This window comes from Methylosinus sp. H3A (genome assembly GCF_015709455.1).
Taxonomy (GTDB): Bacteria; Pseudomonadota; Alphaproteobacteria; order Rhizobiales; family Beijerinckiaceae; genus Methylosinus.
In genome coordinates this window covers 2964396-3020767 of record NZ_JADNQW010000005.1, presented here as the reverse complement: position 1 = coordinate 3020767, position 56372 = coordinate 2964396, and the positions used below count along the sequence as shown (strand labels likewise).

General features: G+C 66.0%; 52 protein-coding genes and 1 pseudogene (2 of these 53 cut by a window edge). 28 read left to right on the top strand and 25 right to left on the bottom strand.

Annotation, left to right across the window (positions count from 1 at the left end; translation table 11 throughout):
• Window positions 1-1933: the 3' portion of a heavy metal translocating P-type ATPase gene (locus tag IY145_RS17035; RefSeq protein ID WP_246722077.1), read on the top strand. It extends 887 nt beyond the left edge of the window; only the last 1933 of its 2820 coding nucleotides appear in the window; its start codon lies beyond the left edge, outside the window; its stop codon occupies window positions 1931-1933.
• Window positions 1934-1946: 13 nt separating this feature from the next.
• The gene (locus IY145_RS17030) at window positions 1947-2813 is read left to right on the top strand and encodes an NAD(P)-dependent oxidoreductase (RefSeq protein ID WP_196409306.1); all 867 of its coding nucleotides are present in this window, start codon (window positions 1947-1949) and stop codon (window positions 2811-2813) included.
• A gap of 10 nt (window positions 2814-2823) precedes the next feature.
• Here IY145_RS17030 and IY145_RS17025 read toward each other — a convergent pair whose 3' ends face one another.
• Entirely contained in the window at window positions 2824-3666 is an 843-nt protein-coding gene (locus IY145_RS17025) for a nickel/cobalt efflux transporter (protein ID WP_196409305.1), read from the bottom strand.
• Between the two features lie 170 nt (window positions 3667-3836).
• Here IY145_RS17025 and IY145_RS17020 point away from each other — a divergent pair, with 170 nt between their 5' ends.
• The 5 genes from IY145_RS17020 (at window position 3837) to IY145_RS17000 (ending at window position 9863) form a co-directional block, all read left to right on the top strand.
• Window positions 3837-5492 carry a CHAD domain-containing protein gene (locus IY145_RS17020; RefSeq protein WP_246722076.1) on the top strand — a complete coding sequence of 552 codons (1656 nt, stop codon included), beginning with the start codon at window positions 3837-3839 and terminating at the stop codon, window positions 5490-5492.
• A gap of 25 nt (window positions 5493-5517) precedes the next feature.
• A complete protein-coding gene (locus tag IY145_RS17015) occupies window positions 5518-6705 on the top strand; it encodes a glycosyltransferase family 4 protein (protein ID WP_196409304.1) in 1188 nt (395 codons plus the stop codon).
• The gene (locus IY145_RS17010) at window positions 6659-8962 is read left to right on the top strand and encodes an amylo-alpha-1,6-glucosidase (RefSeq protein WP_196409303.1); all 2304 of its coding nucleotides are present in this window, start codon (window positions 6659-6661) and stop codon (window positions 8960-8962) included. The genes IY145_RS17015 and IY145_RS17010 overlap by 47 nt, the downstream gene beginning before the upstream one ends.
• Before the next feature lie 102 nt (window positions 8963-9064).
• Window positions 9065-9460 (top strand): PRC-barrel domain-containing protein, encoded by a 396-nt coding sequence (locus tag IY145_RS17005; protein WP_196409302.1) that lies wholly within the window; start codon window positions 9065-9067, stop codon window positions 9458-9460.
• A gap of 115 nt (window positions 9461-9575) precedes the next feature.
• The gene (locus tag IY145_RS17000; protein WP_196409301.1) at window positions 9576-9863 is read left to right on the top strand and encodes a hypothetical protein; all 288 of its coding nucleotides are present in this window, start codon (window positions 9576-9578) and stop codon (window positions 9861-9863) included.
• Here IY145_RS17000 and IY145_RS16995 read toward each other — a convergent pair.
• On the bottom strand, window positions 9839-11452 hold the full coding sequence (locus IY145_RS16995; RefSeq protein WP_196409300.1) for an FAD-dependent oxidoreductase: 1614 nt from the start codon (window positions 11450-11452) through the stop codon (window positions 9839-9841). The two genes, IY145_RS17000 and IY145_RS16995, sit on opposite strands and share 25 nt — an antisense overlap.
• Window positions 11453-11589: 137 nt before the next feature.
• Here IY145_RS16995 and IY145_RS16990 point away from each other — a divergent pair, with 137 nt between their 5' ends.
• The gene (locus IY145_RS16990; RefSeq protein ID WP_196409299.1) at window positions 11590-13620 is read left to right on the top strand and encodes a thioredoxin domain-containing protein; all 2031 of its coding nucleotides are present in this window, start codon (window positions 11590-11592) and stop codon (window positions 13618-13620) included.
• A 56-nt stretch (window positions 13621-13676) separates the two neighbouring features.
• Here IY145_RS16990 and IY145_RS16985 read toward each other — a convergent pair whose 3' ends face one another.
• Genes IY145_RS16985 through IY145_RS16975 form a run of 3 tightly spaced genes read right to left on the bottom strand, consistent with a single transcriptional unit; the run spans window position 13677 to window position 15921 of the window.
• Window positions 13677-14324 (bottom strand): 4'-phosphopantetheinyl transferase superfamily protein, encoded by a 648-nt coding sequence (locus IY145_RS16985; RefSeq protein ID WP_196409298.1) that lies wholly within the window; start codon window positions 14322-14324, stop codon window positions 13677-13679.
• Window positions 14321-15577 (bottom strand): DUF2325 domain-containing protein, encoded by a 1257-nt coding sequence (locus IY145_RS16980; RefSeq protein WP_196409297.1) that lies wholly within the window; start codon window positions 15575-15577, stop codon window positions 14321-14323. Before IY145_RS16980 ends, IY145_RS16985 begins: the two co-directional genes overlap by 4 nt.
• Window positions 15574-15921: an antibiotic biosynthesis monooxygenase gene (locus IY145_RS16975; RefSeq protein WP_196409296.1), complete on the bottom strand. Its 348-nt coding sequence runs from the start codon at window positions 15919-15921 to the stop codon at window positions 15574-15576. The genes IY145_RS16980 and IY145_RS16975 overlap by 4 nt, the downstream gene beginning before the upstream one ends.
• A 207-nt stretch (window positions 15922-16128) precedes the next feature.
• Here IY145_RS16975 and IY145_RS16970 point away from each other — a divergent pair, with 207 nt between their 5' ends.
• On the top strand, window positions 16129-16401 hold the full coding sequence (locus IY145_RS16970; RefSeq protein ID WP_196409295.1) for a hypothetical protein: 273 nt from the start codon (window positions 16129-16131) through the stop codon (window positions 16399-16401).
• Here the strand turns inward: IY145_RS16970 and IY145_RS16965 are convergent.
• On the bottom strand, window positions 16386-17663 hold the full coding sequence (locus IY145_RS16965) for a cystathionine gamma-synthase family protein (RefSeq protein ID WP_196409294.1): 1278 nt from the start codon (window positions 17661-17663) through the stop codon (window positions 16386-16388). The two genes, IY145_RS16970 and IY145_RS16965, sit on opposite strands and share 16 nt — an antisense overlap.
• Window positions 17664-17964: 301 nt before the next feature.
• Here IY145_RS16965 and IY145_RS16960 point away from each other — a divergent pair, with 301 nt between their 5' ends.
• The 3 genes from IY145_RS16960 to IY145_RS16950 all read left to right on the top strand — a co-directional run bounded on the left by IY145_RS16960 (window position 17965) and on the right by IY145_RS16950 (window position 20753).
• Window positions 17965-18969 carry an outer membrane protein gene (locus tag IY145_RS16960; protein ID WP_196409293.1) on the top strand — a complete coding sequence of 335 codons (1005 nt, stop codon included), beginning with the start codon at window positions 17965-17967 and terminating at the stop codon, window positions 18967-18969.
• A gap of 137 nt (window positions 18970-19106) precedes the next feature.
• A complete protein-coding gene (locus tag IY145_RS16955) occupies window positions 19107-20018 on the top strand; it encodes a hypothetical protein (protein WP_196409292.1) in 912 nt (303 codons plus the stop codon).
• 39 nt (window positions 20019-20057) lie between these two features.
• On the top strand, window positions 20058-20753 hold the full coding sequence (locus IY145_RS16950) for an alpha/beta hydrolase (RefSeq protein WP_196409291.1): 696 nt from the start codon (window positions 20058-20060) through the stop codon (window positions 20751-20753).
• Between the two features lie 18 nt (window positions 20754-20771).
• Here the strand turns inward: IY145_RS16950 and IY145_RS16945 are convergent, their stop codons facing one another.
• On the bottom strand, window positions 20772-21530 hold the full coding sequence (locus tag IY145_RS16945; protein WP_196409290.1) for a class I SAM-dependent methyltransferase: 759 nt from the start codon (window positions 21528-21530) through the stop codon (window positions 20772-20774).
• 98 nt (window positions 21531-21628) lie between these two features.
• On the opposite strand from IY145_RS16945, the gene gloB reads away from it, so the two are divergent.
• The 3 genes from gloB (at window position 21629) to IY145_RS16930 (ending at window position 24733) form a co-directional block, all read left to right on the top strand.
• Window positions 21629-22402, top strand: coding sequence for a hydroxyacylglutathione hydrolase (gene gloB, locus IY145_RS16940; RefSeq protein ID WP_196409289.1), 774 nt, complete (start codon window positions 21629-21631; stop codon window positions 22400-22402).
• Entirely contained in the window at window positions 22399-22863 is a 465-nt protein-coding gene (locus IY145_RS16935; protein WP_196409288.1) for a cupin domain-containing protein, read from the top strand. Before gloB ends, IY145_RS16935 begins: the two co-directional genes overlap by 4 nt.
• A 76-nt stretch (window positions 22864-22939) precedes the next feature.
• The gene (locus tag IY145_RS16930; RefSeq protein ID WP_196409287.1) at window positions 22940-24733 is read left to right on the top strand and encodes a bifunctional diguanylate cyclase/phosphodiesterase; all 1794 of its coding nucleotides are present in this window, start codon (window positions 22940-22942) and stop codon (window positions 24731-24733) included.
• 51 nt (window positions 24734-24784) lie between these two features.
• Here IY145_RS16930 and phaR read toward each other — a convergent pair whose 3' ends face one another.
• Window positions 24785-25399 carry a polyhydroxyalkanoate synthesis repressor PhaR gene (gene phaR / locus IY145_RS16925; protein ID WP_196410587.1) on the bottom strand — a complete coding sequence of 205 codons (615 nt, stop codon included), beginning with the start codon at window positions 25397-25399 and terminating at the stop codon, window positions 24785-24787.
• 334 nt (window positions 25400-25733) lie between these two features.
• Between phaR and IY145_RS16920 the strand changes: the two genes are divergently transcribed.
• The 4 genes from IY145_RS16920 to IY145_RS16905 all read left to right on the top strand — a co-directional run bounded on the left by IY145_RS16920 (window position 25734) and on the right by IY145_RS16905 (window position 29362).
• Window positions 25734-25991 carry a hypothetical protein gene (locus IY145_RS16920; RefSeq protein WP_196409286.1) on the top strand — a complete coding sequence of 86 codons (258 nt, stop codon included), beginning with the start codon at window positions 25734-25736 and terminating at the stop codon, window positions 25989-25991.
• A 294-nt stretch (window positions 25992-26285) separates the two neighbouring features.
• Window positions 26286-27320, top strand: coding sequence for a hypothetical protein (locus IY145_RS16915; RefSeq protein WP_196409285.1), 1035 nt, complete (start codon window positions 26286-26288; stop codon window positions 27318-27320).
• A 76-nt stretch (window positions 27321-27396) separates the two neighbouring features.
• Window positions 27397-28689: a capsule biosynthesis protein gene (locus IY145_RS16910; RefSeq protein WP_196409284.1), complete on the top strand. Its 1293-nt coding sequence runs from the start codon at window positions 27397-27399 to the stop codon at window positions 28687-28689.
• 112 nt (window positions 28690-28801) lie between these two features.
• On the top strand, window positions 28802-29362 hold the full coding sequence (locus IY145_RS16905; RefSeq protein WP_196409283.1) for a gamma-glutamylcyclotransferase: 561 nt from the start codon (window positions 28802-28804) through the stop codon (window positions 29360-29362).
• 16 nt (window positions 29363-29378) lie between these two features.
• On the opposite strand, the gene IY145_RS25785 is transcribed toward IY145_RS16905, so the two are convergent.
• From IY145_RS25785 to IY145_RS16885, 4 genes and pseudogenes are all read right to left on the bottom strand, one after another.
• On the bottom strand, window positions 29379-30038 hold the full coding sequence (locus IY145_RS25785) for an IS630 family transposase (protein WP_246721731.1): 660 nt from the start codon (window positions 30036-30038) through the stop codon (window positions 29379-29381).
• Window positions 29969-30304: pseudogene (locus tag IY145_RS16895) on the bottom strand (winged helix-turn-helix domain-containing protein); the annotation flags it as partial. The gene IY145_RS25785 and the pseudogene IY145_RS16895, both read right to left, overlap by 70 nt.
• Before the next feature lie 237 nt (window positions 30305-30541).
• Window positions 30542-30937 (bottom strand): hypothetical protein, encoded by a 396-nt coding sequence (locus IY145_RS16890; protein WP_196409282.1) that lies wholly within the window; start codon window positions 30935-30937, stop codon window positions 30542-30544.
• Window positions 30938-31026: 89 nt separating this feature from the next.
• Window positions 31027-31953 carry a glycine--tRNA ligase subunit alpha gene (locus IY145_RS16885; RefSeq protein WP_196409281.1) on the bottom strand — a complete coding sequence of 309 codons (927 nt, stop codon included), beginning with the start codon at window positions 31951-31953 and terminating at the stop codon, window positions 31027-31029.
• A 149-nt stretch (window positions 31954-32102) separates the two neighbouring features.
• Here IY145_RS16885 and IY145_RS16880 point away from each other — a divergent pair, with 149 nt between their 5' ends.
• The 3 genes from IY145_RS16880 (at window position 32103) to IY145_RS16870 (ending at window position 34801) form a co-directional block, all read left to right on the top strand.
• Window positions 32103-32474, top strand: coding sequence for a copper resistance protein CopC (locus tag IY145_RS16880; protein ID WP_196409280.1), 372 nt, complete (start codon window positions 32103-32105; stop codon window positions 32472-32474).
• Window positions 32475-32477: 3 nt separating this feature from the next.
• The gene (locus IY145_RS16875) at window positions 32478-34115 is read left to right on the top strand and encodes a copper resistance D family protein (RefSeq protein ID WP_196409279.1); all 1638 of its coding nucleotides are present in this window, start codon (window positions 32478-32480) and stop codon (window positions 34113-34115) included.
• Between the two features lie 107 nt (window positions 34116-34222).
• The gene (locus tag IY145_RS16870) at window positions 34223-34801 is read left to right on the top strand and encodes a carbonic anhydrase (RefSeq protein ID WP_196409278.1); all 579 of its coding nucleotides are present in this window, start codon (window positions 34223-34225) and stop codon (window positions 34799-34801) included.
• 317 nt (window positions 34802-35118) lie between these two features.
• Here the strand turns inward: IY145_RS16870 and IY145_RS16865 are convergent, their stop codons facing one another.
• Complete coding sequence (locus IY145_RS16865) at window positions 35119-35982, bottom strand: cell envelope integrity EipB family protein (RefSeq protein WP_196409277.1); 864 nt, start codon at window positions 35980-35982, stop codon at window positions 35119-35121.
• 266 nt (window positions 35983-36248) lie between these two features.
• Between IY145_RS16865 and IY145_RS16860 the strand changes: the two genes are divergently transcribed.
• Together IY145_RS16860 and IY145_RS16855 are read left to right on the top strand one after the other, a co-directional pair.
• Entirely contained in the window at window positions 36249-36734 is a 486-nt protein-coding gene (locus tag IY145_RS16860; RefSeq protein ID WP_196409276.1) for a RidA family protein, read from the top strand.
• A 3-nt stretch (window positions 36735-36737) separates the two neighbouring features.
• Complete coding sequence (locus tag IY145_RS16855; RefSeq protein WP_196409275.1) at window positions 36738-37514, top strand: glycerophosphodiester phosphodiesterase family protein; 777 nt, start codon at window positions 36738-36740, stop codon at window positions 37512-37514.
• A 42-nt stretch (window positions 37515-37556) separates the two neighbouring features.
• On the opposite strand, the gene IY145_RS16850 is transcribed toward IY145_RS16855, so the two are convergent.
• The 3 genes from IY145_RS16850 to IY145_RS16840 form a co-directional block, all read right to left on the bottom strand.
• Window positions 37557-38078: a DUF1269 domain-containing protein gene (locus IY145_RS16850; protein WP_196409274.1), complete on the bottom strand. Its 522-nt coding sequence runs from the start codon at window positions 38076-38078 to the stop codon at window positions 37557-37559.
• Between the two features lie 70 nt (window positions 38079-38148).
• Window positions 38149-40002 carry an acyltransferase family protein gene (locus IY145_RS16845; protein WP_196409273.1) on the bottom strand — a complete coding sequence of 618 codons (1854 nt, stop codon included), beginning with the start codon at window positions 40000-40002 and terminating at the stop codon, window positions 38149-38151.
• 383 nt (window positions 40003-40385) lie between these two features.
• Window positions 40386-41930: an NAD(P)H-hydrate dehydratase gene (locus tag IY145_RS16840; protein ID WP_196409272.1), complete on the bottom strand. Its 1545-nt coding sequence runs from the start codon at window positions 41928-41930 to the stop codon at window positions 40386-40388.
• 231 nt (window positions 41931-42161) lie between these two features.
• On the opposite strand from IY145_RS16840, the gene IY145_RS16835 reads away from it, so the two are divergent.
• Window positions 42162-42911, top strand: a complete 750-nt coding sequence (locus IY145_RS16835; RefSeq protein WP_196409271.1) for a thioesterase II family protein — start codon at window positions 42162-42164, stop codon at window positions 42909-42911.
• 47 nt (window positions 42912-42958) lie between these two features.
• On the opposite strand, the gene IY145_RS16830 is transcribed toward IY145_RS16835, so the two are convergent.
• Entirely contained in the window at window positions 42959-45211 is a 2253-nt protein-coding gene (locus tag IY145_RS16830) for a multicopper oxidase family protein (protein ID WP_196409270.1), read from the bottom strand.
• 167 nt (window positions 45212-45378) lie between these two features.
• Between IY145_RS16830 and recQ the strand changes: the two genes are divergently transcribed.
• The 3 genes from recQ to IY145_RS16815 all read left to right on the top strand — a co-directional run bounded on the left by recQ (window position 45379) and on the right by IY145_RS16815 (window position 49760).
• Window positions 45379-47190, top strand: a complete 1812-nt coding sequence (recQ, locus tag IY145_RS16825; protein ID WP_196409269.1) for a DNA helicase RecQ — start codon at window positions 45379-45381, stop codon at window positions 47188-47190.
• 66 nt (window positions 47191-47256) lie between these two features.
• Window positions 47257-47451, top strand: a complete 195-nt coding sequence (locus IY145_RS16820; protein WP_196409268.1) for a hypothetical protein — start codon at window positions 47257-47259, stop codon at window positions 47449-47451.
• Window positions 47452-47600: 149 nt separating this feature from the next.
• A complete protein-coding gene (locus IY145_RS16815) occupies window positions 47601-49760 on the top strand; it encodes a TonB-dependent receptor (protein WP_312030603.1) in 2160 nt (719 codons plus the stop codon).
• Between the two features lie 4 nt (window positions 49761-49764).
• Here the strand turns inward: IY145_RS16815 and cysG are convergent, their stop codons facing one another.
• The 8 genes from cysG to thiC form a co-directional block, all read right to left on the bottom strand.
• A complete protein-coding gene (cysG, locus tag IY145_RS16810; RefSeq protein ID WP_196409267.1) occupies window positions 49765-51171 on the bottom strand; it encodes a siroheme synthase CysG in 1407 nt (468 codons plus the stop codon).
• Window positions 51172-51274: 103 nt separating this feature from the next.
• A complete protein-coding gene (locus tag IY145_RS16805) occupies window positions 51275-51673 on the bottom strand; it encodes a cytochrome c-554 (protein WP_196409266.1) in 399 nt (132 codons plus the stop codon).
• 241 nt (window positions 51674-51914) lie between these two features.
• Entirely contained in the window at window positions 51915-52538 is a 624-nt protein-coding gene (locus IY145_RS16800) for an alpha-ketoglutarate-dependent dioxygenase AlkB family protein (RefSeq protein WP_196409265.1), read from the bottom strand.
• 33 nt (window positions 52539-52571) lie between these two features.
• Window positions 52572-53192, bottom strand: coding sequence for a 2,3-bisphosphoglycerate-dependent phosphoglycerate mutase (locus IY145_RS16795; RefSeq protein ID WP_196409264.1), 621 nt, complete (start codon window positions 53190-53192; stop codon window positions 52572-52574).
• A gap of 39 nt (window positions 53193-53231) precedes the next feature.
• Window positions 53232-54047, bottom strand: coding sequence for a 4-hydroxy-tetrahydrodipicolinate reductase (gene dapB, locus IY145_RS16790; RefSeq protein WP_196409263.1), 816 nt, complete (start codon window positions 54045-54047; stop codon window positions 53232-53234).
• A 114-nt stretch (window positions 54048-54161) separates the two neighbouring features.
• Window positions 54162-54704, bottom strand: coding sequence for a molybdopterin adenylyltransferase (gene mog, locus IY145_RS16785; protein ID WP_196409262.1), 543 nt, complete (start codon window positions 54702-54704; stop codon window positions 54162-54164).
• 417 nt (window positions 54705-55121) lie between these two features.
• Window positions 55122-55364, bottom strand: a complete 243-nt coding sequence (locus tag IY145_RS16780) for a hypothetical protein (protein ID WP_196409261.1) — start codon at window positions 55362-55364, stop codon at window positions 55122-55124.
• Window positions 55365-55570: 206 nt separating this feature from the next.
• A protein-coding gene (gene thiC / locus IY145_RS16775) for a phosphomethylpyrimidine synthase ThiC (protein WP_196409260.1) crosses the window boundary here: on the bottom strand, window positions 55571-56372 show its end. 1031 nt of this gene lie beyond the right edge of the window; only the last 802 of its 1833 coding nucleotides appear in the window; the start codon falls outside the window, past its right edge — the gene reads right to left on this strand; it ends in the stop codon at window positions 55571-55573.

The window sequence follows — 56372 nt, the reverse complement described above, 5'->3', positions numbered from 1 at the left end:
GCTGGAGGCGCGCGCCAAAGGCCGCACTTCCGAGGCGATCCGCGCGCTCGCCGCGCTGGCGCCCAAGACCGCGCGCGTGCTGCGCGGCGCAGAACAGATCGAGCTGCCGATCGACGATGTCGTCGTCGGCGATCTCGTGAACGTGCGGCCGGGCGAGCGCGTCGCGACCGATGGCGTCGTCGTCGACGGCGCCTCTCATGTCGACGAATCCATGATCACCGGCGAGCCCGCGCCCGTGGGCAAGCGCAAGGGCTCGGAGGTCACCGGCGCGACGGTCAACACGACCGGCGCCTTCACCTTCCGCGCGACGCGCGTCGGCGCGGACACTGTGCTCGCCGGCGTCATTCGCATGGTGGAGCAGGCGCAGGGCGCCAAGCTGCCGATTCAGGCGCTCGTCGATCGCGTGACCGGTGTCTTCGTCCCCGCGGTTCTGGCCATCGCCTTTCTCACTTTCGTCATTTGGCTCGCCTTCGGGCCGCAGCGCGACGCCTCTTATGCGCTGGTGGCGGCGGTTGCCGTGCTGATCATCGCCTGCCCCTGCGCCATGGGCCTCGCCACGCCCGCCGCCATCATGACTGGCACCGGACGCGCCGCCGAGCTCGGCATTTTGTTCCGCAAGGGCGAGGCGCTGCAGAGCCTGCGCGATGTGACGCTGATCGCCTTCGACAAGACCGGCACGCTCACGCGCGGCAAGCCAGAGCTCACCGATCTCGAGGCCGCGCCCGGCTTCGAGGCCAATGAGGCGCTGCGGCTCGCCGCCAGCGTCGAGGCGCGCTCGGAGCATCCGATCGCCGGCGCTCTGGTCGCCGCGGCGAGAGCGCGCGGCCTCGCCATCGTGGAGACGCGGGATTTTTCGGCGACGCCCGGAATGGGCGTCGAGGCGAAGGCCGATGGACGAAAGATCGCCGTCGGCGCCGCCCGCTTCATGGAGACGCTCGGCCTCGATGTCGGCTCTTTCGAGACTGTCGCGGCGCGGCTGGCGGCGGAGGGCAAGACGCCGCTCTATGTCGCGATCGACGGGCGGCTCGCCGCCATTCTCTGCGTCGCGGACGCGCTCGAGGAGACGAGCGTCGCCGCCGTCGCGGCTCTGCATGCCCAAGGCGTGGCGACGGCGATGATCACCGGCGACGACGAGCGCACTGCCCGCGCCATAGCGGCGAAGCTCGGCATAGACGAGGTCGTCGCCGGCGTGCTGCCGGAGGGCAAGGTCGCCGCGCTCCAACGCCTGCGCGACGGCCGCAAGATCGCTTTTGTCGGCGACGGCGTGAATGACGCGCCGGCGCTCGCCGCCGCCGATGTCGGCATCGCGATCGGCACGGGGACGGACATAGCGATCGAGGCCGCCGACGTCGTGCTGATGTCCGGCCATGTCTCCAAAGTGCCGGCCGCTCTCGCTTTGTCGCGCGCGACCATGCGCAATATCGCGCAGAATCTCTTCTGGGCCTTCGGCTATAATGTGATTCTGATTCCCGTCGCGGCGGGCGCGCTCTATCCGGTGAATGGAATGCTGCTCTCGCCCATGCTGGGCGCCGGCGCCATGGCCTTTTCCAGCGTCTTCGTGCTGACGAATGCGCTGAGGCTGAGGCGCTTCCGGCCGCCGGTGGAGGCGAGCGCGACGCCGATGAAGCTCGAGGAGAGCGAGCCGGTAGACTCGCGATCCGAGGACGCCATGGATCGCGAGCCTACCGGCTCGCTCTCACCCGCGACCATAGAGGAGGAAGCACAGATGACGACGACCTTCGACGTGCAGGAAATGTCTTGCGGCAAATGCGTGAAGCATGTGACCGAAGCGGTGCAGAAGGCCGAGCCGCAGGCACAGGTAAAGATCGATCTCGCCACCGGCAAGGTCGAGGTCTCGCCCTCGCCCAAGGATCCGGAAGGCCTCGCCAAGATCATCACCGACGCCGGCTATCCGGCGCGCGTCGCAGCCTGACGAGGCAAAGCAGATGGCGGGATCGCTCTTCGGTAAGACGCTGTTCATCACCGGCGCGAGCCGCGGCATCGGCCTCGCCATAGCGGAGCGCGCCGCGCGCGACGGAGCCAATGTGGCGATCGTCGCCAAGAGCGTCTCGGAACATCCAAAGCTGCCGGGGACGATCTACACCGCCGCTGCGGCGATCGAGAAAGCGGGCGGTCGGGCGCTCGCTCTGCCCTGCGACATTCGCTTCGACGCGCAAGTGGAAGAAGCCTTCGACAAAACGGCGGCGATCTTCGGCGGCGTCGATATACTCGTCAATAATGCGAGCGCGATCGATCTGCGCGGCGTCGAAGCCATAGAGATGAAGCGCTTCGATCTGATGCATCAGATCAATGCGCGCGGAAGCTTTCTCTGCGCGAAGCTCGCTCTGCCCTATCTGAAGAAATCCGACAATCCGCACATCCTCGCTTTGTCGCCGCCGCTCGACATGAACCCGCGCTGGTTTTCGCCCAATCTCGCCTATACGATGGCGAAATATGGCATGAGCCTCGTCACGCTCGGCCTCGCGCGCGAATTGGCGGGGAAAGTCGCGGTGAATTCGCTCTGGCCGGAGACGGCGATCGCCACCGCCGCGGTCGGCAATCTCCTCGGCGGCGAGGCCGTGCTGCGCCGCGCGCGCAAGCCGGAAATCGTCGCCGACGCCGCCCATGCGATTTTGACGCGCGACGCGCGCGCCTGCACGGGCAATTTCTTCATCGACGTGAATGTGCTGATGCAAGAGGGCGTCACGGATTTCGTTCCCTATGCGGTCGATCCCAGCGTTCCGGCGATATTGGATTTCTTCCTCGACGCGCCGGTCACCGCCGGCGTGCAGAAAATCCCCTTCGGCGGCTGAAGGCGCACGCTCAGGCGAGCGCCGAAAAACCGGAATAGAGCGTGTAGAGCCCGACGAGAGAGATCAGCGCGCCGGAGAGATAGGGCGCCTTGCCGGCGATCGCCTCGAAGCCGGACCAGTGGTTCGAGGCGTGGCGCACGCCGAGCGCGGCCGCGACGCCGACGGCGACCATGGTCAGCGCGAGGCCGACGCTGAAGCACAGAACGAGCGCGGCGCCGAGCGACAATTGGCCGAGCTGCAGACACAGCAGCAGCACGGTGATCGAGGCCGGACAGGGAATGAGGCCACCCGTCAGGCCGAACAGAATGATCTGCCCCGTCGTCACATGGCCGGAGGCGAAGCGCCGCTGAATGTCCTCGGCATGGGCGCGCTCATGCGCGTCCATCGTCTCTTCGTCGAGCGCGATCGAAGACGTCTCCGCCGCCAAATGGTCATGCGCGTGGTCATGCACATGGTCGTGGTCATGTGGGTGATCGTGCGAATGGTCGTGACGATGGTCGCGCGGCCGATGGTCACGCCAGTTGCGCCATGTCATCCAGGCCGCGACGGCGAGGATCAGCGCGCCGGAGGCGATCTGCAGATAGGGCTCGTTCGCCTCGGCGTTCCAATGGGCGCCGAAATAGAGCCCGGCGAGCGCCACGATCCAGACGATCGCCGTATGGGAGATCGTCGCCGAAAGGCCCAGCAGAATCGCCTGCCCGACCGTGCCGCGCACGGCGACGATGAAGGCCGCCATCATCGTCTTGGAATGGCCGGGCTCGAGACCATGCAGCGCGCCGAGCGCCACCGCCGTCGGCGCGAACAGCCAGGCGCTGGACGCGCCCTCCCGAAACAAGTCCGCGATGTTCGCCATACGACCTCAATTCTCCGCCCGAGGCATATACTGAGATTTCACCCGCCAGTTAAGACCCTTCCGGCTGCGCCGGCCCTTTTGCCGCGGTAAGGATGAATAGAGAATCGCCCTTCCCGCGATATCTAATCTTTCGGGCCTCCCCTTGACCGGCTGGCCCGGAGAGCCGAAACTTGCCGCGTCGTCCCCGAAAACCTGTTGGTTTCATCGTCATGGATCGCCTTCTCGCGTCGAGCGCATCCGCCCAGCAGGCGGCGCGCAGCGCCCTGCGGAGCAGGCGGAGCGGCGAAGGTCCGCGCATCCGTTTCGGAACCGATCGCGCCGGCATGACCGCCGCCGCGCGCTGCGAGAGCCTCACCGTCGGCGCCGTCTCCCGGCCGACGCGGCGCATCCGCTCGGTCATCTTCGACACCGCCGTCGACGACCTCGGCAAGCAGAATATCGTGCTGCGCGGCTATGAGATGCACGGCGCCGCTTTCGTCGAGCTGAGCTGGGCCCGACCCGTCACGCCCGGCGGCGCGCGAGGCTCGATCGAATTGCGCGTGCCGACGCTCGAGGTCGGCAAAATGCTCGGCTTTTCGGAGCCTTTGCGCCGGTCCATCGCGGGCCGGCCGCTGGAGGCGCGCAGCGTCGCCGAGACCGAGCGGCGGGAGCGCGTGCTCGAGCGCGCCCAAACGCGCATCGCCGTCTGCTTCGACGATGGCTTCGTCGAATGCGGCGGGCGGCGCTCCAATTTTCACGAGATCGAGCTGCAGCTCCTCGAGGGGGCGGAAGAAGAGCTGTGGAGCGTCGCCGCCGAGCTCGCGCCGCGCGCGAAGGCGCGCCTTCTGCCCATGAGCGAGGCGGAGCTGGCTCTCGCCCGCGCGACCGGCGCCGGGATCGCGCCGGTGAAGGGCCGCCGACCGAAGCTCGCCCCGGATGCGTCGCTCGACGAGGCGATCGTCGCGACTCTGTCCGCCTGTCTCGATCAATTCGTGGCCAATTGGCCGGCGCTTCAATGTCTCGCGCCCGAGGAAGCCATTCACCAGATGCGCGTGGCGCTGCGACGCTTGCGCGCCGGAGTCGGACTGCTGCGCCGGGGCGTGGCGAGCCAAGCGCTGGAGACGGCCTCCGCCCGCGCGCGAGACATTTCGGCCACGCTCGGCGCCGCGCGCAATCTGGACGTGCTCGGCGACATGCTGGTCGCCGGCCCGCTCGCGCAGGCGAATGGCGAGCCGAGCTTCTATGCGCTGCTCGACGCGGTCGAGCGGCGGCGCATCGAGGCTCATACGACGGTCGCGGCGCTCGTCGCGGCGCCGCAGACGACGCAATTCGTCATCGATCTGCGCGCCGCTCTGGCCGCGAAGAACTGGCGCCCGCTCCCCGACGAGGCTCACCACCCGGCGCTCGATCCGAGCACGCCCGGCTCGGCGAAGGAATTCGCCGTGCGTTCGCTCGATCGCCTGCATCGCCGCGCGATGAAGAAGAGCCGCGACCTCGCTTCGCTCACACCGGAGCAGCGCCACGACGCGCGCATCGCCTTCAAGAAGGCGCGCTACGCCGCGGAATTCTTCGAATCTCTGTTCGACGCGCAGGGAAAGGCGCGCCGCTACCTGCGGCGGACGTCCGCGCTGCAGGACAAGCTCGGCGCCTTCAACGACCTGACCGTCGCGGCCGAGCTGCTGCGCGAATTCGGCGATGCCGAGGCCGATCTCGCGCCGGCGAGCGGCTTCGCCATAGGCTGGTGCGCCCATGCGCGCGAGGGCGCGGCCGTCGATTGGAAAAAGACCGAAAAGTCTTTGAAGACGCTCGAAGCCTTCTGGCGCCGAGGCGCGCGCGAGGAACCATGACGCTCGCAGAGCGTTGACTCGCCAAATGAACACGATGCCGCCACAATGGCGCGACGCGATCGAATGGACGCGGTCGCCGCCTCTCAAAATCGCGCAGATCGCGCCACTGATCGAAAGCGTGCCGCCGCGGCTCTATGGCGGAACGGAGCGCATCGTCTCCTTTCTCACCGAGGAGCTCGTGGCGCAGGGGCACGAGGTCACTTTGTTCGCGAGCGGAGGCTCGGTCACCTCGGCGCGGCACGTCTGCTGCAGCGATCTGCCGCTCCGCCAAAAGGGCGCTCCCGATCCGACGCCGCATTATCTGCTCATGCTCGATCGCGCGCGGCGCATGGCCTCGCAATTCGACATATTGCACTTCCACGTCGATCAGCTTCATTTCCCGCTGTTTCGCGACATAGCCGCGCATACGCTGACGACGCTCCACGGGCGCCAGGATCTCCCGGATATAGAGCGCTTCTACGCCGGCTTTCCCGAAATGCCGCTCGTCTCGATTTCGGATTCGCAGCGCGTGGCGGTTCCGCACGCCAATTTCGCAGGAACCGTGCTGAACGGCCTGCCGCTCGATCTCTTCGCGCCGACGCTTCGTCCAAGCGGCGATTATCTCGCCTTTCTCGGCCGCGTCTCGCCGGAGAAGGGCCTCGACCATGCGATCGCCATCGCCCGCGCCGTCGGCCTGCCGCTCAAGATCGCGGCCAAGGTCGACCTGCCGGACCAAGCCTATTTTCACGAGACGATCGAGCCGCTGCTCTCGCTTCCCGGCGTCGAATTCGTCGGCGAGATCGGCGATCGCCGCAAGAACGGCTTTCTCGGCGACGCGCGCGCGCTGCTGTTTCCGATCGATTGGCCGGAGCCCTTCGGCCTCGTCATGATCGAGGCCATGGCTTGCGGCACGCCCGTGCTCGCCTTTCGTCGCGGCTCCGCGCCGGAGATCGTCGAGGAGGGCGTGACCGGCTGCCTCGTCGACAGCGTCGAGGAGGCGATATCGCGCCTCGCTCATGTGCTCTCGCTCGACCGCGCCAAGGTCCGGCGGCGCTTCGAAACGCGCTTTTCCGCCGCGCGCATGGCGAAGGAATATGTCGCGATCTACCGCCGGCTGTTGCGCGCGCCGGCGCCGGCGGAGCTACGCGCATGTCCCATTGTCGTTCCGCCGACCTATTTCAACATGCATGTCGAGGACCAGATCGAACCGGACAACTCATATCCCACGCCCTAGCCCGAGCGACGGGGCGCGAGCCGCGCAGAACGCCGACGCGCCGCCAGACGCGGGCGCCGACGCGTTGCAGACGCATGAGCTGCAATTCTATATTCCGGCTACGGGGCCGCCGTCCCGGCCGCGTCGCACGCTCAAGCACGACGACACATTCGCCGTCTTCGACAGCCATGGCGACATAGGCGCGACGGCGGGCGGGCCGGACGGGCTGTTCGACCATGACACGCGCTATCTCTCGCATCTCGAGCTGCTCATCGAAGGCGCGCAGCCGCTGCTGCTCGACTCCGCCATACGCGACGACAATCTGAGCTTTTATGTCGATCTCACCAATCCAGACATTTTTCGCGACGAGAAGATCGCTCTGCTGAAAGACTCCGTCTATGTCTCGCGCACGCTGTATCTCAAGGACGGCTCGCTGCGCGAGCGGCTGGAAATCTCCAATCAGAGCGCAGAGGAGGTTCGGCTCAATCTGTCGATCGGCTTCGGCAATGATTTCGCCGATATATTCGAGGTGCGCGGCGTGCGGCGCGCGCGGCGCGGACGCGCCTGGGCGCAAGTGCTCGCGGCCGGCGCCGTCGCGCTCTATTATCGCGGACTCGACGGCGTGCTGCGCGAGACGGCGCTCTCCTTCGAGCCCGATCCGTCGCTGCTCGTCGATAGTGTCGCGACCTATTCGCTGCGGCTCGCGCCGCGCCAGGCGCAGACCATCTTCCTCACCGCGGCCAGCCGCGGGCGCCTGCCCAAATCGACGCAATCCTTCTTCAACGGCCTCACCGGCCTGCATCGCGAGCTGAAAGCCGCCGCGGGCCAGAGCGCGCGCGTCGAAACCTCCGATCCGACGCTCAATCAGATTCTCTGGCGTTCGACGGCGGATGTGCGAATGCTGCTCACCAAGACGCCGGAAGGCCCCTACCCCTATGCCGGCATCCCCTGGTATTCGACGACATTCGGGCGCGACGGCATCATCACCGCATTGCAAATGTTGTGGTTCGACCCTTCCATCGCCGTCGGCGTGCTGAAGCGGCTCGCCGCGCATCAGGCGACCGGATTCGATGCGCGCGCGGATGCGGAGCCGGGCAAGATCCTGCATGAAATGCGCGGCGGCGAGATGGCGACGCTCGGCGAAGTGCCTTTCGGCCTCTACTACGGAACCGTCGACGCGACTCCACTCTTCGTCGTTCTCGCCGGCTATTACGCCCGCCGCACCGGCGATTACGGACTCGTCTCCGAGCTCTGGCCGGCGATCGAACGCGCGCTCGCCTGGATCGACGGGCCCGGCGATCCGGACGGCGACGGTTTCATCGAATATGCGCGCCATACGGAAAAGGGCCTCAGCAATCAGGGCTGGAAGGATTCTCACGATTCCGTTTTCCACGCCGACGGGCGTCTCGCGGAAGGGCCGATCGCGCTCGTCGAGGCGCAGGCCTATGTCTATGCCGCGCGGCGCCTCGCCGCCCATTGCGCGCGCGTGCTCGGCTTCCACGATCGCGCGACCGAGCTCGCGCGCGCCGCCGAGACTTTGCGCGAACGTTTCGAGGCGGCCTTCTGGTGCGAGGAGATCGGCACTTATGCGCTGGCGCTCGACGGCGACAAGAAGCAATGCAAAGTGCGCACGAGCAATGCGGGACATGCGCTCTATTCGGGCATAGCGCTGCCGGATCGCGCGCAGCGCGTCGCGGAAGGACTGCTCGACTCGCGGTTTTTTTCCGGCTGGGGCGTCCGCACGGTGGCGCGCGGCGAGAGCCGCTACAATCCCATGTCCTATCACAATGGCTCGATCTGGCCGCATGACAATGCGCTCATCGCTCATGGCTTCGGCCGCTATGGCTTCAAGGACGGCGTGGCCGCCATATTCGACTCGCTGATGCGCGCCGCGAGCTATATGGAGGCGCGCCGAATTCCGGAGCTCTATTGCGGCTTCCGGCGCCGTCACGGGCGCGGCCCGACGCTCTATCCCGCCGCCTGCTCGCCGCAGGCCTGGGCGGCGAGCGCGCCCTTCCTGTTCATTCAGACGATGCTCGGCCTCGAGTTCGACCACAAGGCGCGGCAGATTCGCCTCGTCAATCCGATCGTGCCCGTATCCGCCGGCGAGATCGTCATTCGCGATCTCTCGCTCGGCGAGGCGCGCGTCGACATAGCGCTCCGGCAGGACGCACGCTCGGCGATTTCGCTGAATGTGCTGCGCACGATCGGCGACGTCCAAGTGTCGCTCGTCTTCGATCCGGATGTGCGCGAGCACCCGCTCACGGCGAAAGGCTGAGCCGAGAGAAATCCTGCTCGGAACCCCGCCGCCAGGCCCGCGCCATCACGGAACCTTTCTCCGGGCGCGGCGTTGCTCGGGGACAATCAGGAGGAGCAGAAAATGGCGAGCGCCAATCCGGACTTCAATCTCGTCTCGAGCGAGGACGTGGAAGGCACGACCGTTTTCGATCGGCTCGGCAATGAGCTCGGCGAAATCGATCATCTCATGATCGACAAGGTCTCGGGCCGCGTACGTTACGCCGTGATGAGCTTCGGCGGATTCTTGGGGCTCGGTCACAGCCATTATCCGCTGCCGTGGAATTCGCTCGCCTATGACAATGAGCGCGAAGGCTATGTCGCCGACATCATCGAGCAGCAGCTGCAGGATGCGCCCGAGTTCAGCGACGACAGCTGGAGCGATCGCGATTGGGAGAAGCGCGTCCACGAGCATTATCACGCGCGCCCCTATTGGGACGAGCAGCAGTTCGGCGAGCAACAGCCGCGCCCGCGCGGCTGAGCCACGCTCCTGCGGCTAGCTCGCGGATCGACAGGCTTCGCCGCGATGCGATAGAAATTTCAGATCGCCGATTCGCGTTTATGTCTCGACCCGTTTTTTCAACGGAGATTTGCAGATGACATTTCGACGCTTCGCGGCGGCCGGCCTTACGGTCGCTCTCGCCTGCGCTTCGGCCCCCGCTTTGGCGCAGGCCGATGGATTTTTCGTTCCCGATTGGACGGCGCCGGCAGCGACGCCCGTGCTCACGCCGGGCGTGCTCACCGCTACGCCTTACTCTTATTTCTACCGCTACCCGGCGCCCTATCCTTACGTCTACGCCCGCAACGGCTGTCTCGTGAACGCCCCGGTCTTCGACGGCTGGGGCGCCTTTCTCGGCTATCAGAGACTGCGCGTCGCCTGCTGATCGGCGAGCCGCTTGTCGAGCAATATCTGATTGGCGTCGAGCGAGAACTCCTTCCACGCCGCCGCAATGTCGAGCAGCGTGACGTTGAGATAATCCTTCGACGGCTTGTGCTCGTCGGGGAAATTGGAGAGCGCGCAGGAGGTGCGGTTATAGTCGATGACGCCGTCCAGCAGCTCCTGGATGAAGCCGTCGAACGCCTTTTGCGCCAGAGGCGTCAGATCGGAGCGCCCCTTGTCCACCGCGACCACCGAATGGTCGAAGGGCAGGCCCTCGAGCACGGCGATCGCCTCCTTCAGCACCGCCTCCATCGCGCCGAGCATGGCGCGCTGGGTGATCTGCTCGCGCTGGCCGTTGGAGAGGCCGAAATTCAGCCGCTGCCGATAGCTGGCGAATGTCGGCGCGCGCTTGGCGTTCACCCATTCGCGGAAACGCGCCATGCTCGCTTCATTGAGCGCCTCGCCGGTAGCGCCTTCGCTCGCGCCGGAAATCATGATCGACGTCTCCTTCTGATCGAGAAGGCGCAGCCGGATGCGCTCGGCCGCGACCAGCGCGCCCTCGAGATAGCCGCCGCCCTCGCGCGCCGTCTCGGTACCGCCGAGATAGAGCTTGCCCTCCCAGAACGCCTGCCGCAGCAGCGGATCGCCATAATCGGGATGCTCGGAGGGCGGCGTCAGATCGATCGTCGAGCAGGTAAAGGGCTCGCGCGCCCAATCCTGCACATGCTGCTCGCCATCCTCGACCGACTTGCCGAACAATTGGACGAATTGACTTTCGAGCAGCATGAACATGCCGCCGCTGAACGCTTCCCGCAGTTCCGCGGAAAGCGCGAAGAAGCCGCCGATCGCCGCGCGCTCGCCCGTCGAGTCGCAAGCGTCGAAGATTTCTCCCAGCACCGCCTGCTCATGGGTGGCGAAAGCGTTGCCGGAATGCCCATCCGCGCGCCAGGCGGGGGCGCCGGCAAAGCCGACCACGGCCTTGGCCTGCGCCGCCATCCAGGTCGGCGCGCTGCGCAGGGCGTTGCGGCTCATCGCGTCGAGCTCCGGCTCGAAGGCGAGATGCTCCGCCAGCAGACGCGGCGGAACCGCGAGCACCGCCCGTTTCGCGGTCACGGTCTCGGATTTGCCATCCGTCTCGAAGGTGAGCTCCACATGGTCGCCACGATCGGCGATGGAGCGCAACGCTGCGGAGAGATGGATCGCCTCCGCCGGAACCGTGGCGGCCAGCGCCTCTATGAGCGAGGCCATGCCGCCGGCGAGCCGGCGCGCGCCGGAATGGAGATTGGGCGTCATGCGGGTCTCGGGCTTTTTATCGCCGAAGGCGAGCAGCAGCGCCGTGCCCGGATCATATTGCGGGAAATCCGCGAGGCCGAGCTCTTTCACCAGCGCGGTGATCATCGGCTGCGTGTCCGGCCAGAACCAGGTCGGCCCGAGATCGACGCGCTGTCCCGAGGCCGTGTCCTCGACCGACAATACGCGGCCGCCGAGCCGCGGACGCGCCTCATAGAGCGCAAAACTCACCCCCGCCGCGGCGAGACCGCGCGCCAGCGCCAAGCCGGAGGCCCCGCCTCCGACAATCACAACGTCCAGCATCGTTCAGCTCCTGAGCCGTCTGGCCTTTTGCGGCAAAGCGACGCAAAGGGCGTGCCGCGGATTTTGTCGCTTTTACGCCCTTTCCGGGCTGGCGCCCGGCATGCAAAGTCGGCGCGGCCTCCGATGGAGAGACGACAGTGACCGACGACCGCAACCGCCTCGGCGAGGAGACGAGCCCCTATCTCCTCCAGCACAAGGACAATCCCGTGCATTGGCGCGCATGGTCGGCGGAGACGCTGGCGCTCGCCAAGGAGAGCGGCAGGCCGATCCTGCTCTCCAGCGGCTACGCCGCCTGCCACTGGTGCCATGTGATGGCCGCCGAGAGCTTCGAGAGCGAGGCGATCGCCGCGCTGATGAACGAGAATTTCGTCAATGTGAAAGTCGATCGCGAGGAGCGGCCGGACATAGACCATCTCTATCAGCAGGCGCTTCAGCTCACCGGGCGGCGCGGCGGCTGGCCGCTGACCATGTTCCTGACGCCGGACGGCGAGCCCTTTTGGGGCGGCACTTATTTCCCGCCCGAGCCGCGCCACGGAATGCCCGGCTTCGGCGATATTCTGAAGGCCGTCTCCGAGCTGTGGCGCGAGAAGCCCGATGTCGTCACGCGCAATGTGACGGCGATCGGCGACGGGCTGAACCGTCTCGCCGAGACCGCCCCGGCCGAGCCCATATCACCCGAACTCGTCGAGACGATCGCCGAGAAGCTCGACGGCTATATCGACTGCGAGCATGGCGGCGTCGGCGGCGCGCCGAAATTCCCGCAGGCGGCGAGCCTCGAGTTCTTATGGCGGGCGTTCGAACGCACCGGCCGCGCCTCCTTCCGCGAGGCGGCGCTGACGACGCTCGACCATATCTGCCAGGGCGGCATCTACGACCATCTCGGCGGCGGCTTCGCGCGCTATTCGACCGACGAGCGCTGGCTCGCGCCGCATTTCGAGAAGATGCTCTACGACAATGGGCAGCTCGTCGATCTGCTGACGCTCGTCTGGCAAGAGGAGCGCAAACCGCTCTACGCCGCGCGCATAGCCGAGACGATCGAATGGGCGCTGCGCGAGATGCGCTTGCCCGAGGGCGTTTTCGCGAGCAGCCTCGACGCCGACAGCGAGCATGAGGAAGGCAAATTCTATGTCTGGACCGCGGCGGAGGTCGACGCCGTCCTCGGTCCGCGCGCTGCGTCCTTTCGCGCCGTCTACGACATTGTGGACGGCGGCAATTGGGAGGGCAAATCCATCCCCAATCGTCTGCGCGGCATGGAGCTGCTTTCCGCGCAAGAAGAGGCGGCGCTCGCGGAGGATCGCGCAAAATTATTGGCGGCGCGCGCGGCGCGCGTGCGTCCGGGCCGTGACGACAAGGCGCTCGCCGATTGGAACGGACTGATGATCGCCGCAATCGCGACGGCCGCGCAAGTCTTCGAGCGGCGCGACTGGCTCGCGGCGGCGACCGCGGCCTTCGACTTCATCGCAGCGCATATGACGACCGCCGACGGCCGTCTGCTGCACTCCTATGGCGCCGGACGCGCCAAACATATGGCCGTGCTCGACGATTACGCCGATCTCGGCCGCGCCGCGCTGGTCCTCCACGAGGCGACGGGCGAGACGCGCTTTCTCGCGCGCTGCCGAGACTGGATCGAGATCGTCGAGACGCATTACCGCGACGAGAGCGCCGGCGGCTATTTCTTCACCGCCGATGACGCCGAAGCGCTGATCCGCCGCTCCAAGATCGCCGAGGACGCTCCTCTGCCCTCCGGCAATGGAACAATGACGCAAGTGCTGGCGCAGCTCTATCATCTGACTGGCGAAGACCGCTATCGCGAGCGCGCCGACGCGATCCTCGCCGCTTTCGCCGGCGTCGTGCGGCGCGGCCTGCTCGGCTATTCGACTCTGCTGAACGGCGCCGAAACTCTGCGCGAGGGATTGCAGATCGTCATCGTCGGCGAGCGCTCCGCGCCCGACACGGCCGCGCTGCTGCGCATAATCCATGGCGCGAGCCTCCCCGGACGCACGCTCGCCATCGTCGCGCCCGGCACCGCCTTCCCGCCTTCGCATCCAGCCGCCGGCAAGTCGCAGATCGACGGCGCAGCCGCAGCCTATGTCTGCCGCGGCGCAAGCTGCTCGCTGCCGATCGTCTCGGCATCGGAACTCGAAGACGCGTTGCGCGCTCGGCGCTAAACCAGTTTCGGGCGAATTCCGATCGCTCGAACGATCCCGTTCGTGCGGAAAGCGCTTTAAGGCGACTTCCAGGCGAGCGCCGCCGCATAGCCCGACGGAGCTTCGAGACGCGCCGCGCGAAGATCGCCCCAATCCGCCTCGGCATGGCGCAATTCATAAAGATCGCCCAGCCCCGGCCAGACGGAGAAGGCCTGCAGCTTCTCCACTATGCCGAGTCCCAACGCTTTCAACGCCGCCTCCTTGGCGGTCCAGCGCGCGAAAAAGCCGGCGGCGTCTATCCCTTCGTGCTCCTCCGCCGTCAGCGCGAGCGACGCGAGTCCGGCGAGATCGGACGTCTCCCTCACCTGTTCTATGTCGACGCCGACCGCCCAACGCTGCGAGATCGCGATGAGAGCGAAATCGCCGGAATGCGAGACATTGAAGGAGACTCCGCCGGCCAGCTCCGGCCTGCCATAGCGTCCGGCCGTAAAGCGCAGCGTCGACGGATCGACGCCGAGCCTCTCGCCGAGCAGCCGACGCAGAGCGGCGCGCGTCGAGATCATGCGCAGCCGATCCTCATGCCGCAGGAAACGCAACGCGCGTTCGCGCTCCTCCGCGGTCAGCACGTCCCAATCGGCGTCGGGCCACGGCGCCTCGAGGTCGAAATCGAGCCGCAAGACCTCTATCCGCCCATCGCCGACATCGGGAGTCCATAATCGCGTCACGCGCTCTCCTCTCGCGCGCCGAGCGTCTCGATCGCCCTCTCGAAAGCCGATGCGCTCGCGCTGCGCAGCGGACAATAGGGAATGCCATGGCTCTCGCACAGGCTCTTCACCGCGCCGACCGCGCGATGGCTGACGCAATCGACCGGGAAAAACACAGCATCGGCGCGCCGCACGAGCTCGCTCAACATGGCGCGACTGTCCTCCATGCCCCCGTCGTGATGGATCAGCGAACCATTGCGGCGCTCGACGAGCCGTTGCAACCGGCAAACGGTGCGCGGTCGCCCGCCCACATAGAGCAGGCAACGCCCGCAGAGATCCGTCTCGATCTCTTCTGCGCGAGCCTCGGCCTCGACTGCGATCTCGGAAGCGAGCGGCGACGGCGGGCCGCGTCGCGGCGGCTCCGTCGCGGCGCAGCGAGCCTCCTTCGCCTTCAGCCTCGCGAGACGCCCCTCGAGACGCGCATGATCCTCGCGCAGATCGGCGTGAGCGAGGCGTAGCGCGTCGAGCTCGCGCAGCGTCTCGTCGCTTCTCTCCCCGGCGCGCAAGGCGCCGATTTCCAGCCGCAGGCTCTCGCATTCGGCAGCGAGCTCGCGCGCATCGCGAAGCTGCTCGCTCATCCGGCCGATCTCGGCGCGCAGCCGCGCCAGCTCGCCATTGCGCTCGGCGATGACATTGGCGAGACGTCGCGCGATTTCGGCCTTCTCGCGTCGCGCCTCGGCGATCTCGCGCGCATCGCCGCGATGCGCTGCGCCACTGATATGCGACATCATGTGAATATCGCCGAAAATCCGCGTCTCGACGCGAGATGTGAGACGCGGATGCGCGATCAGCGCCCAATAGGCGCCGGGAACGACGCCATTGTCGATAGCGGTCTCCCAAAAGTCGAAAAGCTGCTCCTCGCCGTCGAGCGCCTTGGCCTTGCGGAGCAGGCCCTCATATTTCGTGTCCAGATGTTTCTGCACGGCGCGGGAGACGACATTCTCGTCGTGCATTTTCTCGACGAAGAGCCCATGGACCTGATAGTCGTTGTAGCTCGCCTCATTGCCGAGAAAGCCGGTGCGCCGGGCCAGCTTGCGCAATTCCACGATCGTCAGGCATGTGCCGATGATCGAGCAATGCGACGCGCCTATGATCTCCCATATGCGCCGTCGCGCACCCGATTCCCGACGCGCGACGGGCGCGAGCTCGAACCCCTCGCTCGCCATGGCGGATTTCAGCACGCTCAACGAGACGAGAGGCCGCCGCTCGCTCATGGCGTCGCCTCCGCGACGGCGTCGTGACCCGCATTGGTCTGCTCGAGCACGGCGTCGAAACCCTCGAACTCCGGATGGCCGACATAGAGCGGCTTGTTCTTGCCGGCGTCCTTGTGCGAATCGCGAAACTGCTGCGACGTCGTCCAGGCGAGGAAGCTCGCCTTGGTCTCCCACATCGTATGCGAGGCGTAGAGCGTGTGATCCTCGCGCTCCGGCCCGCGCAAGAGGTGGAAGGAGATAAAGCCCTCCATCTCCTCGAGCCGGGTGCGGCGCGACGCCCATATCTGCTCGAACGCCTTTTCCTCTCCCTTGACGACCTTGAAGCGATTCATCGCGATGAACATGTCGAGCTCCTTTTCAGGAGCCGCGCGCGGCGGCTCGGATTGGGGCCATCGTCGCGCGGCGCCGCCTCGCGATCAAGCCCCGCCTAGGCCAAAGACACTGCAAGATTTCTAAAATCCCACTCTGCAAGCTTTCCAGGCGCGGCTCCACGATATCGCCCGAAACGCCGCGATCATCGGCGTCGATGGAACCAACGAAAGGGAAGGCCCATGTGCGACATCCGAGGAGAGAAGCGCAAGATCGACGCTCTGCTCGAGCGGGCGGCGCGCGCCGCGCCGGCGAATGTGCGCGCCGACGAGAGCGCGCTCGCCGAATTCTGCATGATCACCGCGAGCGAATATTATTCGACGGAATGTCCGGACGAATGCCTGCGGCGACGCTGCGCCGATTTCGCGGCGCGCGTCATGCGCCGCGAAACAGCGGACGCATGGCGCGCCACGATGGCGAAGCGGCGAAGCCCGATCGCTCAGGAGAAAGCCTGAGCGATATCGGCGACGAGATCGTCCGGATGCTCTATGCCGATCGACATTCGCACCAGCGCCGGCGTGATGCCGATCTCGCGCCGCGCCGCTTCGGCGAGCCCCGAATGCACCGTTGTCGCAGGATGGCAGACGAGCGATTCCGTGCCGCCGAGGCTCACCGCGAGCTTGAATATCTGCAAGCGATTCAAAAAGGCGAAAGCCTCGCTCTGTCCGCCTTCGACTTCGAAGGAGAAGGTGGAGCCGGCCGCGCTCGATTGGCGCTCCATCAACACGCGCGTCGGATGATCTTGCGGCAGCAGCGGCGGATAATGCACGCGCACGACCTTGGGATGCGCGGCGAGATATTCGGCGACGACCGCAGCATTGCTCGCCGCGCGGCGCATGCGCAGCGACAATGTCTCCAGCGAACGCGCCAGCATCCAGCAGGAATGCGGATCGAGCTGCGTGCCGATGGCGTTGCGCATTGTGCGGATCGGCGCGAGCGCCGCATGGGCGCCGATGACCGCGCCGCCGATGAGATCGCTGTGCCCGCCGACATATTTGGTGAGCGAATAGAGCGACAGATCGGCGCCATGCTCGAGCGGCGATTGGAACACGGGGCCGAGCAATGTGTTGTCGCAGCATAGGATCGGACGGCGTCCCTGACGCTCGCCGATCTCCTGCGCGATGCGCGCCACCATGGCGATATCGACGAGACTGTTCATCGGATTGGACGGCGTCTCGACGAAAATAATCGCGACATTGCCGGCGGCCATCGCTCGCTCGGCCGCGCCGCGCACGACATGCTCGTCGAGGCCGTCGGCGAAGCCGACGCTTCTCACATCGAATGGCGAGAGCGTGCGGCCGATCAGCATTTCCGTTCCGCCATAGAGCGGGCGACTGTGCAAAATGACATCGCCCGGCTTCGCATGAGCGAGGATCGTCGTCACGATCGCCGACATTCCGGAAGAAAACACGAGCCCCGTTTCGGCGTTCTCATGCACGGCGAGACGATCCTCGAGGATCTCGAGATTTGGATGATTGAAGCGCGAATAGACGAGGCCCGGCTGCTCGCCGCGCTCGGGCGCGCTGCGGCCGGCCATATAATCGAAATAGTCGCGTCCATCCTCCGCCGTACGAAACGCGAATGTGGAAGTGAGAAACACCGGAGGCTTCACCGAGCCTTCGGAGAGAGCCGGATCGTAGCCGTAGCCGAGCATCAATGTCTCTGCGTGGAGACGATGCTCGCCGATGCGGGTCTTGTGATAGCGTTCGCTGCTCATGACGACTCTCCTCTCATCGGCGCGCGCATGAATTCCTTTAGATTCACAATATGTTTTCACGCTCGCGCTCGCGTCTTTCATGCTCGTCCACACAAATGAATACGTAGCTTTTTCCGCTAAGGTCGCATGCGCGTCACAGTCACAGAAATTCGACGACGTTTCACGCGATTGCGGCTCGCCGTCGTTGACCGAATCTCGGAGTGAGACTTAGCATTTCAATAGCCGCATTACCCACGGCGAGCGGACAGCGACTGCGCGCGGCCCGATGCGGTGACAAAACTTTGTTGAAAAGGATTCCTCGATGAAGAAGTTATTCTCAGCCACAGCGATTGCACTGGCTCTTTCCGCTGGAGCGGCGCTCGCCGCGGATCTCCCCGCTCTCAAGGCTCCGCTGCCGCCTCCGCTGCCGCCGCCGCCCCTGTGGACCGGATTCTACCTCGGTCTGAACGCGGGCTATTCGTTCGGCGCGTCGAACCAGGTCGACGTCACGACGGCCAATGTCTACGACTCGCTCGGCCCGGCCGGCTTCCTCGCTCCTATCGTCATCGATCCGTCCGCCAGCTCCGCCGCCCTCGGGGCGAGCGGGACCGCCAATGGCCAGCGCAACGGATTCATCGGCGGCGGCCAGGTCGGCTACAATTTTCAATTCGGCAACAACTTCCTGATCGGCCTCGAAGCCGATCTGCAAGGCGCCGGCATCCGCAGCGACAACAGCTTCACCAGCGGCTCCTCGTGGAACGCTTTCGACATCGGTCCCGGCCTCCTCAGGTTGGATCGCTCTGCGGCCGGCGCCACCACGGTGACGACGCGCACCGACTGGCTCGGCACGGTGCGCGGCCGTTTGGGCTACATCTGGGGACCGTCGTTCCTGATCTACGCCACCGGCGGTCTCGCCTACGGCGGCACTCAGGCGACGACCCATCAGTCCTTCGCTGTGAACAACACGCTTTCCCTGCTCCCTCCGCTCGTTTCGGTCAACGTCCCCTATGCGTCGATCGGCGGCTTCTCGCGCTACGATCAATCGCGCATCGGCTGGACGGTCGGCGGCGGCATCGAATGGCTGTTCGCTCCGAACCTGAGCTTCAAGGCCGAATATCTCTACTACGATCTCGGCACGGCGCGTTATCTGAACAGCCCACTGGCCGCGGTCGGCCCGTCGGTCACGGTGCTCGGCGTCACGTCGCCGCTCCTGGCGTCGCTCAATCAGGGCATCACGCGCGTGAAATTCGACGGACATATCGCGCGCGTCGGCATCAACTATCACTTCGTGTCGGCGCCGCCGGTGCCGGTCATCGCGAGATATTGATCCGATCATCACGCTTGCAGATCGTGAGAGCCCGGCCTCCATGGCCGGGCTCTTCGCATTTGTCGCTCCAATTCGGCGTGGATATTTCGGTGCGGATCGCGTTAGAAGAATGCGACGCAACCAGAGCTCCGCCGCAAATGACATCCGCCCCCGCCTGGGCCTGGGCCGCCTTCACGCTCACCGCCGCCGGCGGACAAACGCTGCGCAACGCTCTACAGCGCGACCTCACCGACTCGCTCGGCGCGGCCTGCGCGACCTTCGTGCGCTTTCTCTTCGGCTGCCCTTTCTCCTTCGTCTTCCTCGCCGCCGCCTGTGCGCTCATGGGCGCGCCGCCGCCGGTTCCAGACGCGCGCGCTCTGCTCGTCATCGCGGCGGCGGCCGCGCTGCAGATCGCGGCCACGGCGCTGATGCTCATATCGATGCGAGAGCGATCCTTCGTCATCGTGACGGCGCTGCTCAAGACGGAGGCGGTGCAGATCGTCGTCTTCGGGCTTTTGTTTCTGGGCGAGGCGGCGACGCCGCCGCTCACGCTCGGCGTTCTCTCGGCGACATTCGGCGTGCTCGCCATGTCGCTGCCAGATCCCGCCGCGGCGCTGCGCGGCGAAGCGCCCTGGCGGCCGATTCTCTACGGCCTCGTCTCGGCCACATTATTCGGCGTCTCCACGGTCTGCTACCGCGAGGGAGTGCTGGCGCTCGGGGGCCCCTCCTTCGTCGTCGCGGCCGCGACCGAGCTGGTTCTCGGCCTCGTCTTGCAAACGGCGCTGATCTTGCTCTATCTAAGCGTCTTCGACCGCGCGGGCCTCGCCGCCATCCTCATCCATTGGCGGGAATCGCTGTCGGCGGGCTTGCTCGGCGCCTTCGCGACGCTGTTCTGGTTCCTGGCCTTCGCCCTCGAGACGGCGCCGCGCGTGCGCACGCTGGCGTTGATCGAAGTCTTGTTCGCGCAAATGGTCACGCGCCGCATGTTCGCGCAGAGGACCGGAGCGCGGGAATGGCTCGGCGTGGCGATGCTGATCGCCGGCGTCGCGGCCGTATTGAACGGCGGATAGCGGCCCGCTGGCCGCATCCTTAGAATTGCGAGATACGACATGGCGTCCCAGATCGACGGCCCCCGAATTCAACCCAAATCCGGCAAGGCGAAGCAGCTCGTCGTCTTCCTCCACGGCTATGGCGCGGACGGCGCCGATCTCATCGAGATCGGCCGGCAATGGCGCGCCTTCCTGCCGGACGCGGCTTTCGTCTCGCCCCATGCGCCGGAGCGCTGCGCCGTGTCGCCGGCCGGGCGGCAATGGTTTCCGCTGACCATGCGCGACCCGGAGGAGCGTTGGCGCGGCGTCGTGGCGACCCGGCCCCTGCTCGACTCCTTTCTCGCCGAGGAACTGGCCAAGAACGAGCTCGACGAGAGCAAATTGGCGCTGGTCGGCTTCAGCCAGGGGACGATGCTGGCGTTGCATGTGGGCCTGCGGCTGCGCCGGCCGCCCGCGGCCATTCTCGGCTATTCGGGAATTTTGGTGGCGGGCAGCGATCCGGCGGAAATTCCACCGCAATTCGGAACCGAGCCGCCGGCGGTTCTGCTCGTCCATGGCGAGGAGGATTCGATGATCCCGGCGGAAGCGCTGCTGCTCTCGGCCAATGCGCTCGCCAAGGCAGATGTGCCGACGCAGTGGCATCTTTCCGCCGGTCTCGACCATGGCATCGACAACGCCGGCCTGCTGCATGGCGGGCTGTTTCTGGCGAGAAGCTTCGGCCTGCCGGTCGAATTCGCCCGCCGCGGCGGGCGCTGAGCCTCGCCGAGCCTTGCCTCAGAGCGCCGGGGCGGCGTCGCGGCCGGCGCCCGCGCCGACCGGGGCGAGCACTTCGTCGAGCGGCGGCAGCGCCCGGCGCACGGCGCGGCGCAAGCCCGCCGGCCGGTAGAGCTGCTTCGTCGCCTCGACGATATGGACGCCGCCGCCCGGCAGCGAAAAGCGGCCGGCGATCCTCTCGAAGGCCGGCGCCGAGCGCAGCAGCGAGGCGCGGGCGAAAGGCGGCACATAGAGCGCCTCTCCCCAGAAGACGGGCAGCAGCAGCGTCTCCTGCAACAGGCTCTGGAGCTGGCCGCGCGAATAAGGGTGGCCGTGGCCGAACGGCGTCGTGTCGACGCGCGCCCATAGGCCCGAGCGGCTGGGGACGACGACGATCACCCGCCCGCCCGGCGCGAGAACGCGCCAGATCTCCTCCAATATGTCGCGTGGCGATTCGCCGACCTCGAGCGCATGGACGACCAATATGCGATCGACGCTGGCGTCCGGCAGCGGCATCATCGTGGTCTCGACGAGAGCCGAGGCCGAGCGGCCGCCGTTCGGCCAGTGAACGACGCCCTGGGCGGCCGGCATGAAGGCCAGCACGCGCTGCGCCCGCTCCTGGAAATCGACGAGATAGGGCGTGGCGTAGCCGATGCCGAGCACACGCAGGCCGGAATGGTCCTCCCAGCGGGTCCGCGCCATGCGCCCGACGAGACGCCGCGCCACCTGGCCCAGCGGCGAACCGTAAAAATTCCGCAGGTCGACGACGTCGAGAGACATATCTGCTATTTCGCAATATCTTCGGCGCGACGCAAGCGCGTGAAACGGTCGCGGCCACGACCGACGACGCGAGCCGGCGCGTCGACAGGAGCGGCAGAATGAGCGTAGAGGTCGTTCAGTTCAATTGCCTCGCCGATAATTTCGGCCTGCTGCTGCGGGACGAAGCCACAGGCGCCGTCGCCTCGATCGACGCGCCCGACGCCCGCGCCATAGCGGCCGAACTTTCGCGGCGCGGCTGGCGGCTCACCGATATTCTCGTCACCCACCATCACGCCGACCATATCCAGGGCGTAGCGGGGCTCAAAGACCTCTATCCACAGGCGCGCGTCGTCGGCCCGCGCAAGGATCGGGGACGCATTCCGGGCCTCGATCTCGAGGTCGGCGAGGGCGATCTTGTGACAGTCGGCTCCGCGGCGGCGCGCGTCATAGAGGCGCCGGGGCATACGATCGGACATATTCTCTATCACTTCGAGGAGGATGCGATCCTGTTCGTCGGCGATGTGCTGTTTTCCTTAGGCTGCGGCCGCGTCTTCGAGACGCCGATGGATGTCATGTACGCGTCACTGGAGAAGATCGCCGAGCTGCCGCCGGAGACGCGCGTCTATTGCGGCCATGAATATACGCAGGCCAATGCGCGCTTCGCCCACACCGTCGATCCGCGCAATCGTCTGCTCGCCGACCGCGCCCGCGAGGTCGATGCGCTGCGCGCCGAGGGCAAACCCACTCTGCCGACGACGATCGCCCTCGAGCTCGCGACAAATCCCTTCCTGCGCGCGGAGAACCCGCAGCTGCAAGAGGCGCTCGGAATGGAGAACGCCGACCCTGTCCGCGTCTTCGCCGAAATGCGCGAAAGAAAGAATGCATTCCGATGACGATGGAGTCGAACGCCCCGCTCTCGGCGGCGGATGTCGCGCGGCTGCTGGAACTCGCGCCGCATCCTGAAGGCGGCTTCTATCGCGAGACCTTTCGCGACCCGCGCGCCGTCGAGAACGGCCGCGCCGCCTCCACCGCTATCTATTATCTGCTCGGCGCGGGAGAGGTCTCCGCCTGGCATCGCGTCGACGCCGCCGAGATCTGGCATTTCTACGCCGGCGCTCCGCTCGCCGTCGATATTTCAGCGATCGGCGACGCCGCCGAGCGCCGTATTCTCGGGCCCGGCCTCACGCGCGGCGAGCGTCCGCAGATCGTCGTGCCCGCCGGCCATTGGCAGAGCGCCCGCAGCCTCGGCGCCTGGACGCTCGTCGGCTGCACCGTCGCGCCGGGATTCGAATTCTCCCGCTTCGAGCTCGCGCCCGCCCATTTCCGGCCGCCGCGTCCGGACGGGGGAGAATAGGCCGCGCTAAACGCCCCGTTTACTTTTGGGCCCCAATACTGGCCGACATCCGTATTCTGTCGATCAGGCCTAGCCGATGCAATTGCGCCATCTCGCCGACAAGGCCGTTCCCGCGGGATTGCAGGAGCCGGCCTCCTCCCCCACCGCGGCGGCCGCTCCGACCGCGCAGCAGCAGCCGGCGGGGCCAAACTCTCTCAGCATTCTCGCCTCGATCGGCATGCTCTCCTATGAATGGGACATAGCGACCGATCGGCTCGATTGGGGCGAGACTCTCGCCGAAGTGCTCGCTCCCTTCGCGCATGTCGATCTCTCGACGGGGCGCGCCTATGGCGAGCGGCTCGGCGCGCAGAGCGCCACCTCGCGCTTCGACGCCATCGTCATGTCGACGGGCAGCGACGATGGGCGCGGCGTGTTCTTCAATGCGATCTACGCCCTCGTCCCGCCGCGCGAGACCGGCGGCGGCCCGCTCGTCTGGGTCGAAGATAGCGGCAAATGGTTCGCCGGCCACGACGGTCGACCGAGCCGCGCCCATGGCGTCGTCCGCGTCATCACCGAGCGCCACGAGATGGAGCGCCGGATGACGCGCAGCGCGCAATTCGACGCGCTCACCGGCGCGATGAGCCGCGCGCTGCTCGCCGAACATTCGCTGCGCCTGCTCGGACAGCCGGAAAAATCACGCAAGCCCTTCGCCATCCTGCTGGTCGCGCTGGAGAATCTCTTCGCGCTCAACCGCACCTACGGCTATGACGCCGGCGATGAGATGATCGTCGGACTGGCCTCGCGGCTGCGGACCAACGTCCGCGTCAATGATCTCGTGGCGCGCTACGCCGGCAATAAATTCGCCGTGCTGCTCGAGAATTGCGATGTGGAGCAGGCCAAGGCGTCGGGCCAGCGGCTCATCGAAGTCATCGCCCACTCGCCTTTCGCGACCGAAGTCGGCTCGATTTCCGTGTCGGCGCGGATCGGCGCCGTCGTCGCGCCCCGCGACGGAAGATCGCCTGCGGTGCTGTTCCAGCACGCCGAAGAGGCGCTCGACGCGGCGCGCCAGCGCAACGCCCAGCGGCTCGTCTGCTACGCCACCTCGCTCGCGCGCGACAATGGGCGGCTGCATGCTCTGCAGATTTCCGACAGCGTCGTCTCGGCGCTCAACGAGCGCCGCGTCGAGCTCGCCTTTCAGCCGATCGTCCTCGCTCAGTCCGGCGAAACCGCCTTCTACGAGGCGTTGCTGCGCGTGCGGCTCGCCGACGGCTCCATCGTCGTTCCCGGCGACATTCTGCCGATCGCCGAGAAATCCGGGCTCGTGCGTCTTCTCGATCAGCGCGTGCTGGAGCTGGCGCTCACGCGCCTGCGCGCCGACCCCACGCTGCAAATTTCGGTGAACGCCTCGGTCGCCACGCTGCACGATCCGGAATGGCCGGAGTGGCTGGCCAATGCGACGCGGGTCTATGCGGGCGTCGCGGATCGACTGACCATCGAAATCACCGAGACGACGCTGATCGACGATTTCGACAAGACGCGCCAGCTGATCTGCGACTGCAAGCAGATGGGCATCAAATTCGCGATGGACGATTTCGGCGCCGGACACACGTCCTTCCGCAATCTGCGCCTGCTGGACTTCGACTTCGTCAAGATCGACGGAGTCTTCATCCAGAACATCATCAAATCGGAGGACGATCGCTTCTTCGTCCGCACCCTCACCGATCTCGCCAAACATCTCGGGCTGAAGATCGTCGCGGAATGGGTGGAGGATGAAGCGACCGCGCAATTGCTGCGCGGCTGGGGCGTCGACTTCTTCCAGGGCTCGCTGTTCGGCTCGGCGATTGTGGCGTCCTCGCCGACCGAGGCGCACGATCTCGCCCGCCGGGCCTGAGACGGAGCATTTTCCGCTCGAACAAAATCGTTCGAGCGGAAGCTGCGGGCGTCAGCCGTTCTTGTTCGACAATTGGTCGATGCGCTTGTTCAGCTCGTCGAGCTGGCGCTTCATCTCGTCGAGATCGGAGCGCGGCGGCGGCTCCGTGGCCGCCGCGGTCTCGGTGGAGGCGGCGGGCGGCTCGGCCGGCAGGCCGAAGGGATTGAACATGGTCAGCGCATGGCGGAACACCGCCATATTCTTGCGCGCCTGCTCCTCGAGCGACTGGAAGGCCTGACGGGTCGGCGCGCCGAAAGGCGCGCCCTCGAGCGCCTGCGACACCTGATCGCGGAACTTCTGCTGGTCCCGCGTCAGCCGATCGATGCTGAATTCGAGATAGCTCGGCACCAGCATTTGCATCGAATCGCCGTAGAAGCGGATGAGCTGGCGCAGAAAAGCGATGGGCAGGAGGCTCTGCCCGTCCTTGCTCTCCTGCTCGAAAATGATCTGTGTCAGAACGGGGCGGGTGATATCCTCCCCCGTCTTGGCGTCGCAGACGACGAAATCCTCGCCGCGCTTGACCATGCCCGCGAGATCCTCGAGCGTGACATAGGTGCTGGTGCCCGTGTCGTAGAGACGCCGATTCGCGTATTTCTTGATCGTCGTCGGCTTTTTCTCGGTCGCCATGTTTCGCCCGCCGCCTCCGTCGTCGCTCTGTCGCGCCGCCACGATCTTCTCGGCGCCGGCAGGTTGTGCGCCGGCCCCCTTCTCATATTTCGGCGTGCGTAGCAAAATTTCCTCGTTTCTCGTCCCGCGACGCGAACAGCGACCGCAACTCTCGACCGAACGATAGCCGCAACCGCACGCATCCCGCAATGAATTCGTCGAGAAATGGCTTTTTTCGTCGCGCGGCGGCCGATTCCGGGGGCGCGCGCCTCTCGATCTGCGCCACGGCCTCGGCTATATTATCGATATCATTCGCGCTCCCGCATGGGAGCCCGGTGGCGGACAGGAGAACGACATGCCGATCACCAAGCTGCTGATCGCGGCGGCCGCGGCGCTCTTCGTCGGAGCCTGCAACACCACGAGCCTGGCCGAGCAACGCGCCGCCGACGAAGTGCGCTGCCGCAACTACGGCTTTCGGCCGGGGACCGACCCATTTTCGAAATGCCTGCTGCAGGTGGACCTCGACCGTTCCGCCGATCGGCGCGCCGTCCGCTACGACTACCCCTATGGCTATGGCCCGCGGGGCGGGTATTGGGGCCGCGGCTGGTGGTGATCGCCTACCGCTGCCGGAACGGGGCGAAAATCTGACGAAAGACGGACGCTTCCGCGATTTTTCGCCGCAATGCAGCGCGCCGTTTCCCGCAGCGCAGCAATACGGTAAGAAAGACCAAGCATGGGGCGAAGCCGGCCGAGAGCTGCGCGCTTGAGGCGGGCCCGCCTATATGCGAAACAGCGCGCGAAGACGGCGCGCGCGGCGGCCGATTCGTGACGAATCGGCGTCCCTGCCCTCTTTGGGCGCCGAAGGACGCCGGCGAGATCGAGACGGGCCGGAAACGGAATTGGGCTCATGTTGTTCAACATCGAAGCCGACCGTGGCGACCAGATCGTCGGCTATGTCGTACCGGACGATTACTCCGCCTCGCCGACGCTTCGCATCACCCAGAGCGGCATAGAGATCGCGGAGCTGCCCTGCCGCGAGGCGCGGCCCTCACTCGTGGCCGCCGGCCGGCATGCGACCGGCCTCTGCGGCTTCACCGTCGACAATTCGATCGTCCCCGATCTCGCTCTGAATCAGAGCCTCGAGATCCGCGAGTCCCAGTCGGGCATAATGATCTATCGGCGGCGCAATGGCTCGGAGGTCACGCATCGCCGCGTCTTTCGCCTGGAGACACATCTCTTTCCGCTGTGGCGCCTGGACGAAAAAGTCGAGCATAAGTTTCAATTCTTCCACAAGGGCGTCGAGCGGCACGGGCGTGAGACCGCGCTCCAGGTGTTCCTGCTCGACAATGTCACCTCGCTCTATGTGAGCGGCCGGCTGACCTTCAGCTCCTATTCCAATTACATCCACGACAAGTTCAAGACCATCATCCTCATGCACGACCCCTATCTCGAGCTCGCCGAGCGGCTGCTGACCTTGAAGCATGTCTCGCGCTTCGGCGACGAGCTGCTCGGGGCGAGAGACATGATCTCCTATCAACGGGCGATCGAATTCGCGCAGCAGATCGAGCCCGACGGCTCCGGGCTGCGCCGCGCCTTCGACGCCATGCCGCGCGACGTCATCGGCGTGCTCGCCAATCCGCTGACGCGGCAGCTCGCCTCCGATGCGCTGGACGAGCCGCCGCCCAAGAACGGCGTCGCCAAGGCGCTCGCCGCTCTCGCCAGCTTCACCGTGGTCGGACTGCGAGAGAATCAGGACCGCTTTTTAGAGGAGGTCGAAGCTCTGCTGGACATAGAGCCCGCGACGCTGCCGACGATTCCCCATTTCGCGGCCGTGGGAGAATTGGCGCGGGAGCTGCGCCGGCTGCCGGAGGTCGAATTGCTGATCGAGCAAGACCTCGAAATCTACCACACCGCCAAAGAGGCGATCGAGGAGGCCTTTTGACGACGATGCATGACGCCGCGAATGCGCCGGCCGCCACGCGCACGCCGCATTCGGCGCGAATTGTCGGCAAGCTCCGATGATCGAGACGAAACCGCCGCTGGACCAGCAGGACGAAGGCGTTCGCCTGCGCCCGGACGCGCGCCCGCGGTCGCTCGCTCCGCCCGCATGGCTGCGGCCGCTCGCCCATGCGCCCGAGGCCGCGCGTCAGTTCGTCGTCCAGGTCGAGAGAATCGCGACGGAGGCCAATCGCGCGCTCGAGAGCCGCTCCAGAATTCCGCCGATCTGGCTGAGCTTCATCGCCTTCGTGATCGTCCCATCCCTCGCGGCGACCGTCTATTTCGCCTTTTTCGCGGCCGATCAATTCACGGTCGAGACGCGTTTTGCGGTGCGCGCCATCGAATTGGAGGCGGTCGCGACGCCGAAGGGGGAATCCGCCACCTTCACCTTCACGCCCTCCGGCCAAAACGCCTATATCGTGACGAGCTACATCCGCAGCCGGGCGATCGTCACGGATGTCATGGCGAAGCTCGATCTGCGCGCGCTCTACCGCCGGCCGGAAGCCGATTTTCTGACCCGTCTGCGCCGCAATGCGACGATCGACGAACTGACCGACTATTGGCAATCCATGGTCGAGACCACAGTCGACGCCAACTCCAGCCTCGTCACCGTCAATGTCCGCGCCTTCCGCAAGGAGGACGCCTACACGCTCGCCTCGGCGATCGTCGCGGCGAGCGAGGCGCTGGTCAATCGCATTTCCGAGCGCGCGCGGCGCGACGCCACCGCAATGGCGGAGAGGGATGTCCGCCGCTCCTTCGAAGCGGTGCAGGTGACTCTGGCCGATCTCCACAAATTCCGCGACGAGTTCGGCGTGATCGACCCGACGCTGACCGGCAGCGAGATCGGCCGTCTGCTCGCGCCGCTCGTCGCGCAGAAGATCAAGCTCGACAGCGAGCTGTTCGTGGCCGGCCATGAATTGTCGCGTGACGCGCCGACAGTGCGCGTTCTGCGCGAGCAGCTCGACGCCACAGAACGACAGATCAAAGAGCTGAAGGCGAAGCTCACCTCCAATGACGGGACGGGCGCGTCCGGCTCCACACTGGCTGGAATTCTGGCGAAATTCGAGGAGCTCGAGGTCCGCAAGGCCATGGCCGAACGCTTCTACGCGCTCTCCAAGGCCGATCTCGACCGCGCCCAATTGCGCGCCAATCGGCAGAGCATCTATCTCACCGTATTCGTTCCCCCGGCGGCCCCCGAGATCTCGCGCTATCCGCATAGGGTGACCTTCCCATTGCTGATCTTCCTCGGCTTCGCCGTCGTGTGGGGCATCGTCGCCCTGCTCGTCGCCACCATCGAAGATCACAGGCTCTGAGCGATCGAATCGGCCGAAGCTGCGGCGGCGCGCCGGCTGGGCGCCACAAAAGGCTTTACCCGGCGGCGGAATCGAACGAATCTGGAGCGCGAAAGGAGAGGGTTGGAGATCGATGGCGACGATGGACGGCGATTTCTGGGTGTTCGGCTATGGTTCGTTGATGTGGCGACCGGGCTTCGAATTTCACGAAAGCGCCCTCGCCTGGGTGCATGGCTATCACCGCTCTCTCTGCGTCTTCTCCCATGTCCACCGCGGAACGCGGGAGCGTCCGGGCCTAGTGCTCGGCCTCGACTATGGCGGCTCTTGTCTCGGGGTCGCCTTTCGCGTCGCCGCGGCGGCGCGCGAGGAGACGATCGCCTATCTTCGCGCCCGCGAATTGGTGACCTCGGTCTATGTCGAGCGAAACGTCGGTTTGCGCTTCGCCGAGGGCGGCTCGGCCCGCGCGCTCGCTTTCATCGTCGACCGCGCCCATGAGCAATATGCCGGACGCCTGTCGATCGACGAGATGACGCGGCTCGTGGAGGGGGGCGTCGGCGCCTCGGGCGACAATCCCTCCTATGTCCGCAACACGCATGAACATCTCCAGCAGCTCGACATTCACGACCCGGCCCTCGCCGAGATCGTGCGCCGGCTCTCCGCTCCGACGGCCACACTCGCCGCCGAGCGCGCCTGATACGGTTTCCGGCTGATTACTTCGGCTTGGCGATTTTTGGCCACCAATGGAAGCCGGCGCGGCTTTTGATGATGTCGCGCTCGCTCGCGAGCGCGGCGCATCTTTCGCCGATGATCGCGTCGAGTTCCTCTATCGTTCCGATGTGCTTGTTGACGATCGGCTCGTCGACGAGAGCCCATAAGGTCTCGGCGGGTTGCAGCTCCGGCGTATAGGGCGGCAGAAAAACCAGTCGCACGCCATCCGGCACGCTCAGACCAGCCTCGCCGTGCCAGCCGGCGTTGTCGATGACGAGCACGATCGTGCGATCGACGCCGGCCTTGGCTTCGCGCGCGAAGGTCTCGAGCAGCGCCGCGAAAAACGGCTTCGAGACGCCGTCGTGCACGTACCAGAAGGTCTCGCCGCTCGCCGGCGAGACGAAGGCGGTCACATAGAGCCAGTCGAAGCGATGATGGCCATGCGCGATCGGCCGCTCGCCGACGGGCGCCCAGACGCGCCGCGTGACCGGTTTCAGGCCGAGCCTGTGCTCGTCGCTGGCGAAGACCTCGACCGATCGCTCTGGATGCTTCGCGGCTTCCTCCGCGACGGCGTCTTCGAGGTTTTTTTGAACGCCGCCGCCTCCTCGGGCGAAGCCACCTTCGGATTTTTGGGGCGTGGAGCCTGGATCGACATGCCGCAGGCTTTCAGCGCTTCCCAGCCGCGCTGAACCGCAACTTTCTCCAGCCCCAATTCGCGCGCGAGAAAAGCCGCGACTTTCGCGCTCGTCCACAAGCCTCCGTCGTCGGGGGGCTCGTTCAGCCGAACGCGCAGCTCGGCGAGCAGATCGGGCTTCAACACCGTCGCCGTCGAGCCGTTGCGCCGGCGCAAGTCGCCGAGAGACTCCGGTCCTTCTGCGTTGTAGCGCGCCGCGAGTTGCTCGATCCAGCGCTGGGCAAAGGACGTCATCTCGGCGACTTCGCCGAGCGTGTGGCCCTTGGCGAGCAGCCAGATCGCATGGAAATGCCGCGCCTCGCGCGCGTTCGAACTCGAAACATACCGTTCACGCAACGCATCGACGCTCAAATGCGCAGCTATCGTCGCCATGACCCGCCTCCAGCGATTCATGGCGATACAGCTTAGCTACTTCGATTCGCCCCGGGAATCCCCGTCGCCGAGTCAATCAGCCGGAACCCGTATGACACATCAGTTCAGCAAGGCTTTGGCGAGACGGCGCGCGAGCGCGCCCGGCAGCGCGCAGAAGCGCACATGCCATTCGTTCACCCCCAGAGCGCCGGCGGCGACACGCGCGAGACGCCCGCTCTTCGTGTAGAAATCCTCCGAAGCGAGCACGCAGACCGGACGGCGCTGGCCGCCGTCGCACGCGACGCCGATGACGACGGCGCGCGCGAAACCCGCCACCAGCGCCTCCTCCTCGGCCGAAAAGATCGTGCAGACATAGCGTTCGCCGTCGGCGGCGCGCCAGGAGTAGAAACGCTCGCGAAGCGAGGTTTGATCCAGCGCCGCCAATTCCCGGCCGCGAATGATGGAATTCTCCGCCGGTCTCCCGTCCCGGCGCTCGACCCGATCGACCACGAACATGACGACCCTCACGGAATGGACTCGAAGAAAGACAAGAACAAACTTAGAACATAAAAAGAACGTTTGTCAAACACGGATCGAGCCGCCGACTATGCTGCGGCCGAGCCGCCCTCGGTGCGCAGCCAGGCGGCGCCGCAAGCCCGCGCCAATTCACGCACGCGCAGAATATAGCTCTGCCGCTCGGTGACCGAGATCACGCCGCGCGCATCCAGCAGATTGAAGGCGTGGCTGGCCTTGATGCATTGATCATAGGCCGGCAGCGCCATCAGATGCCGCTCGCCCTCGCCCTTGTCGCCGAAGGCGAGCAGAGCGCGGCATTCGGCCTCGGCGGCGCGGAAATCGGAGAACAGCTTTTCCGTATCGGCGGCCTCGAAATTATGCCGTGAATATTCCTGCTCGGCCTGCCGGAAGACGTCTCCATAGGTGACCTTGTCCTCCTCGCCACCGTTGAAATTCAGCTCCATGATCGAATCGACGCCCTGCAGATAGCAGGCGAGGCGCTCGAGGCCATAGGTCAGCTCGCCCGCGACAGGCGCGCAATCGAAGCCGGCCACCTGCTGAAAATAGGTGAATTGCGAGATCTCCATGCCGTCGCACCAGCACTCCCAGCCGAGCCCCCAGGCGCCGAGAGTCGGGCTCTCCCAATCGTCCTCGACGAAGCGGATGTCATGGAGCTTGGCGTCGACGCCGATCGCCTCGAGCGAGGCGAGATAGAGCGACTGCAAATCCGGCGGCGAGGGCTTCAGTATCACCTGATACTGATAGAAGTGCTGGAGGCGATTGGGGTTTTCGCCATAACGGCCGTCCTTGGGACGCCGGCTCGGCTGCACATAGGCGGCCTTCCAGGGCCGCGGGCCCAGCGCCCGCAGCGTGGTGGCGGGGTGAAACGTGCCGGCGCCCATCTCCATATCGTAGGGCTGCAAAATGACGCACCCTTGCGCCGCCCAGAAATTTTGCAGCGTCAGAATGAGGCCCTGGAACGAGCGGGCGGGAGAAAATCTGTCTGGCGCGGTCATTTGCATCTGTCCCCATGCTGCGGCCGGCAGGCTAGTCGCGGCGCGCGCGCCGGTCAACGAGGCGCGGCGCCCGCAAAAAAGCCGCGCGCAGGGCCGTTCGCCGCGCTATTGTCACGCCGCCGGCGACAGCGAGGGAGTGCAAGGCGGGCATGAGGGGGCGTGATATCGTCTTGGCGATCGGCGGGGCGGCGACGGCAATTTGGATAGAGGGGGCGCAGCCCGCGAAGGCGCATGCGGTCCTCTCGGAATCGACGCCGCGAGAGGCGCAGATCGTCTCTGGTCCCGATCTCGAGGTGGGGCTGCGGTTCAACTGCCGCATCGACGCGCGCCGCTCGCGGCTGCTGCTGATCTCGCCGGACATGCATGGGACCGTTCTGCCTCTGCTCGAGAGCGAGGCCGCGGACCAATTGCGCGCCGTTCTCACCGCTCTGCGACACGGCGCCTATCGGCTGCACTGGCAGGTGCTGAGCGTCGACGGCCACATCACGCGCGGCGATATCTCCTTTCGCGTCGGCCGCTGAGCCATGCAACAGTTCATCGAAATCTACGGCTTTCTGAGCGTCATTCTGCGCGGCTCCATTTCGAGCGCGCTGTCGCTCGCGGTCGGCGGCGTCGTATTTCTGCTGCTCGTCGCCCGGCCGCTCGCGCCGCGGCTCGGCGCGGCGGCGCAGACGATCGCCACGCGCACGCGGACCATGGTCTTCTGGAGCGCCATCGCCATCGCCCTGCTCGTCACACTCGACGCCGCGGCGCTCGCGACCATGCTCGTCGGCGCGCTGGAGCTCTCCTTCGCCGATGCGCTGACCGCCGATGCGGTGAAGGCGGATGCGCTCGCTGCGGCGCCGGCCCTGGCGCTCGCTCTCGCCATTCGCGGCCCCGACCTCCGCCCCCTGCCCCTCGCCGTCTTCGCGGCGGCGCTCGTCTGCGCGCGGCTCGGCGCGACCCATGCGGTGAGTCGTCTCGACAATCCGCCCGGCCTCGTCGCCGCGGAGCTGGCCCATCTCACCGGCGTCGCTCTCTGGATCGGCGGCATCCCCTATTTTCTCATGGCGCTCGCCCGTGCGCCGGACGGCGAGACGCAACGCGCGATCGGCCTGCGCTTTTCGCATCTCTGCATGGCGGCGGTGGCGATGATCGCCGCCGGCGGCGTGGCGATGTCGCTCGTCTATATCGGCGCCATCGAGAATTTCTACGGCGTCTCCTATGGCGTGATGGTGGGCGCGAAGACGATCCTCTTCGCTGGCCTGTTGTCGCTCGGCGCGCTCAATTTCTTCGCTGTTCGCCGCAAACCGGCCGATTCGCACGGCTTTGCGCGGCTGCGCCGCTTCGCGGAAGTCGAGATCGGCGTCGGATGGACGGTCGTCTTCGCCGCCGCCTCGCTGTCCTCGCTGCCGCCGGCGGTCGATCTCGCGCGTGATCGGGTGAGCGTCGCCGAGATCGTCGAGCGGCTGACGCCGCACTGGCCGCCGCGCCTCGAGAGCCCAGACCACGCCGCGCTCTCCACTTCGCTGCCGCCGATCCAGACCGCGCGCGCCGATGACGCGCCGCCGTCGGACGCCGTCACCGCTTCCATAATCGCGCAGCGCAACGCGCAGGACATCGCCTGGTCGGAATATAATCACCATATCGCCGGTCTGTTCGTCGCGGCGATGGGCCTGCTGGCGCTGCTCGAGCATTGGCCCCGCCTCGCCCCCTTCGCGCGCCATTGGCCGATGCTGATGCTGGGCCTCGCGGGCTTCCTGTTCCTGCGCGCGGACGAGGCGGTCTGGCCGCTCGGCCAGCTCGGACTCATCGAAAGCCTACGCGATCCGGAGATCGCGCAGCACCGCATCTTCCTCGCGCTCATCATCGGCTTCGGCATTTTCGAATGGCGCGTGCGGACGCAGCGCGTGAAGACGCAATGGGCGCCGCTCGCCTTCCCCTTCATCACCGGCGTCGGCGGCGCGCTGCTGCTCGCCCATTCGCACGGCCTCGCCAATATAAGGGAAGAGTTTCTGATCGAGATCACCCATACGCCTCTGGCGCTGGTCGGCCTGCTCGCCTCCTCGGCCCGCTGGCTGGAGATTCGCCTTCCCGGCCGCGGCGCGCGCATCGCCGGAATCGTCTGGCCGATCGCCTTCACTTTGGCGGGGCTGATGCTGCTCGCCTATCGGGAAGCGTGATTCTCCTCATGCAGGCTTTTCATGGCCTCATGAAAATTCTGCATTTCCAACCCGGAAAGCCCGCGCCCTAGAAATTCCGTACGGCGAAAAGCCAATGGGAGAAACAAATGACGATTCTCGCGGAAGTGTTGTCGGCAAACGACAAATATGTCGCGGATTTCGGAGACAAGGCGCAGCTCGCTCTGCCGCCGGCGCGGCGTTTCGCGATACTGACCTGCATGGACGCGCGGCTCGACCCCGCCAAATACGCCGGCCTCTCGGAAGGCGACGCGCATGTGATCCGCAATGCGGGCGGGCGCGCCTCCGACGACGCCATTCGCTCGCTGATCATCTCGCACAAGCTGCTCGGCACGCTCGAATGGTTCGTGATCCACCATTCCGATTGCGGCATGGAGCTGTTCTGCGACGAGGTGATGGCGGACCTATTGGACGACAGCCTGGCGACCGCCGCCTTCGACGGGACGGCCTGGTCCAATCCGCAGCATGGCGGCGGCTGCACGGCGGGCCATTTCGTGAAATGGCTCACCATCGAGTCGCAGGAGGAGAGCGTCTATCAGGACGTGAAACGCATCCGCGAGCATCCGCTGGCGCCGAAAAACATTCCGATCTACGGCTTCATCTATGATGTGAAGAGCGGGAAGCTGATCGAGGTTCCCAAGGCGACCGAGGCCGGACGCGCCGCCTGACCAGTCAGCCGCTTCGCGCCGCCTCGCCGCTTCCTTCTCCCCGCCGGCGCCGCTGGCGGGCTATCGGATTCACACATAGCGAACCCAGCGGCCGTCATGGCCGGGCTTGTCCCGGCCATCCACGCCAAGCAGCTATGAAATTTAAGGAAATCGACGGATTTCGGCTTGCGTCGGGCAGGTTCCTGGCAGGGCCCGATAGGGTCGCCGGAACTTCGGCATCTCGCCGACCATCCGAGACACCGCGGCGGGTTGGCGTGGATGGCCGGGACGAGCCCGGCCATGACGTCGTGGGGGAGAGGCGAAGAAAGAAAACCTCGTCACATCTTGCAGTTGGCGGCGCTCGGCAGCAGCGAGAGCTCGGTCATCTCGCCGATGAGCGCGAAATCGCCATAGTCGAGCTTCAGTGCCCGCGAGATGCCGTTCTCATAGAGATCGAAGGACAGCACATAGACCGGCTGCTCGTCGCGCTTGCCGGGCTCGAAATAGGAGATCGACACCGGCCAGCGCTTGAGGCCAGCGAGCTCCTTGATCTGCGCGGCCTTTTCGGTCACGGTGCCATTGGTGGGCTTGCCGATCACGCTCAATGTGTCGAAGACTTTCTCGCCGTCGCCGGAGCCGTCGAAAACCTTGGCCTCGAGAATGCGCTCGTCGCCGAGCGCCGCGCCGAGAATGTGGCGCAAATGCTCGGTCGGGAACAGCGCGCCGCCGTCCAGCGAGACCGTCGACTGCTTGGGCCGGGCGAGATCGACCGAGAGCGCGGCTCCAGTCTTCTTCTTGGCCTTGCCGTCTATGTCCTCGGCCTGGACATTGTCGAGCTTGGTCTCGATGCGGAAGCGGAAATCCTTGCCGTCGCCGGCCTCGAAGGTCGCGGAGCGCATGTCGGAGAGGCGCGGCGGGCCCTCCGAGGGCTGAAGCTCGGTGATCTGGCGGAAATTCTGCACCCAGCCCTCGCAGGAGGAGCCGGTGAAATCGAAGGCGATGCGGCCGCGCGCTGCGGTCGGGGCCTTGCTGCCGGAGGCCTGCGCCAGCGTCAGATCATAGACGGCGCGATGCGGCGCGAGCGACGGCTGAGCGGCGACGGCCGCCACGGTCGCGGTCGCGTCGGCCTGCGCCGCGTGCGACGCGAGCGCGAGGAAGGAGGCGCAGGCGAGAGTCGCGCCGATCATTCGTTGTAGAGCCATGTGGGGTCTTTCTCCCTCTGTCGAGCTCGAGTTGGTTACGATCCGGCGTCTCCCGGCGCTTCGCGTCGACGTTCGACCGGGGCCGGAGGGGGCCTCTCTTCGCTCCGGCTGTCGTAGCTGCGCGCTGCGCTCGCTCGACCACTCTATCTCGGACGAACAAGATGTCGAGGCGAAGTCTCACGGGACGCATTGCCTCCCGACCTTGGCCAAATTACGGTCGGAGACAAAGGTGCAAGATTCATTAAAGATTCGGAAAGGAACGAACGATGACCGACACGGCGCAGACCCCGCTGGCCCGGCTCGAGGCCTTAGGGCTGACCCTCCCCACCCCGGCGGCGCCCGTCGCCAATTACGTCCCCTGGACGCGCTCCGGCAATTTCGTCTTCGTCTCTGGACAATTGCCCGTCGGGCCCGGCGGCGCGATCGATCCCGCGCATAAGGGCAAGCTCGGCGCGGGCGTCGCACTCGAAGCCGGCCAGGCCGCCGCGCGCGTCGCCGCGCTCAATCTTCTGGCTCAGGCGGCCGCGGCGGCGGGCGGCGATCTCGCCAAGCTGCGCGCGCTGCGGCTCGGCGGCTTCATCAACAGCGCCGGCGATTTCGGCCAGCTCCCGCAAGTGTTGAACGGCGCCTCCGATCTCGTCGCCACAGTGCTCGGCGAGAATGGCCGCCATGCGCGCTTCGCCGTCGGCGTCGCTCAGCTTCCGCTCGACGCGGCCGTGGAAGTGGATGGAACCTTCGAAATATTGGAGTAGGCGATGACGCGCGGCGGCGGCGCTTCCTATCACTGGCTCACAGAACATAAAATCGCGCATAGAGGCCTGCACGATTTCTCCAAGGGCATAGTCGAAAATTCGCTGTCGGCGGCGCGTGCGGCCGCCTGCGCGGGCTATGCGATCGAATGCGACGTGCAGGCGAGCGCCGATGGCGAAGTCGTCGTCTTCCATGACGAGACTTTAGAGCGCCTGACCGATGGAGCCGGGCGTCTCGACGCGCTGAGCCATTTCGAGATCGCGCGCCTCACGCTGCGCGGAACGCGCGAGGGCCTGCCGACATTGCGCGACTTTCTCGCGACGATCGGCGGACATGTTCCGTTGTTCATCGAGATCAAGAGCCGTTTCGACGGCGATCTCGCCCTCGCCCGCAATGTCGCGGAGATCGTCGCGCATTATCACGGCCTCGCGGCGATCGAGAGCTTCGATCCAGCGCCGATCGCCGAATTGCGCACGCATTTCGACGCTTTCGGAATCGTGGGCGTGCCGCTCGGGATCGTCGCGCAGGCCTCCTATGAAGGGGCGGATTGGAGCTTCCTTACCGCCGCGCAACGGGAGGAGCTGACGCAATTCTCGCATGTCGAGCGCACGCGGCCGGATTTTCTCTCCTGGAACGTCGCCGATCTGCCGCATGAGATTCCGCGCCGCTGCCGCGAGGAGCGCGGCGTTCCGGTCACCACATGGACGGTGCGCGACGCGGAACAGGCGAAGGCGGCGCTCGCCTTCGCCGATCAGATCGTCTTCGAGGGATTTACGCCGTAGCGCCTCCTCCCCCGCTATCGCGGGAGAGGGCGCTTCGTCGTCTCACGGAGTCGACGGCGCGGTCACCGCCGGCGTGGCGACATGCGCCGCGAGCGCATCGCGCAGCGCCTGCTCCTTGCTGTGATCCAGCGAGGTCTTGAGCACGACGCCGCCAGTGCCCTTCACCGCATCGAGCAGCTTGTCGGCCGTCAGCTTGCGGATCAGCACGAAGAGAGCGGCGTTGCCGGGCTGAAGCGTCTCCGAGAGCTGCTTCATGAACGCGTCATTGATGCCATAGTCGGTAAGAGCGCCACTGAGCGCGCCCGCGCCTGCGCCGATCGCCGCGCCGAGCAGCGGATTGAGGAAGATGAGCCCGATCAGCGCTCCCCAGAAGGTGCCGCTCACGGCGCCGGCCGCAGTGGTGTTGAGGAGCTGGTTCAGCTTCACGTGGCCGCTCGGCTCCTTCACCGCTATGACCGCGTCGCTGATCTCGATCACATATTCCTTCTGCAGATCGAATAGCTTTTGTCTTATTTCCTCGGCCTTGGCCTCGGTCGGATAGACGATGACAACGAGATCGGACATGCGAACTCTCCCTTTGCGTTTGGCGCGCATCATTATCAAAGCGCATGAACATGTCGCTAAGACGAACTCGTCAATGCGAGTGGACGCGCTCCTGCTCGAAGACACGAAGACGCGACGCGAGCGCCGACCGAAGCATGTGCTGAAGGCGTTGGCGAACGCGAGCAGCGCCCGTGTCGGAAAGATGATCTGGGTCATGATAGTTCGAACGTCCATCCACGCCGATGAACCGGATCGCTCCGTTCGCATCGAGGAACAGATCCGCCACTTCGAGAACGCTGACGCTTTCGCTCTCCAGCTCCTTCAAGATCGCCGTCGCGCGACTGCGCTCGCGCTCATGTTCGGGCTCCGGAAAGAACGGAGGACGCGCGCCAGCGAGAATCGCCGCGCGCGTCGCATCGCGCATCGGTTTCGGAGGCTGCGCGAGCACGATGACGCGCGCATGCGAGGAAAGGTGGACGAAGGCGAGACGAAGCGCGTCTTTGTGGCTTTCCCCGAGCTTGGAGGACCACGCCTGCGCGAGCAGGATCACATCCGGCTCATTGCGGCTCAAAAACTCGCAGACCTGCGGCCAGAGCGTATTGCGCTCACCGGGAAGCTCGTTGCCGTCCGGGACGCTGAGGAGATTGAGGCGAAAATCGAGTTCTCGAGCGAGCGAGGAGAGCTCGTAGCCATACATCGCCCCTTGGCTGTCGCCGATCACCACGACATGCGCCGCGCCCTCTGGATGGATCATGACGCCGCCTCTCGCGACCGAGCGCGCATCGGCGCCGAGGTAGTGACTGTCGCGGATCGCGTAACCGAGCGCGCCGAGGATTGCGGCGCAGATCAGATATCCGCCGAGTGCGGCGCGTGGCGGAAGCGCATTGAGGCGCAAGCGCAGCGGATGCTCCAGCAGGCGATAAGTGAGAAGAGTCGCAACAACTGTCAGGACGATCTTGAGCGCCCGTCCGAAGCTCGGGTCTTCGAGATAAAAGCGATAGTCGACGAAGGAGAAGATCGGCCAATGCCAAAGATAGAGCGAATAGGAGCGCCGACCGACGAAAACCATGGCCGGATGCGCGAGAATGCTCCGCGCCGCGCCTGAGCCGCCGCCGACGAGTCCCGCGATGATCGCCACTGACGCAATGACCGGCGCCGCCGCGATCCAGCCTGGAAACTGCTCGCGCCCGACGAGCACGAGCGAAAACGCGAGCAGGACCATGCCGAATGTGAGGCAGGCGGAGGCGCGCCGCTCGCGCAAGCCGCCGAAGGCGCCGATCGCGAGCAACGAGCCGGCGAGCAGCTCCCATGCCCGCGTCGGCAGAAGATAGAACGCCGCAGAAGGCGCAATGGCGGTGGCCGCGACGCACAGGACGAAGCTCGCCGCGCAGCAAGCGAAAAGTGTGCGCGCGCGTCGCTGGCCTTTCCCCGCGATGGCCAACAGCAGCGGAAGAAGCGCGTAAAACTGCTCCTCTACCGCTAGCGACCAGAAATGCAGGAGCGGCTGTGCGTCGGACGACGTCACAAAGTAGTCGCCCTGCATGAGAAGCTTCAGATTGACGACGACGAGCACCGCGGCGAGGCTATTTGCGCCGAGCGAGGCGAAATCCTGCGCCGAATAGACGAAGGCGCCGACGAGAATGCTGCCTGCGACGACGAAAAGCGCGGCTGGCGCGATTCGTGCGACGCGACGCCGATAGAAGTCTAGAATGCGGAATCGCCCTTCGTCCATCTCGCCGACGAGAAGCGTCGTGATCAGAAATCCCGATATGACGAAGAACACGTCGACGCCCACGAAGCCGCCTTCGAGAAGACGATGGTCGAGATGAAACAGGAGAACGGAGACGACCGCGATCGTTCGCAGCCCGTCGATCTCGGGCCAATGCCGCGTCGCCGGCACCGAGGCGTCTGCCGAAGCGCTCCGCTCGGCAATGGCGTGGCTCATCGCGCGACTCCGCAAATCGCTTCGCCGAAATGCCGCCATCGTCGACGACCTCGGTCATACGGCTCCGCGGCTTTCACAAAGAGCCGAGCCGCATTGCCGCAACCGTCAGATGAAAAGAGGCGCGCGACGATTGTCGGCGCGAGGAGAAATGGGAGGGTCGAACGCGGTATGTCTACGTCAGCTTGGCCCGTCCGATATTCATGTCCGCCGAATGTCCTGCGCATCCGGCGTCCTCGCCATGTCGGCAATGAAAGCATCGAAATATCCGAAATGAAATCGTTCGGATCATGATCGAGGCGCGCCGCGGCGGCGTCAATTCGGCGCAATCCCTTACGGCGCCTTCCAAGAGTCGATGCGTCAGGAGCGGATGAAGCGGGCAAGAATCAGATCGCAACGAGCCGACGCCACGCCGCCGGCAAACGGTCGATGATGTCGTCGGCGATGAGGCCCGGGCCGAAGTCATCCGCTGCCGCGGCGTGCATCCAGACCGCGCAGGAGGCGGCTGCGAAGGGCTCCATACCTTGCGCCAGCAGTCCGGCGACAATTCCCGTGAGAACGTCGCCGGAGCCGGCCGTGGCGAGCCAGGGCGAGGCCGCCGGCGTGATGGAGGCCCGCCCGTCCGGCGCGGCGACGACCGTGTCCGGCCCTTTGAGCACGACGACCGCGCCTATGTCGCGCGCGGCGTCACGCGTGCGCTCGAGTTTGGAGATGGGCGCGCCGCTGATCGTCTTCTCCCAGCGCTGGCCGTGAAAGAGCCGCGCGAATTCGCCGCCATGCGGCGTCAGCGTCACGGGTCCGGGCGCCGTGCGAATCGCTTCGCGCAGGCGGTCCGGCGCGAGCGCGAAGCTCGTCAACGCATCGGCGTCGAGCACCACGGCGCGGCGCTCGGCGGATGGGGCGAGCGCGGTCTCGACCAGAGCGCAGCTCGCCTCGCCGACGCCGAGGCCAGGCCCCAGAGCGACGACATTCTTGCGCTTGTCCTCGAGAAGGGCGGATAGACCGGCGGGTCCGTCGGCGACTCGCAGCATCACCGAGGTCAGCGCCGGCGCATTGACCGCGAAGGCCTCCTGCGGCGTCGCCAGAGTGACGAGCCCGGCGCCGCCGCGCAGCGCCGCCAGCGCGGAGAGCCGCGCCGCCCCCGTATGCGCGGCGCCGCCGGAGACGACCACCGCATGGCCGCGCGCATATTTATGGCCCTCGACGCTCGGCAGGCGCAGAGCGTCGCGCCAGGCGGCCGGCTCGTTGACGAAAGTCTGCGGCTGGATTTTCTCCAGCACATTCGACCTGATGCCGATATGGGCGCAGGAGATGGTTCCGCAGCGCAGCCGACCCGGCAGCAGCAGATGACCGCATTTGAGGCGGAAGAAGGTGACCGTCGAATCGGCCTGCACCGCGACGCCGCGAATGGCGCCGCTCGTGCCATCGACGCCGGAGGGAATGTCGATGGCGATGATCTTCTGCTTCGTCTCCTCGCGCCAGGCGTTGAGGCGCCGAATCAGATCGGCCGCGGGGCCGTCTAGATCGCGCGCGAGGCCGGTGCCGAACAGCGCGTCTATGACGAGGTCGACGCCCTGAAAATCGCAGGTGACCGCATCCTCGACGCGGCCGTCCCAGCTCGCCGCCGCCTCACGCGCGTCGCCGCGCAGAGTGTCGGGCGGCGCGAGGGCGGCGACGCGCACTTTGAAGCGCTGGCTGCGCAATATGCGCGCGGCGACATAGCCGTCGCCGCCATTATTGCCCGGACCGCAGAGCACCAGCACCCGCCGCCCGGCCGTTTTCACCAGAAAGGCGGTGGCCGCGGCGGCGATGGCGGCGGCGGCCTTCTCCATCAGCGCCATGCCGGCGACGCCGCTCTCTATGGTGAGGCGATCGGCGCGGGCCATTTGCGCGGTGGTCAGAAGTTCGGGCGGATAGGGTCCGAGCGGCATGGCGCGATGGTGGCCGAAGGCGCATCGCTCCGCAACGCCTTTTCCGCGCGGCGCCGGTCTCCGGCCGAGGCCCGCGCTTTTTTGACGCGTTCGGCCCCGCCGAAACGTCTTCTTCGGCATGGCTTTCGTTCTCTCGGCGCGGCGCCGTCGTGGCGCGCGCCCGAATCATCCCGGGGGCGCGAGCCCGGCGCGCCCCTCCGTCAGAGGCGAGACGACAGGACCAGATCGCCCATGTTCTGCGACTCCAAACCTTTGACGCTTTTCTGCTTCCCCTGCGCCGGAGCCAGCGCCACGACCTATATCCGCTGGCGCAAGCGTCTGCCCGATTGGATAAACGTCGAGCCGGTCGAGCTTCCCGGACGCGGCTCGCGAATCACGGAGCGGCTGATCGATGATTACGAGACGCTGGTCGATCGTCTGAGCGACGAGCTCTCGGGCGCGCTTCCTGCGAATTACGCCTTCTTCGGACACAGCATGGGGGCGCTGCTCGCCTATGGCTGCGCGCATCGTTTGCGCGACCGCCGCGAGCGGAGCGCGAGAGCGCTCCTTCTCGCCTGCTGCGCGGCGCCGACCCGACGCAACGAAGAAAGGCTCGCGCGACTGCAAACCGACGACGCCCTGCTCGAAGAGCTGAAAAAAATGAACGGCACGCCCGTGGATGTGTTCGAGCATCCGGAGCTGCTGCGGATGACGCTCGATCTACTCGGTGCCGATGTCCGAATTTGCGCGAGCTTTCGACCATTCGACCGCGCGCCGCTCGATGTCGGCCTGCATGTTTTCGGCGGCCTCGACGACGAGATCGAGGAGGAGCGGCTCGCGGCCTGGTCGATCGAGACCTCCGCCGCCGCCACGCTGGAAATGTTCGACGGCGGCCATTTCTTCATCAGAGATCGAGAGAGCGACTTTCTCGCGAAACTGCGAAATCTGCTGCGCGGCTTCGCGCCTTTCGCCGAACGCGAGAGCCGACGCGCTTTCAGCTGACCGCAACATCCTCGCGCGACGCCCGAACGGCGTCGCGCGAGGCTTTGTCACGGCGCGCCCTGCGGCTGCACGTCGAAGTGCAGCATCATTCCCATGTCCTCATGCTCCACGAGATGGCAATGATAGGGATAGACGCCGGTATAGCCGCGCGGGAAATGCACCAAGAGCTCGACGAGCTCATTGGATTGGATGCGGACCGTATCGTGGCGCACGACGCCGTCGAAATCGAGCCGCCGCTCTATGCGCCCGAAAACCGATTTTTCGGATGCGTCCTTGCGCAGGCGGAACCGCCGCAGCACGACGAAATTCACGAGATGCATATGGAAGGGATGCATATCGGGCGTCCCGCCGGCGAGATTGGCCTGGTCATTGCCGATATTGGCCACATACCAGCGCTCATAGCTGCCCTCGCGCGGGCGGATGATGGCGCGGCCCGCCGCCGGATTGTGCCGATAGAGATGGGCGTAGCGATAGATGGGCGGATAGCCGGCGGGATCGACATTGTCGGTCGCGAGAGGCCATAGCGGATCGGCGTGGCGAGCGGCATAGGGCGGATTGGGGTCCGCCGGCTCGAAGAAATACGCGCGCGAGACCTGATAGGCGACGCCCGCCGCAGGCTGGCCCTCCTCCCATGGCGTCGCGAGCTTGGCGTCGAAGGGAAGGACAAAGGCGCTCGCATCGCCGGCGGGCGCTGTCGAGGGCCGCAGCTCCCACATTTGCGTGTCGCGCCAAGGGCCGCCGGTGATCGCGTTGACCGGCTCGACATCGGCCTTGCCGGCGGTGTCGTTCATCAGCAGCACGAAACGATTGCGCGCGATTGGCGCGTCCGCATTGGCGCGCGTGAGCGCCGGCTTGCTGGCGTCCCAACGGAAACTCTCGTCATCGGCGTAGCGCAGCAGGATCTTGTCGAGCGTCGCGCGGTCGAGCGGAGGATGCGCGGCCGCATGCGCCGCCCCATGCGCCGTCGCCGGCGCGCCGGGAGCCGCCGCGCCATGGCTGTGCGAGGCCGCGACGATGCGGAACTCCATCACATTGGCGAGCGGCAGATCGGCGTGCGGACCGTCGCTCTGTATCGTGAAGGAGATCGCCTTCAGCGCCTCGACGCTTCCCGGCGCGAAGACGGAATCCGCATCGTTCTGGAAAATCGGCTCCTGCTCCGGCTGCGCGGAATCATAACCGGCGATCGACAGATTGACGAGATGCAGAGAGCCGAGGACGTCATGGTCGATCGCGGTGAGATCGACCAGCACATCGAGTCGCTCGCCCGGCGCGAGCAGCAGATAGTCATTCTCCTCGAGCGCCTCGCCGCGGCTGAAGAGGCCGCCGTCATTGCCGATCGCGGTGAGAAGATCGCCATACCAGATTTTGCCGCCGATCTTGCCGTCCGGATCGGCGAGCGTCAGCGCATAGCTGCGGGCGTTGGAGCCGTTGAGAATGCGCAGGCGATAGATCTTCGGATTGACATGAGCATGCGGCCAGGGGCGGCCATTGACGAAAATCGTGTCGCCCAGAAACTCCGGACGAATGAAGACGCGCTTGCCCGTCGCAGCGTCCGTCTCGATCGGCACGCCTTTGCTGTAGCTCACCCCGGCGCCGTCGGCGTTCAGGCAGCGGTCTTGGATGACGAGCGGCAATTCCTGCGTCTCGTCGCCGATGAGATGGAAGAGCTCGGCGTCGGAATTGTCGCGCACGAAATAAAGGCCCGCGAGCCCGGCATGCACCTGCACCGCCGTATTGTCCATGCCATGGTCGTGGAACCACAGCATCGCCGCGCGCTGGTCATTGGGAAAGCAATAGGAGCGATAGGCCGGCATTCCGTAAGGATTGCCCTCGAAGCTCGCCGGACTCAGCGGCCAGCCGTCCGAATCGGGCCGCGCCTTGGCGCCGTGCAGATGAGTGACGACGCCGACCGGATAATTCATCGATTTATACTGGTCTATGTCTTCCGCGAGGTCCATGGGCGGCGGGTCGATCGGCGGCATGGCGAGCGAACGCGCGTCGCCGGGCTTTTCCGCCGGCATGGAGCCGATTCGGTTGATCCAGACGATCTCGAGCGGGCGGCCGCGCGTGACATTGACGACGGGCCCGAGATAATTCTCGAGGCTGACGGCCCGCTCCTGCGGCGAGCCCTGACGAATATAGCACCAGGCGTTGGGGGCGGCCGGCGCGGCGACGGCGTCGGTATATTTGACGCTGCGCGCTTCGATGGAGACGGCGATCTTCCCCCAGCCCCCGGTCTGGCCGGCGCCGATCACGTCGAGGGCGGCGAGCGGCAGGTGATTGTCGAATTTGATCAGCATGAAACAAAATCCTCGAGACGAAACGAAAAACATCGCGAAACCGCGACGGCGAGGATAATCGCCCCTGTTTAGGCGAACAATGTGGCGGCTCGTCTTCTCTCCCGCCGAAGATCGGACGAGCGAGCATCGCCCTCGCGCCTCGGCCGCCGCCGTGCTACCCCCTCCCCATGTCGTCCCTTCCGCCGCAGGCGCGCGCGCTGCTCAAATCCGTGTTCGGCTATGAGGATTTCCGGCCCGGCCAGGCCGAGATCATCGCCGCCGTGCTGGCCGGCGAGCCCGTCCTCGCCATCATGCCCACGGGCAGCGGCAAATCCATGTGCTATCAGCTGCCCGCCCTCGTCGACGGCAAGCTCACCGTGGTCGTCTCGCCGCTCATCGCCCTGATGCGCGATCAGGTGCGGCAGATGCGCGCCCTCGGCGTGCCCGCCGCGACGCTCAACTCCATGAACGACGCCGCCGAGAATGACGAAGCGCGCCGCGCCATGCGCTCGGGCGAATTGCGGCTTCTGTTCGTCTCGCCGGAGCGGCTCGTCATGCCCGGCCTCATCGCCGAGCTCTCCCGCGCCGGCGCGACGCGACTCGCGATCGACGAAGCCCATTGCGTCTCCGAATGGGGCCATGATTTCCGCCCGGAATATCGCGAGCTCGGCGCGACGGCGAAGGCGCTCGGCGCGCAGGTCGTCGGACTCACCGCCACAGCCGACAGAGCGACGCGCGCCGACATCGCCCAGCGCCTGTTCGCGACCGGCCCGCATGTCTTCCTGCATAGTTTCGACCGGCCAAATCTCGCGCTCAATTTCGCGGCCAAGGACAGCCCGCGCCGGCAACTGCTGCGCTTCCTGGAAAAACATCGCGGCGAGAGCGGCATCGTCTATTGCTCCTCGCGCGATGCGACGGAAAAGCTCGCCGCCTTCTTCGCCGAGCAGGGCCATGAGACGATTTGCTATCACGCCGGGCTCGAGCAGGCGAAGCGCAACCGCAATCAGGATCGCTTCCTGCAGGAGGATGGGATCATCGCGGTCGCGACGATCGCCTTCGGCATGGGCGTCAACAAGCCGGATGTGCGCTTCGTCGCCCATGCCGACATGCCGTCGAGCGTCGAATCCTATTATCAGGAGATCGGCCGCGCCGGCCGCGACGGACTGCCGGCCGACACGCTGACCCTCTACGGCCTCGACGATATGGCCTTCCGCCGCCGGCAGATCGATCAGAAAGAAGTGCCCGAGGAGCGCAAGCGCATCGAGCACGATCGCTTCTCCGCACTCGCCATGCTGTGTGAGACGCCCTCCTGCCGGCGCCAGACGCTGCTCGCCTATTTCGACGAAGAGAGCCCGCCCTGCGGACGCTGCGACATTTGTCTCGGACAGGTCAAAATCTACGACGGCACCGTGGACGCGCAAAAGGCGCTGTCGGCCGCCATGCGGACCGGCCAGCGCTTCGGCGCCAATTATCTCGCCGATATTCTCACCGGCGAGGCCAGCGAGGCGGTGCGCCGCAATCATCACGACAGTCTCAAGACTTTCGGCGTCGGCAAGGATCACTCCAAGCAGGAATGGGGCGCGATCATCCGCCAGCTGTTCGCGGCGCGCGCGCTCGCGCTCGCTTCGGCCGAGCATGGCGGCTTTCGGCTGACGCCGAAGGGCGAGGATATTCTCTTCGGCCGCGCGCAGATCGCGCTGCGGGGCGACAGCCTCGCCGCGAAATCGGCGCGGACCAAACGCGGCGAGCCGGCCCGCGCGCAAGGGCTCGACGAGCAGGAGGAGCGCGTGCTGGCGGCGCTGAAGCGCAAGCGGCTGGAGCTCGCGCGCGCGCAGGGCGTGGCCGCTTATGTGATCTTCTCCGATCGCACGCTCATCGACATGGCGTCTCGCCGCCCGGCGACGCTCGACGAAATGCGCTCCGTGCATGGCGTGGGCGATCACAAGCTCACGCATTATGGCGAGGCTTTCCTCGAGGCGCTGTCGGACGCGCTGCGCTGACGGCGCGACAACTCGGTCTCCCGCGCGAGGAAACGACGAGCGAAAAGCGGCGGCGACGTCCGGCCGATGCAGGCCCGCGCTCATGATTCCGCTCTGCATAAGGCGAGCCTGTTCGGCCCGCCCTACTCCATCTTCGTCCGCGCGCGCGGCCTCGCCATCGCCATGCCCTCCGGCTCCGGCGTCTATATCTGGTGGAAGAAGCGCGCCGCGCGCGAGGCGCATTCGGCAAAGAAGAGCCTCACCGCCAAGATCGACGCATGAGCCACGGAGAAATGTCTCATGAAAGGTTCATGACAGACAAGAAATTCGCTGCGAATATTCTCCTCGCTCGATTGCAACGGCGTCGAACCGCATAATACAATACGCTAAAGCCGGCCCCAGTTCGGCGGGGGATTTCTTGTGAGGTTCGCGTGAGCTTTCGTCCGGACGCGCTCAGCGCAGTTCTGTTGTCATCGCGCGTCGCGGGAAAAGGTTCGAGGAAAATCCATTTTGCGCAGACGCCTCTCGAAGAGTCGTCGCGCATTTTTTCCGCGCCTCCGCTCGGCCGGCGCCTCCGCGACGCCGCCGTCGTCTCGCTGGTGGCCTTCGCGGGCCCCGCATTCGCCGAGGAGAGCGACGAGCGACCGACGATCGAACGCGCGCAATCGAGCGAGAAAAAGCGAGACGACGGCTCCGCGCCGCAGGCGAAGACGCTCGGCAAGGACGTGTCCGGCGTCTTCGTCAATGCGTCGGTCTCCGACTCCGGCTATTCGCCGAGCTTCGTGATGCGCGGCTTTCCCGGCGGCCTCACTCTGTTCGACGGCGCCGCGCATGGCTTCACCGCGCAAGACGTCAATCTCTCGACCGTCGACCATGTGGAGTTCTACAAAGGCCCGAGCGCCATGCTGTTCGGCAAGGCGCTCGGCGGCTATGGCGGCTCGGCCAACTACATACGCAAGGCTCCACTCGCGGAGCGCTTCGCGCGCGGAACGGCGACGATCGGCGCATTCGACGTCTATCGCACGACATTCGACGTCAACACGCCGCTGAACGACGCGCAGACGCTGCTGTTCCGCATGACGGGCTTCGCGCAGAGCGTCGGCAGCTTCGTGGACTATGTGCGCTCCCGCGCCGTTCTGCTCGCGCCGGCGGCGACGCTCGTCCTCGACAATGGCGACAGGGCGACGCTGCGCGCCGAATATCGCACGGGGCGTTTCGTCTATCGCGACGGCGTTCCCGCCTCGCCGATATTTCTGCATACGCCGCGCGAGTTCTATGCGGGCGCTCCGGTCAATGAGCATGAGCGGCCGCAATCTGCGGATTTCACCTTCACCTATGAGCACGCCTTCGACGCCGACTGGTCGCTCGCCACGGTCGTCGACTATTCGCTGAGCGGCAGCACCTATGGCTGGTTCCTCGGCTGGGGCTATGACGGCCTGCATTCGGTCACGCTCGGCCGCCCTGCGCAATCGCATTTCGCGCAGCGAAATTTCGATGCGCAATTGCGATTGAACGGCCGTTTCATGACGGGCGATGTCGCGCACACCGTCTTTCTCGGCCTCGAGCATTGGGACTATTTCTACGGCCATGACGAATTATTCGCGCGCGATCCGCTGCCGAAGATCGACATAGGCGCGCCGATCTATCCGCTCGGCGTCGACTATTCCGGCGCGCAATGGGCCAATGGCGCGGCGCGCGCCTGGAGCCACTCGGTCTACACGCAGGATCTCATCGACCTCTCGCCGCAATGGCGCATTCTCCTCGGCGGCCGCTATGATCTGCTGGCGCAGCGCGAGACGGTCTTCGATCCCTTCGGCGCTCTCTCTGGAACATCCTCCTCCACGCTCGGCAAGGGAACGAGAGGCTATTTCAGCCCACGCGCCGGCCTGTTGTTTCGCCCCGACGAGCAGACGCATTTCTTCGCCGCCTTCGGGCGCTCGCTCATTCCAAATATTTCGGTGCGGGTGAGAGGGGGCGACGCGCCGCCCCCGCAGCAGGACACCCAATATGAGATCGGCTTCGAGCAGCGCTTTCCGGAATATAAGGCGCGTTTCGAAATCGGCCTGTTCGATGTGACGCGCGACCATGTCGCCATCACCGATCCCGCCGATCCCGGCGGATTTTACGCCCTCGTCACCGGCCGCCAGCACAGCCATGGCGTCGAATTCAATCTTTCCGGCGAAATTCTTCCCGGCCTGCAGGCGAGCGGCGCCGCCACTTTTCTGCACGCCGTAGTCGCCAAGGACTCCAATGTCCCGACGCAGGCGGGCAGCGATCTCCTGGGCGCGCCGCGCCGCGTGTTCAGCGTCAGCCTCGACTACAAGCCGGAATGGGACGTGCTGCGCGGATTGGAGCTCGGCGCGAGCTATTATTATGCGAGCGCGGCGGAGGCGACCTTGCCCAACGCCTATGGCTTCACCCTCGCCCCGCAGCAAATGCTCGGCGCCTCGCTCGGCTATCGCTTCGACGAACATTGGAAGCTCGATGTGAGCGCCAGCAATCTCACCGATCGGCCGAATTTCACATCCAGCGGCGCGCTCTTTCGCGGCGAGCCGCGGTCGATCTCGGCGACATTGTCGTTCAAATATTGAAGGGTCAGCCGCCGAGCGTCGCGCCGATCAGCACGAGGCAAGGCCCTTCGAGCGTCTCCTGCGCCACGCGCTCCGGCAGATCACGAATCGTGCCGGCGATGATGCGCTGCTGCGGCGTGCTCGCGCGCTCGACGAGAAAGGCCGGCGTCGAAGGGTCCATGCCTTCGGCCAGCAGACGCTTCGACAGCGCCGGCAGCGTGCGATTGCCCATATAGACCGCCGTCGTCGCGCGGCGGTCGGCGAGCGCGCGCCAATCGATGTCCTCGGGGAATTTGCCGTCGCTCGTATGCGCGGTGACGAATTGCACGCGGCGCGCCGTGTCGCGATTGGTGAGCGAGATTTCGAGCGCCGCCGCAGCGGCGAGCGCCGCCGTCACCCCCGGCACGATCTCCGCCTCGAGGCCCGCGGCGCGAATGGCGCGTATCTCCTCATTGGCGCGGCCGAAGATCATCGGATCGCCGCCCTTGAGGCGCACGACATTCTTGCCCTCCTTGGCGAGCTTCACCAAGAGGGCTGTGATCTCCTCCTGCTTCACCGAAGGCGCATAGCCGCGCTTGCCGACATTGATGCGCGTCGCCTCGCGTCGCGCGAGATCGAGCACCGCGGCCGGCACCAGATCGTCGAAGAGAACGACATCGGCGCCGACGAGCGCGCGCAGTCCTTTGAGCGTCAGCAGCTCCGGATCGCCCGGCCCTGCCCCGACCAGCGTCACGCGGCCGCGCGCGGAGGCTTCATCGGCGCGGCGCGTCTCCTCGAGCAGCGCGTCGAGATCTTCGTCCTGCGGCGCATGTTCGACACGCGCGAAAGCCTCGCGTGTAAAACGCCGCCAAAAGTCGCGGCGTGCGAAAAAATCGAGACCCGAGGCCATAACGCGCGGACGAAAGGCGCGCGCCGCTTTGGTCCAGGCGGAGAAGCTCGACGGTATGAGCGTCTCGACGCGCGCGCGCACCGCCTGGGCGAAAGCCGGCGCGGCGCCGCTGGTGGAGACGCCTATGACGAGCGGCGAGCGGTTGACGATGGCGCCCATGAGAAAATCGCTGAGCGCCGGCCGGTCGGTGAGATTGACGGGAACGCCATGCGCCTTGGCGGCGTCGCGAAACGCCTGCGCCTCCACGTCGTCCTCGATGACGGCGAGCGCCATCGCCGCGCCGGCGAGATCGTCCTTGCGCCAGCCGCGCTCGACGAGCGTGAGGCGCGGCCTTGCTCCGGCGAGCTCCTTCAGACGTTGCGACGGGGCCGCGGTAAAGACATCGACCTTCGCGCCCGCCGCGGCGGCGAGGTCGGCCTTCCAGGCCGCGCCATCCGAGCCGCCGGCGACGACGACGCGCCGCCCTTCGAGCGCGTAGAACACCGGCAGCGTCGCGAGCTCCTGCATCAGCTCGGCTGGGACTTCGTCTGGCTTGCGCGTCACTCGGCTCTCTCTTCGCCCCGTCACGAGGGCATTTAGCTCCGATCCGGCAAAAGAAAAAGCGGCCCGAAGGGGCCGCTTTCGCCAACCGAACGGAATGCTCGGATTACTTCTTCTTGCCGTCCGCGCCGAACTGGCTGAGATAGGCCCAGACGTCGTCCTGCTCTTGCTCCTTGGCGAGGCCGGGGAACACCATTTTGGTGCCGGCGACCTTGGCCTTCGGATTCTTGACGAATTCCTTGAAGACGGCCTCGTCCCAGGTGATGCCGGCGCCCTTGAGAGCGTCGGAATAGGTGTAGCCCTCGACCGCGGCGGCCTTGCGGCCGTTGATGCCGTTCAGCTCCGGAGCGACCGCGTTCTTGGCGGTCTCGCCGACCTGATGGCAGGCCTTGCACTTGTTGAAGACCTTCTCGCCCGCCGCGGGATCGCCGGCGGCGATCGCCTGGCCGGCCATGGCGGCGAAAACGACGCCCGCAGCGAGCGCCAGTCTGGTCACAGATTTCATCCTCGTTCCTTTCCTCGAAGCGTCGTCCCCTGGGAACCGACTGTCTTAATTTGCCGGCCCTGGCGTGACGCCTGCGCCGATCGTTCATCCCGCGGCCGGGAAACTATATCGGAGCGCTATTGGTGACAATATGCTCCCCTTGCTGAACGGGGCCTGAAATCTCGTCGAGCAGCCGTTCAGAATCTTCGCGAGAAGCAGAGGTTTTTAGCAAAAGCCCGTCCCTGCTTCGTCGAAACCCCGCTCAGGTAACGCGGCGCAGCGTCAGATTGATGCGTCCGCCCGCAGCAAAAAGCGGCGAAGCGAGCTGCGGCGCGAGCTCCGGTAACAGCCGATCGACGCCATGGAAGCGCAATCGCGCCGGCCCGCCGAGCGTCAGCACATCGCCGGACGATAGCGCGAAGACCTGCGACGAATCGGAACGTTTGGCCCCGCCGAGACGGAATCGGCAATCCGCGCCGAGGGAAACGGAGAGAATCGGCGCGGTGAAATCGGCCTCGTCGCGATCCTGATGCAGCCCCATGCGCGCCTCCGGCGCATAGAAATTGACGAGGCAGGCCTGCGGCGGATGCGGATAATCCGCGAGCGCCTCCCACGCCTCGAGCAGCATTTGCGGGAGGGGCGGCCAGGGCTCGCCCGTTTCCGGATGGCGCTCCTCGTAACGATAGCCGCGCGTCTGGTCGCTGACCCAGCCGAGCGGGCCGCAATTGGTCATACGCACAGAGAAAGGCTGCCCGCTGCGCGGCATGGTCGGGGTGAACAGGGGCGCGCGGACGATCGTCCGCTCCAGCTCGCGCAACAGGGCGAGCTGCGCGGCCGCGTCGAAATAGCCGCGATAGAGGCGAACGCCTGGTTCGATCTCCAACATTGTCGCTCCGTCCTGCGGGGAGCGGCCCCATCGTCAGCGGTCGAGCACTTCCTTGGTCGCGACGGTCGAATCGGAATTGAGCCGATAGACGATCGGCACGCCGGTGGAGATCTCGAGCGAGGACACCGTTTCGGGCGTCAGCCGATCGAGCACCATGGCCAGCGCCCGCAGCGAATTGCCATGGGCGGCGACCAGCACGCGCTCCCCGCGCATGGCGCGCGGCAGAATCTCCTGGCAATAGAAGGGCAGCACGCGCGCCACCGTGTCCTTGAGGCTCTCGCCGCCGGGCGGCGCGACGTCATAGGAGCGCCGCCACAGCCGCACCTGCTCCTCGCCCCATTGCTGGCGCGCCTCGTCCTTGTTGAGGCCGGAGAGGTCGCCGTAATGCCGCTCATTGAGCGAGCGGCTGCGGATGACCGGCACGTCCCTCTGCCCGAGCTCATGAAAGGCGAGATCGAGCGTGTGCTGCGCGCGCAGCAGCAGCGAGGTGAAGCCGATGTTGAAGCGAAGGTCGATGCGCTTCAGCTCGCGTCCGGCGCGCCGCGCCTCCTCGACGCCCTTGGGGGTCAGATCGGGGTTCTTCCAGCCCGTGAACAGGTTCTTGGCGTTCCACTCGCTTTCGCCATGGCGGAGGAGGACGAGAATACGGTCCATGCGGGCTATGTCCCTCGAATCGAATGATACCGTGCGCGCTCAGGCGCCGGCGAGGCCGAGCACATCGGCCATAGAATAGAGGCCGGGCGACCGGCCTCGCGCCCAAATAGCGGCGGCGATGGCGCCCCGCGCGAAAATGCCGCGATCCTCGGCCCGATGCGCGAGCTCGATACGCTCCCCCGCCCCGGCGAAAATCACCGAATGCTCGCCGACCACCGTGCCGCCGCGCAGCGAGGCGAAGCCTATGTCGCCCTCCCGGCGCGGGCCGGTGAGCCCGTCGCGGGCGCGCGCGCTGTGCTCGGCGAGCGCAATCTCTCGCCCCCTCGCCGCCGCCTCGCCCAGAAGCAGCGCCGTGCCGGAGGGCGCGTCGACCTTCATGCGATGATGCATCTCGACGATCTCTATGTCCCAGGCCGCGCCCAGCGCCTTTGCGGCGCGCTCGACCAGCACGGCGAGAAGATTGACGCCGAGGCTCATATTGCCCGAGCGCACGATCGCGACGCGCTCGGCGGCCGCGGCGAGCGCGGCGAGATCCGACTCCGAGAAGCCGGTCGTGCCGATGACATGAGCGACGCCCGCCGCCGCGGCGAGCCCCGCGAGCGCCACAGTCGTCGCGGGAGTGGAGAAATCGATGATCACATCTGCCTCGCCGAGCGCGGCCGAGGCATCGGCGGTGAGGCGCACGCCATTGGCGGGACGCCCGACCAGCAGGCCGGCGTCCTGACCGAGGAAGGGCGAATGCGGCGAACCCACGGCGCCGGTCAGAACGGCCCCTTGCGTCTCACTCGCGGAGGCGATCAGCATCCGGCCCATACGGCCGGCGGCGCCGACGACGACCAGCCGCACATCGCTCATCACTTCGCCCCCACGGAGAATTGTACGCGCGGGCATCTCCGAAAGGCCCGGCGGCCAGTCTATACAGCCCCGATGCGCGAAAGAGAAGGGGTGACGCCCTGCCCGATCGGGCAGCTATTTGCCCTTCGGGCGGAAGGCGGCGACTCGCGCCGGATCGGTCTCTATATAGGCCGCGCCGATGAGATCGAGACAATAGGGCACGGCCGGCATCACCGCGTCGAGGCACAGCTCGATGGCGGCCGGCTTTCCGGGCAGGTTGATGACGAGGCATTTGCCGCGATGCGCCGCCAATTGCCGCGACAATATCGCCGTCGGCGTCTGCGCCAGCGACACTTTGCGCATCAGCTCGCCGAAGCCGGGCAATTCGCGCGGCGCAGCGGCGAGCGTCGCCTCCGGCGTCAGATCGCGCGGTGACGGCCCTGTCCCGCCCGTGGTGACGACGAGATCGCAGCCGATATTGTCGGCGAGATCGATGAGCGTGTCGCGCACACTCTCGAAGCCATCTGGAATGAGGCGCCGCTCGATGCGGAACGGAGAGGTCAGCACCTTCTCGAAATAGGCGGCGATGGCGGGCCCGCTGATGTCCTCATAGACGCCGGCGCTGGCGCGGTCGGAGGCGGTGACGACGCCGATAACGGCTTGCTGCTTCTCGGTCATGCCCCGCACAATAGCGGGTCCGAGGCGCGAGACAACCGAAAGCTCCGTCCATTTCGACGGCGCGCAAATCAGGTCTCATCGTGTGAAAAACGCCTGCATCGAAGGCGGCCCGACCGCTCCCGATCTCGCCGAGGTCCGTCGGCTGTCGCGCGGCGCCGAGATTCGATTGTCGATCGCAATCGTCACGCGCGCCGTCGGCGCATCATGCAGGATCGCTACGATCGCAGATCGCTGGCCACTATGGACCCATCACGCTCGGGAACGAGCGCGCTCGCGCCGTGATTGCGGTCAAGACTGTATGAAATTCGAACGCTGTCGGCGTAAAGCCCTGCTGGGCGCGCGAATCGTCGCGCGCCCGGCGGCGTCACGATCCTCGAAGCGGGTTGCTCCCGCCGGGCTCGCGTCGATCGGGAATGATTATTCCTTCACCGAAGCCGGCTCGCAGCCGCACTTCTGATAGCAGGCGCCCTTGGCCTCCTTGGCCTTCTCGATGGACTCGGGAGTCGACGAGAAGCGATTCTTGACGGAGACGTATTCGAAGAAGCACTTGTCGACGCAGACGCCCTGCTTGTCTTCATCCTTGATGTCGCAACCGGCGAATACCGGGCCGACCATGCCGAGCGACAGAGCAGCGGCCGTCACAATGGCGCGAAAGTTCATTTGCCGTTTCCCTCTTTTGGACGTGGGAGCATTTGTCCCTTATTTTGTTACAGGGCGCATCGTCCCGCGGGCAAATAGGCTGTTTTCGCTGCGCCTGTCAATGTAATTGACATTTTGGTGTCGCAACCAAAACGCTTCGGAGAAAGCCCTGCTGCGCTGCAAAAGGAGCTTTTCCCGATCCGTCCGGCAAAAGGTCGCGCGCGCCGTCACTCGCCGACGTAGATCTGCGCGCCCTTCTCCAAGAACTCCGCGCTCTTTTCCGCAAAGCCCTTGTCGCGCTCGGCGATGGCCGCCGCCTCCTCACGCAGATCGCGGGTGATCTGCATGGAGCAGAATTTCGGCCCGCACATGGAGCAGAAATGCGCGACCTTATGCGCCTCCTTGGGCAGCGTCTCGTCGTGATAACGGCGCGCCGTATCCGGATCGAGCCCGATGTCGAATTGATCCTCCCAGCGGAAATCGAAACGCGCTCTGCTCATCGCGTCGTCACGCTCTTGCGCGGCGGGATGGCCCTTGGCGAGATCGGCGGCATGCGCTGCGATGCGATAGGTGATGACTCCGGTCTTCACATCCTCGCGATCCGGCAGGCCGAGATGCTCCTTGGGCGTCACATAGCAGAGCATCGCCGTGCCGAACCAACCGATCATCGCGGCGCCGATGCCGGAGGTGATGTGGTCGTAGCCCGGCGCAATGTCGGTGACGAGCGGTCCGAGCGTGTAGAAAGGCGCCTCGCCGCACTCGCGCAGCTGCTTCTCCATATTTACTTTGATCTTGTGCATCGGCACATGGCCGGGCCCTTCGATCATCACCTGACAGCCCTTGTCCCAGGCGATCTTCGTCAATTCGCCCAAGGTCTCGAGCTCGGCGAATTGCGCGGCGTCATTGGCGTCGGCGATCGAGCCGGGCCGCAATCCGTCGCCGAGCGAGAAGGACACGTCGTAGCGCCGCATGATGTCGCAAATCTCGTCGAAGCGCTCGTAGAGAAAGCTCTCGGCGTGACGCGAGAGG

Bases quoted from the DNA above. Each gene is read 5' to 3' on its own strand.
- IY145_RS16890 (WP_196409282.1), bottom strand. From the start codon at position 30,937: ATGTTCGTGGTCGATCGGGTCGAGCGCCGGGACGGGAGACCGGCGGAG.
- IY145_RS16800 (WP_196409265.1), bottom strand. From the start codon at position 52,538: ATGTTGGAGATCGAACCAGGCGTTCGCCTCTATCGCGGCTATTTCGAC.
- IY145_RS16855 (WP_196409275.1), top strand. From the start codon at position 36,738: ATGACGCGCGGCGGCGGCGCTTCCTATCACTGGCTCACAGAACATAAA.
- IY145_RS16875 (WP_196409279.1), top strand. From the start codon at position 32,478: ATGCAACAGTTCATCGAAATCTACGGCTTTCTGAGCGTCATTCTGCGC.
- IY145_RS16955 (WP_196409292.1), top strand. From the start codon at position 19,107: ATGACATCCGCCCCCGCCTGGGCCTGGGCCGCCTTCACGCTCACCGCC.
- IY145_RS16830 (WP_196409270.1), bottom strand. From the start codon at position 45,211: ATGCTGATCAAATTCGACAATCACCTGCCGCTCGCCGCCCTCGACGTG.
- IY145_RS16885 (WP_196409281.1), bottom strand. From the start codon at position 31,953: ATGACCGCGCCAGACAGATTTTCTCCCGCCCGCTCGTTCCAGGGCCTC.
- IY145_RS16905 (WP_196409283.1), top strand. From the start codon at position 28,802: ATGGCGACGATGGACGGCGATTTCTGGGTGTTCGGCTATGGTTCGTTG.
- IY145_RS16835 (WP_196409271.1), top strand. From the start codon at position 42,162: ATGTTCTGCGACTCCAAACCTTTGACGCTTTTCTGCTTCCCCTGCGCC.
- IY145_RS16995 (WP_196409300.1), bottom strand. From the start codon at position 11,452: ATGCTGGACGTTGTGATTGTCGGAGGCGGGGCCTCCGGCTTGGCGCTG.
- IY145_RS16850 (WP_196409274.1), bottom strand. From the start codon at position 38,078: ATGTCCGATCTCGTTGTCATCGTCTATCCGACCGAGGCCAAGGCCGAG.
- gloB (WP_196409289.1), top strand. From the start codon at position 21,629: ATGAGCGTAGAGGTCGTTCAGTTCAATTGCCTCGCCGATAATTTCGGC.
- IY145_RS17000 (WP_196409301.1), top strand. From the start codon at position 9,576: ATGACATTTCGACGCTTCGCGGCGGCCGGCCTTACGGTCGCTCTCGCC.
- IY145_RS16970 (WP_196409295.1), top strand. From the start codon at position 16,129: ATGTGCGACATCCGAGGAGAGAAGCGCAAGATCGACGCTCTGCTCGAG.
- IY145_RS16845 (WP_196409273.1), bottom strand. From the start codon at position 40,002: ATGAGCCACGCCATTGCCGAGCGGAGCGCTTCGGCAGACGCCTCGGTG.
- IY145_RS16880 (WP_196409280.1), top strand. From the start codon at position 32,103: ATGAGGGGGCGTGATATCGTCTTGGCGATCGGCGGGGCGGCGACGGCA.
- IY145_RS16930 (WP_196409287.1), top strand. From the start codon at position 22,940: ATGCAATTGCGCCATCTCGCCGACAAGGCCGTTCCCGCGGGATTGCAG.
- IY145_RS16865 (WP_196409277.1), bottom strand. From the start codon at position 35,982: ATGGCTCTACAACGAATGATCGGCGCGACTCTCGCCTGCGCCTCCTTC.
- IY145_RS17025 (WP_196409305.1), bottom strand. From the start codon at position 3,666: ATGGCGAACATCGCGGACTTGTTTCGGGAGGGCGCGTCCAGCGCCTGG.
- IY145_RS16960 (WP_196409293.1), top strand. From the start codon at position 17,965: ATGAAGAAGTTATTCTCAGCCACAGCGATTGCACTGGCTCTTTCCGCT.
- IY145_RS17030 (WP_196409306.1), top strand. From the start codon at position 1,947: ATGGCGGGATCGCTCTTCGGTAAGACGCTGTTCATCACCGGCGCGAGC.
- IY145_RS16870 (WP_196409278.1), top strand. From the start codon at position 34,223: ATGACGATTCTCGCGGAAGTGTTGTCGGCAAACGACAAATATGTCGCG.
- IY145_RS17005 (WP_196409302.1), top strand. From the start codon at position 9,065: ATGGCGAGCGCCAATCCGGACTTCAATCTCGTCTCGAGCGAGGACGTG.
- IY145_RS16980 (WP_196409297.1), bottom strand. From the start codon at position 15,577: ATGAGCGAGCGGCGGCCTCTCGTCTCGTTGAGCGTGCTGAAATCCGCC.
- IY145_RS16920 (WP_196409286.1), top strand. From the start codon at position 25,734: ATGCCGATCACCAAGCTGCTGATCGCGGCGGCCGCGGCGCTCTTCGTC.
- IY145_RS17010 (WP_196409303.1), top strand. From the start codon at position 6,659: ATGTCGAGGACCAGATCGAACCGGACAACTCATATCCCACGCCCTAGC.
- IY145_RS17015 (WP_196409304.1), top strand. From the start codon at position 5,518: ATGAACACGATGCCGCCACAATGGCGCGACGCGATCGAATGGACGCGG.
- dapB (WP_196409263.1), bottom strand. From the start codon at position 54,047: ATGAGCGATGTGCGGCTGGTCGTCGTCGGCGCCGCCGGCCGTATGGGC.
- IY145_RS16975 (WP_196409296.1), bottom strand. From the start codon at position 15,921: ATGTTCATCGCGATGAATCGCTTCAAGGTCGTCAAGGGAGAGGAAAAG.
- phaR (WP_196410587.1), bottom strand. From the start codon at position 25,399: ATGGCGACCGAGAAAAAGCCGACGACGATCAAGAAATACGCGAATCGG.
- IY145_RS16780 (WP_196409261.1), bottom strand. From the start codon at position 55,364: ATGAACTTTCGCGCCATTGTGACGGCCGCTGCTCTGTCGCTCGGCATG.
- IY145_RS16935 (WP_196409288.1), top strand. From the start codon at position 22,399: ATGACGATGGAGTCGAACGCCCCGCTCTCGGCGGCGGATGTCGCGCGG.
- IY145_RS16915 (WP_196409285.1), top strand. From the start codon at position 26,286: ATGTTGTTCAACATCGAAGCCGACCGTGGCGACCAGATCGTCGGCTAT.
- IY145_RS16945 (WP_196409290.1), bottom strand. From the start codon at position 21,530: ATGTCTCTCGACGTCGTCGACCTGCGGAATTTTTACGGTTCGCCGCTG.
- IY145_RS16950 (WP_196409291.1), top strand. From the start codon at position 20,058: ATGGCGTCCCAGATCGACGGCCCCCGAATTCAACCCAAATCCGGCAAG.
- IY145_RS16860 (WP_196409276.1), top strand. From the start codon at position 36,249: ATGACCGACACGGCGCAGACCCCGCTGGCCCGGCTCGAGGCCTTAGGG.
- IY145_RS16965 (WP_196409294.1), bottom strand. From the start codon at position 17,663: ATGAGCAGCGAACGCTATCACAAGACCCGCATCGGCGAGCATCGTCTC.
- recQ (WP_196409269.1), top strand. From the start codon at position 45,379: ATGTCGTCCCTTCCGCCGCAGGCGCGCGCGCTGCTCAAATCCGTGTTC.
- IY145_RS16840 (WP_196409272.1), bottom strand. From the start codon at position 41,930: ATGCCGCTCGGACCCTATCCGCCCGAACTTCTGACCACCGCGCAAATG.
- IY145_RS16805 (WP_196409266.1), bottom strand. From the start codon at position 51,673: ATGAAATCTGTGACCAGACTGGCGCTCGCTGCGGGCGTCGTTTTCGCC.
- IY145_RS16795 (WP_196409264.1), bottom strand. From the start codon at position 53,192: ATGGACCGTATTCTCGTCCTCCTCCGCCATGGCGAAAGCGAGTGGAAC.
- mog (WP_196409262.1), bottom strand. From the start codon at position 54,704: ATGACCGAGAAGCAGCAAGCCGTTATCGGCGTCGTCACCGCCTCCGAC.
- IY145_RS16820 (WP_196409268.1), top strand. From the start codon at position 47,257: ATGCAGGCCCGCGCTCATGATTCCGCTCTGCATAAGGCGAGCCTGTTC.
- IY145_RS16910 (WP_196409284.1), top strand. From the start codon at position 27,397: ATGATCGAGACGAAACCGCCGCTGGACCAGCAGGACGAAGGCGTTCGC.